Here is a 57,671-nt window from a genome sequence, read left to right on the forward strand (position 1 = left end):
GGCTATCTCGCCGATGTCCTCACCAGGATCGTCAACGGCCACCCCAACAGCCAGATCGACGATCTCCTGCCTTGGGTCTACATCAACAAGCTCGAGCTCAAGGCCGTGGCCTGAGAACACCGCTTACTCCGCATGTGTCTTAGTGTTCGTTCCAAGCTGGCAGTCGACCCGCGAAGGCCTAGCAAAGCCCTGCATATTCGAGTCTCGCTGACGGTTCACTGACGCAGATCATAGACAAGGTCGATATCGGATTCCGGCTGCCGCTCCGTTCGCGCCCATGTCTCGGCAGTCGGGGCAATGGACGCGAGGGCATGCGCTCGGCCGCTCGCGAGGCGGTCTTGCGAGTGGCCTCGTTTAACGACGTCTCCTGGCCCGATGCTGTCAATGGAGCTTACTTTACTGGCTGCGCATGCGCCGCGCAAACCGTGGTGTCCTCGTCGTCAGGGCAGTGGGGACGACTGCACGGCAACGCAAGCGGTGCCGTCTGGGAAAATATATTCATTAGTATATTGGCGACATAACCAATCTTACTTGCGTTCTTCTATGATTAGGTTCATCGTCCGATCGAAACCGGGGGCATGACAAGGTGACTACATCTCTAGGGAACGCCGACGTGGCGTTTGGTAAATAGCTCATCTCAGCAAGTTGGCCACGAGCTTGCCGATGCCACCCGTACTAGCGGTTCGTCTCGCGGCTAGCGCATGCGACGGGCTTTACTTCTCTGGTACGGCAACAGAGGGCGCGACTGCTTGGGGTCAAGCTGGTCAGGAACTTGTCCTGTCGCGCATTGGCTCCGGCTGTTTAAAAAAGCCGCTGCAACAGTGAGGAAACCACAATGTTTCACCCGCTTCCAGAAGAGCTGCGCGATATCGCGGGTCAACCCTTTCCACTTTATCCCTGCTCGAATGAATCTTGGTCAATCAAGCCGACGGCCGGCCGCTCAAGCTCGCGGGTTATGATATGTTCCATTCCGAAGGCGGGCACCCACCTATATGCCCGTCTGCTTGGACTGCTCGGGCTTGTACAGTCCGATGTGTTCTTTAATAAAGACTATCTTGGAGACTTCCGCTTTGTGGATGTCGAGCGAGCTCGCTTCACTCATTCCGAAAATATTCTATGGATACCGATCGAGATATCCTCGCGCTTTATTCAGCCCGGTCAGTTTGGCTATGGGCATCTACCGTGCGACATCGGCACTCGCCATTGTTTAGCGGATTTCAAGATCGTCTTTCTTTCGCGCGAAATGCGTGCGGCAATTGTGTCGCAGATGCGATATGTAGGTGACAGCGATTGGTGCCCGCCTGAGAGGGCTGAGATTACGTGGCGCAATGAGCCGGACGGACCTGACAAAATGCTGAAGTACTTCGATGAGATCGCGCCTTTCATTTTCAATGATCGCTGCCATCCAGTGGCACCGTGGGCGGATCAGGAGAATGTTCTTGGATTGAGCTATGAGCAGATCATAGGCGACCAAGGACGCGAAGTTCAGTTCGAGACCATTCGCAGAATTGTAGAGTTTTGCGAGATCGAGCGGCCGCCGCAGCCTGAGCTGATCTTAAACCAGCTAATCGGACAGCAGACCTTCACCCTGTCCAGCGGGCGAACTTCGTGGGAGGCTTGCTGGAATGCCGAGATCGAGGCGCGGTTTACCGCGCTGGGAGGGACGAGACTCAACGAGCGATTCGGATTTGGTTCGAGATAGATTTCAGGCTGTCGCAGAGCCCGGCGATGGCAGGTACGCTCGGAGCCGCTCGCCGGACGTTTATGCGAGCGATATTCTGGAAAGGCGCGCTGACCACTGCCCACCTGCCGCCCGCGCAATCACTTCCTGAAGTGCCGACATCGCGATTGGCGCGGGGCTTGCAAGGACCCTTGGTGCAACGTTCGACCGGAGCGCAGCGACGGGAGATGCCCGGGAGGGAGGAACCTGCCTCGATCCGGTTAGGAGACAAGAATTGTTGAATATAATCCCGCACACCGCAGCGCGAGTCCCGCGCGCCCTAAGCCCTCTTATCCCAGCTTTACGTGCAGGTGTTTGCTGCAGTCACGCTCAGCCATCGCACTCGGCCGCCTGAAGTCGCTCGGCGAACAGCGACCGCGGGGGCAGTTCGCACGCACACAGCGCCGCTCACGGATGGGTCGGCTGTTGGGCCCAGCCATCCCACCGCATCTCTTCGAATAGCACGAGCCCCTTGACCTCCCGTCATCCGCGAACAGCGGGTGAGGCATTAAAGCGGTGCCCCCTTTGACGTCAAAAGGCCAGCCGTTGCCGCCCTGCCGTTCACTGTTAATTGGAGCCTAACCATGCCTTACGCCAAAAGCCGGCCTTATCGCTCTTTCACCCCTAGCCCTGCTTTTTTTCGGGCTGGCGACGCAATATGGTCCAGTTGCCAAAGACTACGTGCGCCAGCATGAAAACCATAGCCGGCTCGTCGCGTTTTGGCGGAAGCTCATTCCAGAGCGGCGCGACGCACTCTTAAACGACGCCGCTGCGCCAACTGCTGGCAACCCGAATGGCGACGTCCCTCTCGTCTTATTTTTGGACTACAACTGCCCGCGGTGCCGGGCGGAAGACCGTACAATCCAGCAAGCCCTCAAGCATGATCCCATGCTGAAGGTTGTCTACAAACATTGTCCGGGCAAGAGACCGGGTTCCAAATTTGCCGCACTGGCGGCGCTCGCCTCCAGCAAACAGGGAAAATATGAGGCGTTCCATCACGCCCTTATGGCTGCTCGCGGCCAGCTCAGCCAATTCGACATCTTGACTATCGCACGACACGTTGGCCTCGAGGTTGAGCAGCTCAAGCGGGACATGGAAGACCGCGCCATCGAAAACGTCCTCGCGCGCAATTGCGCGCTCGCCAAGGAGCTGTACATCAACGTCACGCCGGCGTTGGTTCTCGGCGACGAAGTGATTTCAGGTGTGCTCAAGATTCACACGCTGGAACGCTTCATCGCCAAAGAGCGGGAAGAAGCTAAGCGTCGTGCCGGATCACAACTTCGGCATTTTGACAGCGTGGCGGCCGGTGCGATCCCGTTCTTTGGCCACGAGTGCCGCTTCTCGCGCCGGGCCAAATCTCTTATATGGCCCGGCAACGCGGTGCTAGCGTGCAAAGTCCTGCATTCAGCTCGCTTTCCTCAACTTGGCCGAACGCGATCGCACAGCTCGGGATCTATTCAGCCGGTCCTGGTGTTTCCGTTCCGCCATCGGCGTCTTTCACCGAAGCCTCGCCAGAAGATAGGCGGGAGGCGCGCCGACGCCTGCTTCAGATCGCGGCCGGCGCGACGATGATCGTCATGGGGCTCTCGCCCCCCTGGGGTGATCGTACAAGTCCCGATTGTCAGAAGAATCTGTTGACGTGGACGCCTCGGCGCCAAGCTCGCGCCACCTGTCGACAGCGCGGCCCTTGGCGTGTTGGATAAAGCCGCAAAGCGGTTGCAAGAAATCCCGTTCGGATTGACGAAAATGACGGTGGCCGCACCCATGCACCTCGATCATGCCATTCAAGGCCGAGGCTCTGGTCGAGGTCACCTCATTGAGGATGACGGCGGCCGGAATTGCCTGGATCAAGCAGCCAATCGTGGTGCGCGACACCTCATTTATTGAATTGAGGGTGGCGCCGGTGTTCCGGCATTGAAGTCCTGATATCAATTGTGCGACAGGCTGCCTCATCGAACCGCTGGCGGAGGCAAGCGTGGGCTGCAGCACCAGATCACAGGCATGCCGCCAGCGAGGCCATCCCATGTGCTTAATGGCCATGCCGCCAAGATCGAATTCGCTACCCGCATGAAACCTCGGTGTGGTGGAGGTGTTGAGAGGCACCTGCGCCAGGCTGGCGAACGGTTAGAAGCGGGCAAAACCCGTAGCTCAGCTCATAGCCCGCCTAAACAAAGGCGGGCATGTTAGAAGGCCGCAGTCCTTCGGACTTAGGTCCAAAAGAGCGGCCCAGGTGATTTCGCAAGCCGGGCGGGGGTTTGCGCCGTTCGCATCAAGAGCTGTCCGCCCGGCCAATTCTGTCCCTTACATAAACCTGACAATCAGCCGCAAACGGTATACCAGCTGTCGAATCGGCCATTGTTTGGAACCGCACACAGAGCGCCGTAACAAACCTTCTCACCCTTGAAGTAGGCCAGGAACTGCAGTAAATGCGATATTTCGCCCTGTTCATCTTCGTCCCGGATAAGCTCCGGACCGCCCTGCGACTTCAGTGCCAGCTCGATCAACTCGATCGCCCGATCTTTGTTGCCGCTCTCGTGATAGTACAGGGCTGCCAAACGATAAGGCAGGAGCTTACGTTTGTCGCTTTCCGGGGGATTCAGTGCCAGGATGTGTTCGGACAGCTGTTTTCCCATCGCCAAGCGCTCAGCAGACGGAAAGTGCGAATGGTCAAGGTTCGGAAAGAAGAGCTCGTCTAACGCCGCAACCATCCAATTCTCGGAGTTTCTGTTGATCGCGTCGCGAACGAATTGGCGCATGACGGGCAAGCCGACCTGCATGTCCTTCATTTTGTGAAGCAACAGATTCACATGAGAACGGCGGAAACCGAGGTTGTCCGGCATCAAGGCGATGCCTTCTTCGATCGCCGAGAGCGCCGTCTTCCAATCCTTTTTCTCCACCGCGGCCCGATATCTGTCCTTGATCGGCTTCTTCAGCGCTTGTTCGCGCGCTATGGGTTCGCCTTCCGCGATCCGCTCCGCATCGGCGGATTTTGCCTGATCGCTGGTGCGCCAGCTGCCGTTAAGCACCTTCGGCAAGACCTCATCGAGTTCCGTCGGTTCACCAATAAAGGCGATGCAGCCGTCTCGGTCGACCACGAAACTGGTGGGAATCCAGAAAGAAAAGCTGGGCTCCATCCAAAGCTTGTCCATTTCGCCTGTGGAGTCGAATGCGATCCGATAGTTCAGATTCGGGAACTTTTCCGTCAACCAAGCGTCCAACGTGCTTCGGGCCTCATCGGCCGTTGGAGCGCGTTCACTAGCCGCGACTCCTACGATCTCAACGCCGCTTTCCCTGTATTTCTCCTGCAGCTGCATCAGATGGGGCATCCCGTCCACACACGAACCGCACCAAGTTGCCCAAAATTCGACGATGTACACTTTGCCGGGCTCGAAGCTGGTGAGGGGCTCGCCACGCAGCCAGGTTTCCGCTTGAATCGAAGGAGCCGGGGACTCGATCTGCAACACCACGTTGTTCTCCAAAGCCGTTGTCAAAGGTTGTGAGATTTTCTGCACGAGCTTATTTCCCTCTCAGAGACGGCACACGGTTCAGGGGAGAGAACATCCTCGTCTGCTCCATTGCATACCGTCCTGCTGCAAGCGTTGCAAGGTCCATGCCAGCGGGCTCAGCGCGCAAGTGCATGAATATGCTTTGAAAACCCTCCGCAGTGCCCGGATGGCGGTTGGATTGAACCTGACAAGTTTCTGCCTTTGTCAGGTTTTGAACGCGCATTGCCCGTGTTTCGCGCCGCCAGAAAAGCGTGGCCCATCCGCACGATCCTGAAGCCCAAACCGTCGAACACGTGCGACACCGCCGCAATATGTCGTGCCATGCATCGATGCCAAGCGCCTCGGCGTTGAGCTCGCAGCACGCCAGAACATCATCGACGAGACGTTCAAGCTCGACCCGGGAACGGGAAAACGGCCCGAGGTTTGGCCTTGGTCGGGACGGCCGAACGGCAATATCGCCGAGAGGGAAAGACGCAGAAGAAGATCATCACACCCGGCGAGCCGAAAGTGTCGGCAAGCCATCGCAGAAGGCAGCAAACATGCAGGCCCAGACGTATCGCTGGGCGATCTGAGGGAGTGGCATACGTTGCGCGCCTGGTGCAGAAATTGCTCGCATCATGCCGAAGTAAGGTCGGCCGCGCTAATCCGCCGGTATGGCAAAGGCGCACTATTCAGCACGGTCGAGGGCACTTGGTTGCCCGGGAATTGAACCGGCTCATCACTGGTCAGTGATAATGCCAGCCAGTTCATCTCGAACGCCATCCTCTCCTGCGCGGATCAGAACCGGTCGAATGGCATTCCATGCGCATGGCAAGCATCGCTATCGCCTGTGGCCCGCCGACTGCAACACCGCGCGGCCGCACTCCCAAATCGCCTGGCAGACACCGGCCAAGTTCGCCACCACCTTCAATCCGCGACGGTCGCTCGCGCTGCGCTATGCGAAAGGCTCCGCGCCAGCCCCCGTCGCTTCACCCGCCCAGCAGCGCACAACCCACGCCGGAAACGAACCCAAAACTGGAGAAACTCGGGGCGACGTCATTTAGATTCCACCCATGCAGAGGTACTTCATTTCGAGGTAGTCTTCGAGCCCGTGGCGGGAACCCTCCCGCCCGATGCCGGACTGCTTCATGCCGCCAAAGGGCGCCGCTTCCGAAGACATACGCCCCGTATTGATGCCAATCATGCCATATTCCAATGCCTCGGCCACGCGCCAGACACGCCTCAGGTTCGAGGCATGGAAATAGGCGGCGAGCCCGTAAATCGTGTCGTTTGCCTCACAGACAACCTGATCCGCATCGTGGAAGCGGATGATCGGCGCCAACGGCCCGAAAGTCTCCTCTTGCGCAACCGCCATGATGCTGGAGATCTCGGTGAAGGCTGTGGGTTGAAAACGTTCGGCCCCGCATCGAATTATCCCACCCTTAGCAACGGCATCTGCGATGTGGGACTCGATCTTGGCCAAAGCATGCATGTCGATGAGTGGTCAGACGTCCACTCCCGGAGCGAAGCCGTCGCCAACCGATAAGTGCCGGACTTTCTCCACGAACTTCTCGACGAACTCATCGTGAACGCTCGATTGGACGTAAAGCCGGTTCGATGAAACGCAAGTCTGGCCGGCATTGCGGAACTTCGCCTGGATCGCCCCGTCAACGGCAGCGTCAATATCCGCGTCGTCGAAGACGATGAAGGGCGCATTGCCGCCGAGCTCGAGGCTGACCTTCTTGATCTAGTCCGAGCACTGGCGCATGAGCAGTCGGCCAACCTCGGTGGAGCCTGTAAAGCTGATGTTTCGGACCTTGGCATTGGAGCAGAGTTCGCGGCCCCACGCGATCACCTTCGGACGCATAGACCAGGTTGACAACGCCGTCAGGAAAGCCGGCTTGCTGCGCGAGGGCAAACATTGCACCTGCCACGAGCGGCGTCTGTTCAGCAGGTTTGAGCACGATCGCGCAGCCCGCCGCCAGGGCCGGCGAGATCTTGCGCGCCACCATCGACGCTGGGAAATTCCATGGCGTAATCGTGCCGACGACACCGATCTGCTGATTGATCACCATCATCCGACGGTCTGTAGACGGTGCGGAGATCGTCTCGCCATAGATGCGATTGGCTTCTTCGGCGTACCATTGCAGATACGCGGCCGCATGCGAAACCTCCGACTTGGCTTCGGCAAACGGCTTGCCCATTTCCGCAGTCAGAATCGCGGCGAGATCGCCTGCATGGCGATGATCAGCTGATGCCATCGCCAAAGAAGGTCGCTGCGCTCTCGGGCGGTCAGCGCCGCCCATCCAGGCTGCGCGACATAGGCCTCGTCTACCGCAGCCCGTGTCTCCTCCACGCCCATGTCGGACGTCCTGCCAGCACTTCGCCGCTCGACGGGTTGAGGACCACAAATGACCGCTCGCGAACTGACGTGCCAAGTGCCGGCAGGCGATGGACGGCGCCAAACAGGTCCGGGGATTTCAGTGGCGGATCATCGGCAGGCACAGGGGCAAACCGGGTTCCTCTCAAAGGCAGCTGATATGTATAATCGGCAGAGCCTCGGCGTGTACTCCGCACCTGCGGGTCCTTATAGGGCCTCGGCCATACGGCTGGTAGACCATCCACTCAACTTGAAAGGGAGAATTCTTGAACGCTTCTGGTCGATGGCTTGCGGTTCTCATCAGGTGCAAACTGAACAATGGACATCGGCTTCCCGACCGCGCGTACCGGCCATCGGTCCGAATAGCAGCAGTGCAGCCAAATGCCTTTTTTGAGCATCATCGGATTGAAATTGCTTTCAAAAGTCCTCGATCTTGCCGCCCCCCATCGCGAGCGCCACAAACGGGCGTGGAAAATCAAAAGGGACCACAATCGAGAATCAGCACGGTGATGCCTTCTTTGCGACCGTAGGCACGCAGATCATCTGCCAGCTGGGCTCGGGACCGTGCAGGTCGCGCCCCAAAAAACGAGAAGGGGGGTCGTTGTGGTGGAAGAGGTCGGGGATTTTCGAAAGAGCGTCGTTTACGGCGGGTCGTCCCTGTAGAGCATTCCCCTCGAATGCGACCGCCTTCAAAGGAGGACTTGCCATCGACGCCACGCTGATAACCGCTGCTGGCAAGCTGGAACTCAATACCGGTTAATTGCACTGAGGGCGGCGGCAACCACCCCTCGAAAACTTTTTGCCCGGGGGCTTAAGCTCGGAAAGAGTGTTCCTTATCATATTGTGTTCAAAGTAAATGGACGTGGTGCGTTTCGTGGGTTGAATCACATAAAGTAGTCTGTGTTAACGTCTGCCAAACCACGTTCCCTTGCCGGTTCCATGTTGGGGCTAGATGGTTTATTTCGACCAGGGTTGCCACATGTTTTTTGACGGTGTTCCGGTTTGCACCGGTCAGGTTGACGATCTCGCCAATGGTCATTCGCCCGCGCTCCTTGAGGGCTTCAACTATTTGAAGGGAGAGTTCCGGAAGCGTACCGAGCACGAGACGCTCGCGCTCGATTTTCTTCTCAAGCCGCTGCTTTTGCTGCTGAAGAGCGCGCAGGAAATAAACAGCCCAGCGCTGCCAATTAGGCCTCGGACTGCGGATCGTTTTTTGAGTTTGCCGAAGCGCCAGATAGTAGCCCTCCTTGCTGTTCTCGATCACGCTTTCGAGCGAAGAGTAAGGCACATAAGCATAGCCACTGCGCATCAGCAGAAGCGTCGTCAGAACGCGATAGCCTTCCATTGCCGTCCTGGAATGGATGGATCTCCAAAAAGACCACCGTGAACATTGCCACGACGAGCAGAGATCTCGACCGCATCGACTGCGCCAGCCGACGCCCGAAGGGATTGTGCAGACGATCGAGCGGTTACGTCGCCGGCGCTAGAAAATAGGCCCTCCACTGAGCATCTATCATTAGCCTGAACTTTCGAGCCCTTGCCAAGCTTTGTCGGGGCGGTCTCGCCCATCACGGCTGGGAAGTGCGGTCCATGGAAACCGGCGTATCAGTTAGATCGATCATCTATGCAAACCCTTCGATGCGTTCGTGGACAATCGCGCGCATTTGCTCCGCCATCTTCGCGCCTTGAGAGCCGTCTGATAGAGGCGGCGGCAATTCGAGGTGGTTGAGCGCGCGTGAGAGGGCTGCAACAAGATCGTCGATGCTGGTATCCGCATCGGCTGCCTTGAGGCCAGCCGTGCTCGCGAAAGCCTTGAAGTCGGCGCGCCGCAGACGATCGTCCTTGCCGTTCAGCTTGAGGGCCATCCGGTCTTTTTCGAGGCGTGGAAACACGCGAGTCGTGACCGCGTCGTAGAGCGGAGCCATGCGAACTGAGCTGAATTGCGTGCTGCCGGGCTCTGCGATTTCCAGCAGTGCCATGTTCTTCAGGTGCATGTCGCCATCGGCGATCAGCCAGGCGAATAAGGATCGCTTCAGGACAAGCAGGACGTCTTCTTCGGGAGAGGTCGATAGCGGCCTTAGTGCCCGCGCGATGCGCTCCATCGTGCCGTCGTATTTTGCTTCGGTGGGCACGCCAAGTACCGAGCAGAAGTCCTCAAGCGCGAGCAGGTGTTTGTCCTCGAGGCTCGTTCTGATATCGAACCGCTCCACGAGTAGCGCCGGAGGCATCCCGTCAGGCATCGGGACGAGCGCTGTCGCGGGCGTCTTGAAACCGGCCGCGCTGCCCAAAGCGAGCGACTGCCATTCGATAACTGGCAGGGCCTCAAATCCGCCCGTACCCGCAGGTTTGAGAATGTGGGTAAAAGGCCGGCCGATACTGGGAGAGAGGGTGCCATCCGCACTGAGGAACATAGGCGCTTTGATCTGAACACCCGAAAGGCGAGGCGTATCAGTACGCTCGAATATCTGTGCGAGATTGCGTTCGAAACTCTGCTCCAGGTCGCCGCGACCCGGCCCTGCATACTGGCCAGTGAAGACAGTGTTTCTAGTGAAGCCATTGAGCCGGGTTAACAGGATGTCGGGCGGCAGGGCGGAGAGATCGCTCGCACGCTCGACGATGGTGATGTTGGACATGTAGCGTTTGCCCGAGCGTAGCGTCGCGCGCTCGTCGCGGTCGTTCAACACTGACTCAAGCCAGCCTTCAGGCAGCAGCGACAGAATGAAAGGAGGGAGCTTGCCCGGCGTGGTCTGGCGAACAAGTGGCGGGCCCTGATCGTCTGCATTCCAGCGCCACTCAAAACCATCATGTGTGAGATTTCCGAGCGGAGCGCCGTGCCACGCCACGATCAGATCGAGCGCGGCTCCGTTGCGTGCCGGTTCTGTGGTCAGTGGAGGGCGGAGGAAAAAGCGCTCGGCGTGCTCGCCCTCGCGATACCACTGGTTCGCGCGGGCAAGCGCCCATGTCGCGTCGGCAGCGCCCTGGGCGCTGCCGTATTGTTCTATGAGGCGGTTCGCGATTGCCTCGCGCATCGTCTCGTCGATGGATGCCGCGTGTTCGCTGCGCAGGCGGAAAGCTTCGAGGAAGCGCTGGCGCATCGAGGAGACGTCGATCCGGATTTCTCCCATTCCATCATCGACAATCGCTTGAGCGACTGATGGGTGGTCGGGAGCTGCGTTCTGAATGATTTCCAGCAAGCGCAAGCGCCTGCGCTGTATTCGTCGCCCGCTCAGGAACAGGCGGCCATCCCGGGTCGGGCCGAGAAGCACAGCGCTCGCCGCCGAGAGGTAAGCGTTGGGATACAGGTATTTGGCGATGCGGACGGCGTGCTTGAGTATCGTGGCCTCGATATCCTCCCCGGCATCGACATAGATGCCGCGCATTAGCTGGACGAGCTTGCCCGTTTCAGCCTGATAGTGGCTGCGGGTTTTATCGATGTTTTCCCCAACGAGGTGAAGGGCCATTTTCGAACTTTCCCGTATCTGATATACGGGAAAGCTAGCATAATCGGCTTCATATTCAAGAGTTCTAACTTTCCCGTATTTGGTATACGCAAAAGTTAGAATACTTTCTCGGAACGACGGCGTTCTTCGGGTCGGGAATCGAACCACGGGAGAGAACCTGGTCTGCGAAGGCGAGCAGGCAGAACTCAAGGCGTTCATTCTGCCACACCATAGTCGGATCAGCCACACGTAGGTCGGCGAGTCCTTCAGCTATTGTAGAGCGTGGGATTATTCGCTGTCACGGGCCAACGCCCATAATCGCGGGCTCGGCCGAAAGCAGCTTCTTCGCCGCCGCCCTGCCTGCTCGAGGATCACCTGCTCGATGAGGGCCGGGCGGCGCTGGATGTAGTCTATGCCGAGTTTGTCGAGCTGCAACCCGACAAGCGTGGCGGAAATCGGCCTGGAGGAACCCAGATTGTCGATAGCATAGGCGCCGATCAGATACTTCTTGCTCGCTTCGAGTTCGGCCGCTGTTGGGCCTGTGTCCACCAGCTCCTTGATTAGTTGTCTTATCAGGTCGAGCGTCTCGGCCGCCCTGTCGGCGCGCGTCGACGTCGTCACGACAAGCATGTTGGGCTGGTAGTCTTCCAAGCTGGACGAGACACCGTAGGCAAGGCCGCGCTTTTCGCGCACTTCCTGGAACAGACGTGAGGTAAATCGTGAGCCTCCGACTATATCGTTCATCAGCTGTCCCGCGTAGAATTCCGGGTCGTTGCGTCCCATGGCGGGAAAAGCCAGCTGGAGCGAAGTCTGGGGGAGGGCGTTGCGACCTGCGTCCGCTCGCCGCTTCGGGGTGACATCAGGTACGGGGGCGAGCGCCTGTTTCTGAGGCAAATCGCCGAACAGCTGGTCGAGCCTTGCTCTCAGGGCTTTGGCATCTATGTCGCCTACGACCGCCACATGCAGCCCGTCGCGGGCGAAAGCGGCTTTGTGGAAGGCGCTTAGATCGGCGGGCGTTACGCTGGTCAGGCTCCCTTGGGCGGTCTCGAATACGGATGCGTGCCGTAGAGTCCGCGCCGCCAGGCCAGCTCGGGGATCGCGTGAGGTTCGCGCTCATCGGCAATGATTTCGGAGAGAAGCTGGGCGCGTATGCGGTCGAAAACTGCTGGTATAGCCGGCTGCGGGTCCCGCCGCCGAGGATGTCGGCCAGCAGTCGAGCGCCTCGGCCTCGCCGGGTGCGGCCGTATGATAGGACGGCACCATCCATTGCGTGGAAAAGCGCGGCACCGAATTGCGCACGCCGGTCAGCGTCACCGTGCGCTTGGCGTTTTGCTCCGGCTCGACTGGGCGGATGCGGGTTAGACCAGGAGCCGTCGGCACGGTTCCCTACGTCTTATCGGCCAGCGCCTTGACCGTTTCCGGCTCGACATCGCCGGCCACCACCAGGACGGCGTTGCTGGGCGTGTAATATTTGTCATAGAAGGCTCTGGAGTCGGTGCCGTAGCGGATCGTGTTGGAATTTGGCGGAGCAGCCTCCGGCAAATTGAGGTTATCGGTTCATGCGGCGAGGTCAATCTGCTGATCGAGTGGCTTGGCGGGGAGCGTGTGCCATCCGTCGATTTTTCGCATCGAGATTTCGCCGGACGCAATCAACGCCCAGAACAACATTGCCGCGGTTTCGGCCGAAGGCAGCACGGTCTGGGTCTTGATGCGCCGCTTGAACTCTTCATGCAGACGCTCAATCGCGTTTGTAGTTCTGGTGCGCTTTTCCACTGGCTCGGCGGCAGGCGCGTGAAGGCGAAGAGGCGCTCACCGGCCTCCTCCAGGCTGTCGGCCACCGCCCGGCACTTGAGCCGCCATTTGCGCAGGAACGCCTTGCGGCGGCTCTCGATCTCCTCCGGCGTGGCCGCGTAGATCATGTCGGTGTAATCGGCGCTGATCTCCTTGTGCAGGCGCTCGGGAGCGTGGGCGAGCAGGTTGCGGTGCTTGTGAACCGTGCATCTTTGAACCGGCACCCCGTCCCACAGCCCAGCGATCGCCCCGTCCAAGCCGGGTGCGCCGTCGACGATGAGGAACTCAGGGCGGCGGAGGCCGCGTGCGACGAGATCGTCGAGGATCGCCCGCCAGGCCTCGGTCGTCTCGCCGCCCATGTTCTTGACCGCGAGCAGGATCTTGTGGCCGTCCGCGCGCACGCCGATGACAACGAGCAGCGGGATCGAGGTCGCCTTGCGGTCGAGCCTGACACGAACCACCGTCCCGTCGAGGATCAGGCGCACGATCGGGCTCGTCGGCCAGCGAGCGACCCTTCCAGGCGTCCCAGTCCGTCTTCACCTTGCGCCAGGTGCGGCTGACGACGTCCTTGCCGATCGCGCCGCCGAACAAGGCGGCAAGCGCACGACGGACGCGTCGCGTGTTCGTGCCCGCCAGGTAGCTCGACGCGATCAGTGCGTCGGCGGCCTTCGTGCGCCGCTGATAGGCGCGCAGAGCCTTGCTCCTCCATTCCACCGTCTTGTCCTCCTCGACATCGAGGCGCGCCCGCGTAACCGTGATCTCAGTGGTGCCGAAGGTCCCCGTCAGCGTGCGCGTCCGGCTGCCGTGGCGGTGGCCGGCGACACCGGTGGTCTCATCACTGGCGCGCCGCCGGCTGCCGGCCATAACGGGGACGGGCAAGCACCGCTTCCAACTCGGTCTCGAGCATCGTCTCGATGAAGCCGCGCACCCGCTCGCGCAGGCCAGCTTCGATCGGATCAAACCAGTTGTCGAAAAGATAGCTCGTCGCCTCATCCCCCGGATGAACGGCTTCGGCTTTCATGGTAGTCCTTGTCATGGCGTAGTCTCCTGTCCGGCACCGCAAGGCCGGATGATTCGAGGTTGACACCCCGGAGACTACGCCAACTCACAATTCCAACCACTCCCGCGACGGCACCTTGGCAGTCATCTGCTCGGCAACCAAATCGAGCGGGAATTCGCTCTTGCGGGACTTCTCGAAGAGGAGGCGGGTTCCGCGAACCCAAGTCATCACGACCACACGCCGGCGACAAGGATTGAGACCCAGCCGCCGTCGAGCACTTTCATGATGTTCGCCGAGAAGAAGCCGACATCGACCACCCCGAAGACGAGCGCAAGGCGAGCGCCGGGAGGAGCGTCCACCTCCAGATACGCCTCATCACGACGTGGAGCAGGATTGTCGTCACAACCATTTCGCCCGTGACCGATATGCCATAGGCTGACGGGAGGGCGCTGGACTCACCAAAGCCGATGACCGCAACATGACCGACCATGCGAGCAGCAGGTTGACGCGCGGCAGGTATATCTGCCCGAATTGCATTTCGGATGTATGCCGGATTTCGAAGCGCGGAAGCATGTTGAGCTGGACGGCCTGTCGCACAAGTGAATAAGCGCCGGAATCAAGACCTGGCTGGCGATCACAGTTGCCGCCGTAGCCATCACCACCATCGGCACCAACGTCCAGCCGTGGTCATCTCGAAGAATGGATGTCAGATCGTCCCGCCTCGGGAAAGAACGAACGCGCCCTGCCCGAAATTGTTAAGCAGCAGGCACGGAAATGCGATCGCCAGCCAAGCCAGCACAATCGGCCGGCGGCCAAAATGACCGAGATCAGTGTAGAGCGCTTCAGCCCCGGTTACGGAAAGGCTCCGCGGGCGGCATACTGCCTTGCCGAAGGGGCCATAAATGCTGCGCATCTACACGGGCCAGAACGGCCATCTGACAGCAATTGACGGCTTGCCGGAGGCCGAAGCTCTCGGTGCTCTCTGGCTCGACCTCCTCAACCCGACTGTTGAGGAAGTGAAGCTTGTTAAGGCGCATCTGGCCATTGATATCCCGACGCGCGACGAGATGGCGGAAATCGAGTTGTCGGACCGTCTTTATCATGAAGACGGCGCCGAGTTCATGACGATCACCGCGGTCGCGAATATCGAGGGCGAGGACCCTGTCAAAGCGCCGGTTACCTTCGTTATCAAGGGCCAGACGCTCGTCACTGTCCGCCACGCCGAACCGAAGCCGTTCTTGATCTATGCGGCGAAAGCACAGCGTACTAGCGGCCCTCCCTGCACGTCCGGCGAATTGGTGATGCTGGGTCTGATCGAAGCGATCATCGACCGCGCGGCCGACACGCTTGAGCGCATCGGCGACGAGATTGATGCACTCTCACGCGAAATTTTTCGCAACACGTCTCCGAGCGCCTCGAAGAAAACACGCAACCTTCAATCCCTTGTCGAGCGAATCGGCCGGAAGGGTGAGCTGCTGACGAAAATTCAGGAGAGTCTCGTGAGCATCGCGCGGCTCGTCGCCTACCATAGCGCGAGTGACTCGACCAGCTGGGCAGTCGCGTCGTCCGGTCGCAAGTTGCAGAAGGAAATCCGGCAACGTATCAAGCTCGTCCAGCGCGATGCCACGTTCCTCAGCGACCATGCGACCTTCCTGTCCAACAAGATCAACTTCCTGCTGGACGCGACGCTGGGTCTCATCAATCTGGAGCAGAACCAGATCATCAAGATTTTCTCGGTCGCTGCCGTCGTGTTTTTGCCGCCGACGCTGGTTGCCTCGATCTACGGCATGAACTTCGATGCCATGCCCGAGCTAAAATGGCTTCTGGGCTATCCTTTTGCGCTGGGTCTGATGGTGCTCTCCGCCGTGGTTCCGTATCTCTTTTTCAAGCGGCGCGGTTGGCTGTGAAAGGAAATAGGCTGGTTCGGGGCGCTTACTGAAAGTCCCACTTCCCGGAGCGGTCGCGCAGCTCAGCGAATTCGACATCTTGACTATCGCACGACACGTTGGCCTCGAGGTTGAGCAGCTCAAGCGGGACATGGAAGACCGCGCCATCGAAAACGTCCTCGAGCGCAATTGCGCGCTCGCCAAGGAGCTGTACATCAACGTCACGCCGGCGTTGGTTCTCGGCGACGAAGTGATTTCAGGTGTGCTCAAGATTCACACGCTGGAACGCTTCGTCGCCAAAGAGCGAGAAGAAGCTAAGCGTCGTGCCGGATCACCAACTTCGGCATTTTGACAGCGTGGCGGCCGGTGCGATCCCGTTCTCTGGCCACGAGTGCCGCCTCTCGCGTCGGGCCAAATCTCTTATATGGCCCGGCAACGCGGTAGTGGGCGGACCAAGCCGTTCTATGCAGCGCACCAGACAAAGGGCAATGACCAAAGCCGTCCCGGACATCGCATCGGAGTTCAACGTCTTTGCACCAATGCCCAGCAATGGTCGCCGCGACAAACAACGCCTGCAAACGGGCGCTGTGAGCCGCCGTCGTTCAACGAAAGATCACCAACGGAGGTCCCGAGGAGGCCCCATGAATCGCTGCACATCAGCATTTGCAATTCTTGCTTTCGGCACGTTCTGCACATCGTCGACCATCGCCATGGCGGCGCATTCGACCACCTATTCAGCGCCCGACAAGAGCGTCGTGTTTCTTGGTGGCGTTGGCTACACCTGGCTAAAGGGCAACGAGCTTTTCTACGACGAAGTGGGCAATCGTATCAGCAAATTGATCTGGGAAACCGGCGCGCCGGTTCTGACCACCGGGCTAAAGGCCGAGGTCTGGAAGAACTGGACCATCTCAGCCAACGGCGTATTGCCGGACAGGATTGGTCGGATCAGTCAATCCACCCCGACACCCGCCTTGACCGCTACATCAACCTTGACATGGCAGCAGGCCCAGACTTCGTGATCAACGATGCCACGGTTATCAACCTTCATGGTGGCTTCAAATACACCAACATGAAGTGGAAGGCCTATGGCGGTTCGTACATATAGAGTGGGGACCGCTTCGGCTTTCGCGAGGATCGCGGCAAGTTCCCGGACGGCGAACCGGTCATCGATTACGAACAGCGCTATTTCGGCCTGTTCCTTGGCGCGAAAGCGACCACGACGCTCGGGAACTTGACGCTCTCGGGTCTGCTCCGCAGCGGCTTCACCGTTGATGCAAGCGCTGTTGACCATCACTGGCTGCGCGAGGAGGGGCGCGGCCTGCGATTTGAGGACGACTTCTTCACGGTGCCGTTCATCTCGGCCGGCGCCAAGATCGATTATCAGATGACCGACCGCGCCAGCGTCTTCCTGGCCGGCAATGTCGACAAATATTTTCGCAACAAAGGCTAGAAAACGGCCTACAGCATCGCGACCGGCGAACAAGGAACCCACAAGGATAGCGCTGGCATGGACTTCTATGCCTTGACCCTGTCGGCCGGCTTCAAGCTGACGTTTTAAGCGCAGTCATTTCTGACGCTGAGCACGTAAGACCATGCGTGCATTAAGGACGCACAATGCCTCTGCGCGCAATCCATTCAATCGCGGATATCCAAGCGGCGCCGACGTCGGCCAGAATCTCAGGATTGTCCGGGCGGTCCGCCAGGCCTGGTATGGCCGGCGTGGAGGTGTTGTCCGCCGGTCATCCCGTCGATTTTAAGGTCCCGACGGCCGTCTGGCACCGGTGCGCGAGCCGCCAGAAAAGCGTGGCCTTCCGCGCGATCCCGAAGCCACAAACCGTGAGAACCCGTGCGACACCGCCGCATCACGTCGTGTCGTGCATCGATGCCAAGCGGCTCGGCGTTGAGCTCGCCGCACGCCAGAATAAACTTGGCGCTCCTCAAGATTGCAGAGTCAGGCTAGTGGGTTGCGTCCCGCGGCGTCGTCTCCCAGCGTCAACCGGATCGTCTCGGCAATCTCCTCATCGGGCGCGCCGGGACGCGGTTCATCGTAAAGGCTATCGAGCCGCTGTTCGGCAAAGCGCCGACGCAATGTGCCCACTGTGTTGGGCGTTGCACCAAGGCGTAAGGCAATTTCCTTGTTCTACATCCTCTCGCTGGCCAGCAGCACTATCCGCGCCCGTCGCGGCAGGCCTTGCGCCGTGCCTCGACGCCGGACCAGACCCTCCAGTTCACTCGGCTCTGCTGCGGAGCCAGCGCCTTGAGCAGCGGCCAACCTGGACTCGTCCCGTCCTCGAAAAGCAAATTGTTACGCAGATGCTTGTCCACCCTGACCCGAGCCATCCTCCTGCACGCTTTCGCCGTTGCGCGCGACGAAGACCGCAACGCTTCATCGCGCTTGGCGTAGCGGCACCAGGGACCGCCCATCGAATGACTCATGCGAGGCATCTCAAGGCTGTCCGCGGTCCAGCGCCAGATCTCCGCCTCGCCCGAGGCGCGCAGAGCTGGCCGGTTGTGCAGGAGCCGTAGGCAATATTCGCCGTCCTTGTTCGGATGGGTAACGCTTGCGTCTCCCGTCGCATTCTACCTCGCTTTCCGAACGTAGCCGTGATGCGAACTCTTGCTGCATATAAAGTCGAATCAGGGGGATTTGGATCATACGATACGGAGGCTTGACTTTGGCAGTCGCTCTGCGACGTTACCTATATAAAGGTCGAAATGAGGTGATATGGCTCATGGATAGGCCACGGAGACCCGGATGACGGCAACGCATAAACGCACCTATTCGCGCTACGCGATGGAAGCGCTTGGCCTTTTCGGTAAGACCATCCGGCTGGGCCGGATGCAGCACCGGTTAACCGCACAGGAGTTAGCCGAGAGAATCGGTGTTTCACGCAGCACCCTGCAGCGCATCGAGAAGGGCGATCCCAAAGTCGAAATCGGACTGATGTTCGAAGCTGCTGCCATTGTCGGTGTGAAGCTGTTCGATGCGGACGGCAAGGGCATCACAGCCCTCACAGGCCGCATGGACGATCGCATCGCGCTGCTGCCGAAGCACGTCTACAAGGCCGGCAAGCAGATCGTCGATGAGTTCTAAGGTCCCCAAGTACGACGAAGCCTATGTCTGGGTCTGGCTGCCGGGCGAGACCGCGCCGGTTGTCGCCGGGCGGCTATATGCCCATGACGGACTCGTCAGCTTCAACTATGGCAGGAGCTTTCGTGAACTGGGCAGCGCGATCCCGCTTTATCTCCCGGAACTGCCCCTGAAGGCAGGCGAATTGCCTTTGCTTCCTGGCCTAACCATGCCGGGATGCATCCGCGATGCTGCCCCCGATGCCTGGGGACGACGGGTTATCCTAAACCGCAAATTCGGTGTGAAGGGCGATGAAATCGCGCGGCTCGATATTTCAGAACTGACGTTCCTGCTGGAATCAGGCTCGGACCGCATCGGCGCGCTCGATTTTCAGTTTTCGCCCACGAATTACGAGCCGCGCGCACTGGCCAATGCCACTCTCGAAGAGCTTGTCCAATCGGCGGAGCGGGTAGAAAAAGGTATTCCGCTCACCCCCGAATTAGATCAGGCGCTGCATCACGGCAGCTCGATCGGCGGCGCAAGGCCAAAGGCGCTGATCGAGGACGACGCCATCAAGCATGTCGCGAAATTTTCCTCGTCTGCCGACCTTTACAGCGTCGTCAAAGGAGAATTCATAGCCATGCGGCTTGCCGCCTTGTGCGGCATCAGAGCGGCATCCGTCTCGCTTGTTCGCGCCGCAGGCAAGGACGTGTTGCTCGTCGAGCGATTCGACCGGATCAAGGTCACGGGCGGCTGGCAACGCAAATCCATGGTCTCAGCGCTGACGATGCTCGCGCTCGATGAGATGATGGCGCGTTACGCCAGCTACCAGGATTTGGCGGAGATCATTCGCCACCGATTCACCGCGCCGTCGGAAACTCTGCGCGAGTTGTTCAGCCGCATTGTCTTCAACATACTTTGCGGCAACACCGACGATCATGCCCGCAACCATGCGGCATTCTGGGACGGGGCTAAGCTCACCCTCACGCCTGCTTACGATATTTGTCCGCAGGCCCGCAGTGGCCAGGAGGCCAGCCAGGCCATGCTCATCAGCGGCAATAACCGCATGAGCCGGATCGCGTCCTGCCTTGAAGCCGCGCATCACTTCCTGCTCAGCGCGCCGGAAGCTCTTGCGATTGTTGAAGGCCAGCTCCGATGCATTGCGAAGAATTGGCCGCGTGTCAGCGAGGAAGCTACGCTATCCGGCACAGATCGCAATCTGTTCTGGGGCCGACAGTTCCTCAATCCCTACGCTTTTACGGCGCTGGAAGGGAGCGCCGACGTTCTCCGCGCTCTGGCTGACGAACTACGCAACAGTGTTCACGCCTGATCCGGCGCTGGATTTCGGACAAGCTCGGCAAGCGCAAGACGCCCACAATATGGACAATCCTTGCCGTGCCAGCACGAAGTCATGAACACACGGCTCTTCGACAGCGACAACGTGCACTGCGGAGAGATGTGGAGCTGACACCGCAAGAGCCCACAGACGGTATCCCCGCGGTCACGGCCGTCTTGCTGAGGTAGGCTGAAGGCTGCAAGTCCTAGTGCAAGCACTAGGAGTAGCCCTGTGACGAAGCATCAGATTGAAGTGATCACGTCGGTCGAGCGGCGCCGGCGCTGGTCTCGGGAGGATAAGGAGCGGCTGGTCGCGGCGACGTTTGAGCCTGGGGCTAGTGTTTCCGAGACCGCGCGATCGGCTGGCATTCATGTGAGCCAGCTTTTCCGGTGGCGCAAGGAACTCTGCCAGATCTCCGCGCCGTCCGTGCCGCAACTCGTTGCCGTGGAAGTCGTCGAGGCGCTGCCAGCGCCGCAATCGCCAGCGCAGCCACCGCCGATCTCCAGACCGCGCAAGAAGAGCAGCATGGTGTCGATCGAGCTTGGCGGCGCCCGCCGCCTGCGGGTCGAGAGTGATATCGATAGCGAGGCGCTCGGCCGGATCCTGGATGTGCTGGAGCGGCGATGATCTCGATCCCGAGCGGCGTTAAGGTGTGGCTCGCCACTGGCTATACCGATATGCGCAAGGGCTTCCCGGGCCTGTCGCTGATGGTGCAGGAGACATTGAAGCGCGATCCGCACACCGGTTACCTGTTCTGTTTCCGCGGGCGGCAGGGTGACTTGATCAAGGTGATCTGGCATGACGGCCAGGGTGCCTGCCTGTTCACGAAGAAGCTCGAGCGTGGCCGGTTCATCTGGCCATCGGCCGATGGCACGGTGGTGATCACGCCCGCGCAGCTCGGCTATTTGCTAGAAGGCATCGACTGGCGGATGCCGCAAAAAACCTGGCGTCCGAGCTCGGCGGGATGAGCAAAACCGCTGGCTTGGCGGGAGCGAATATGATTCCATCGCGCCATGACCGATGTGGCCGATCAGCTTCCCGGTGACCTTGCCAGTGCGCACGCGATGATCCTCGCCGAGCGTGCGGCCCGCCGTGAGGCGCAAGCGCTCGCCGCTCGCGCGCAAGCCTTGAACTCGCACTCCGATGTGCTGATCGCGCGGCTCAGGCTGGAGATAGAGAAGCTGAAGCGCGAGATCCATGGCAGCCGCTCCGAACGCAAGGCCAGGCTTCTCCAACAGATGGAATTGCAACTTGAGGAGTTGGAAGCCGACGCCAGCCAGGACGAATTGGCGGCGGAACTGACAGCGCGGTCATCGACAGTCCGAGCTTTCGAGCGCAAGCGCCCGTCGCGCAAGCCCTTTCCCGACCATCTGCCACGTGAGCGCGTGGTCATCGCCGCACCCCGGAACTGCCCGTGCTGCGGCTCGGGCAGGCTGGCCAAGCTTGGCGAGGACATTACCGAGACGCTGGAGGTGATCCCGCGCCAGTGGAAGGTGATCCAGACCGTGCGCGAGAAGTTCACCTGCCGTGAATGCGAGAAGATCTCGCAGCCGCCGGCGTCCTTCCATGTGACGCCGCGCGGCTTTGCCGGACCGAACCTTTTGGCGATGGTCCTGTTCGAGAAGTTCGCCCAGCATCAACCGCTGAACCGGCAGAGCGAGCGCTATGCCCGCGAGGGCGTCGACCTCAGCCTGTCGACGCTTGCGGACCAGGTCGGCGCTTGTGCCGTGGCGCTGAAGCCGGTGCACGCGCTAATCGAGGCGCATGTGCTTGCCGCTGATCGTCTCCATGCCGACGACACGACCGTGCCGATCCTGGCGAAGGGCAAGACCGATACAGGCCGCATCTGGACCTATGTCAGGGATGACCGGCCGTTCGGCGGGCAATCGCCACCGGCGGCGCTCTACTATGCTTCGCGCGATCGGCGGCAGGAGCATCCGAGCGTCATTTGAGGAACTTCACCGGCATTCTGCAGGCCGATGCCTATGGCAGTTACAATCCGCTGTTCAAGGTGGACCGCGATCCCAGTCCGCTGACCCAGGCGCTGTGCTGGGCGCATGCGCGCCGCAAGTTCTTCGTACTTGCCGACATCGCCGCCAATGCCAAGCGTGGCAAGAACGCCGCGCCGATCTCACCGATCGCGCTCGAGGCGGTCAAACGCATCGACGCCCTGTTTGGTATCGAGCGCGACATCAACGGACTCGTCTCCGACGAACGTCTGCAACGACGGCAGGAAAGCCGTCTTATCGCCACCGAACTTGAGGCCTGGATGCGGGCAGAGCGGGCAAGACTGTCGCGCAGCTCTCCGGTCGCCGAGCCAATCGACTATATGCTGAAGCGCTGGGAAGGATTCACGACCTTCCTCGGCGATGGCCGGATTTGCCTCACCAACAACGCGGCCGAACGCGCGCTGCGTGGTTTTGCTCTGGGCAGGAAAGCTTGGCTATTTGCAGGCTCCGATCGAGGTGCCGATCGGGCCGCCTTCATGGCGACGCTGATCAACACCGCCAAGCTCAACGGCATCGATCCGCAGGCATGGCTTGCCGACGTCCTCGCCTGCATCGCCGACACGCCGATCACGCAGATCGAGGACTTGCTCCCGTGGAATTGGAGCCTTCTGACGGCCGCAGCGGATAAGGCTGCCTGATCTGGGCCTACAAATAAACGAGGCCGTCAGATGAGATATCGCAACTCCGCTCTTTACACCCTCAAATATGTGGCCGAGATGCTCGAAGAAGACGAAGACTTTTTGCGCGATTGCTCGATCGAGATGTTCTCGGAAGACGGTTGCCTGAGCGCCTACGACGGCTATCCCGCATCCGAATTAAGCGAACCTATCGTTGTCTTCACCGAAGACGGCATCGACAACCTTCGGCATATCGTCGACGAGCGCAGGGCTGCGGGTCACGCACCGCCGAAACCTAGCGCAGAAAACCGTCGCCCGAAATCATAGTCACCGCGGCCCTGGCCGAATGGTTACCACAGACGCGCGACTTCCCACGATACAACTCCACATAACTGAGCGTCTACAAGCGCTGCAGGCAGCGTAACATCCCGCCATCATAGCGATGATTGTCTGATCTTTTGCCGATGACATCACGTCGGGGAAAGACTTGTTCGAGCGCTTGCCGCTTCATATCGATACCGGCCCGGGCGTAGCGCACGTTACGTTCAGCCCCGAGTGGCTAGCCATTGACTGATGGTGGCTATGTCAACACCCGCCTTGACAAGGTGGATGGCCGTCGTGTGCCGCAAAGAGCGGTGATGGATGCTTTTTTCCGCCAGGGTGGTTCCTTCCCCCGCAGCCATATCAACATGTTTGCGCAGCAAGTATCGAACACCGAACCGGGTCAGCGGTGTGCCGCGGTCGTTGAGAAAGCCCCTTTGCTCGGCGGGACAGGGCGATACCAGACGAAGGTCACAAATTCGAAGATTCAGGATTTCCTGAACTCGTGCATCCGTATTGAACATCAGCGAGAACAGTGCGTAATCCCGCTCCAGAAGGCGTGCGGCGGTCGATACGCGCCAGGACGCTCTTGATTTCGGGCTCTTCGAGATATTCGACAGGTGCCACCCGCGCGCCCTCTTGAAGGGAAGTGTCACCACCAGTTGCAGCGTATCCATATATTCGGGGTGCTCCGAGATCAGGAACCGCGCAAGGTATGCATCGCCGCCAGCCTTGCATTGCGGGTCGCAACTGCCACGCTCGACCTCAAGTGACGTGAGAAAGCTGCCGATCCTGTCGGTATTGATGTCGGAGACCGCTTCTTTCAAGAATATCTTCCCGCTCTCCGCGGCATGAGCCCGTGGCATGCTTCGGCCCAATGCTGTGGATTGACGTCAGGTAGTGCATTGATTTTTCGTGGAATGAGGACCCTGTTTAAGGGGTGCTTTTCGTCCAAACGGGACCCCTTAACGATGGGGTCATCAAGATGCCTCCGGCTTGATCAGAGGCATTTGTGTTTTGGATGTTGGTTTTGGAGACGATTGCAAAGATACGTCGGCTGTCGCTGGTCCAGGGGAAGTCGAGCAAGGCGAGCTGAAGATCTCGCGCAAGGTGGTGCGCAAGGTCTTGCGTTCTGAGGAGACGGAGTTCCGCTACGAGCGCAAGCACCAGCCCTATCCCCGCATGGGAGCCTGGCGTGAGACGCTGGACCGGCTGCTGTCGGCGAATGCGGCCAAGCCGCAGCGGGAGCGGCTGACGCTGATCCGTATTTTCGAGGAGCTTCGCGGCCTCGGCTATGACGGCAGCTACAGTTCGGGGTGGCGGCATGCTCAGAGCTGGGCGGCGGATCGCGGCAGCGCCGTGGCCGAGGGCTACATTCCGCTGAGTTTTGCACCTGGCGAGGCCTACCAGTTCGACTGGAGTCACCGAGATCGTCCTGCTCGACGGCGTGACGGTGACAGTGAAGGTCGCGCACATGCGGCTCTGCCACAGCCGCATGTTCTTCGTGAGGGCCTATCCGCGCGAGACGCAGGAGATGGTGTTCGACGCGCATGACCGGGCGTTCGCCTTCTTCCGTGGCGCCTGCACGCGCGGCATCTACGACAACATGAAGACGGCGGTGGACGCGATCTTCATCGGCAGGGATCGCCGCTACAACCGCCGCTTTGCGCAGATGTGCGGGCATTACCTTGTCGAGCCGGAGGCCTGCACACCGGCGGCCGGCTGGGAGAAGGGGCAAGTCGAGAACCAGGTCGGGCTGGTGCGCGAGCGCTTCTTCACACCGAGGCTGCGCTTCAAGACGTTGGAGGATCTCAACGGCTGGCTGGCCGACAAATGCGTTGCCTAATGCCAAGGCGCGTCGGCATCCCGAACAGGGTGAGCGCACGATCTGGGACGTACTCGAAGAAGAACGCGCCAGCTTCATTCCCTATGCCGGTCGCTTCGACGGCTACCATTGCATTCCCGCGTCGGTGTCGAAAACCTGCACGGTGCGCTTCGACAACAACAAATACTCGGTGCTGTCGAGTGCCGTCGGTCGGCCGGTCGAGATCCATGCTTATGCCGACCGCATCGTCATCCGCCAGGATGGCGCGGTCGTCGGCGAGCACGCACGCTCTTTCGGCCGCAACGAGGTCGTCTACGATCCCTGGCACTACGTGCCGGTGATGGCCCGCAAACCGAACGGCCTGCGCAACGGCGCGCCTTTCCGGGAATGGGTTCTGCCATCAGCCATGGAGAAGGTGCGCCGCAAGCTAGGGGCGGCCGATGACGGCGACCGGCAGATGGTGTCGATCCTCACCTGCGTTCTGACCGACGGATTGAGCGCGGTCGAGAGCGCCTGCCAGGAAGCGCTCGAGCATGGCGTCTGTTCGGCGGCGGTGATCCTCAACATCCTGGCCCGCAGCCGCGATCCGGCGCCGGGCACGATCCTTTCCATTCCCCAGGCGCTGACCCTAGCTCACGAGCCGGTCGCCGACTGCGCCAGCTATGACAGTCTCAGGAGGACAAACGGAAACGCACCGAGGTTCTGGAACTGATGGGGGCGCTGAAGCTCTACGGAATGCGCAGCGCCTATGACGAGATCATGGGCGTCGCCATCAAGCGACGGCACGAGCCGCCCAGGATTGTCGGTGATCTCTTGCAAGCCGAGATATCGGAGAAGCAGGCCCGCTCCATCAAATACCAGTTCGCCGTCGCCAAGTTGCCGCTGGCCAAGGACATCGACGACTTCGACTTCGCCGACACGCCGGTCACCGAACCCCTGATGCGCGATCTCGCCCGGCGGCGCCTTCGTCGCCGATCAGCGCAACATCGTCCTGGTCGGCCGCCTTCACGGGTCACCCAACTCGCGCGGAAGGTCGACCGCATTGCGACGGGCGCGTGTCGACTTCCCAACAATGTCAGACAGGAGACACAACGCTATCGGAGCGATCGCATTGTCCGAAACGATTTTCCCAGTTGGCACGACGATTGCGGTCCTATGCGCAAAAGCAAACTAGACCTGAGAGCCGCACCGCATGAATGTAGCCTCCCAATATCTCCCGTTTGTGGCGCACCACGAAGCCGGGCACGCGGTGGCCGCCATCGTTTTGAACCGTCAGATGTTCGACGACGACCGTAAACTCCCTGCTTTCTCAAGTGTTAGTATTTACCCCGACCCCGGTGACGGAGATTACCGTGGTGTTGTCGAAGGCGCGGGTTTTTATTCAGCGCAAGGATTCACCTCGAAGCGAAAGCCGATTTTCGAGGACGATATGGATCGATATTTGGAACGCGATTGTGCGATCCGGGAGATAGTTACGTGTCTGGCAGGTCCTTTTGCAGAATCCGCATTCGAAGGCTATCTGGACCCGTTCGATATGGCGATGAATGCGTCCGACGAGAATGAGGGGAGCAGCGACTACGCGGATGCCAAGCGAATCTATGGTGAGTTGCGGTTCCTGATGCCGCGCCGCCCCGATTGGGGGCGGATCGAAGATCGCACGGCCCGGCTAGTACTCGATCACAGGTCGGCCATCGAAGCATTGGCCGCGCATTTGCTGGTCAAGCATGATCTCCAATTCGATGAGGCTCTGATGATTGTTGCGCCGCATCTTCCGCCCATGCCAGCAGCTACGCCGCCAGAGCGTCCATTTCCGAAGCCTGCTTGATCAGCCATTCGATGTGATTTGACCACATCTGCAACACCTCGCGCTTCTCCTTGACGTAGGTATAGAGATTGTAGATTTCGCCTATGTCTGTCAGGGACGCTGCCTTGTGATTCAGTATGTGCTCGATGACGTGTGGCAATACCTGCCGCCTGCCGAGATTTGTCGCGAGCGTCCTGCGCAGATCGTGAAGGGTCCAGTTCTCCAAAGCCGTTGCCCCTCGCAGGGAAAACAAATGTGTCATTGGTCTTCGGTACCGACTGGGGGACCGACACCGCCAGTGTGGACAGCGGAATAAGCGTAGGCTCTTCGTTCTTCGTGCGGTCCGCCGATAGGTCCCATGTTCCGGCTTCAAGGTTGAGTTCAGACCAACGCATCGCGGCAACTTCCGTACGCCTCTGTCCGGTCAGCATGAGCAGCTTGACGATGGAGCCGAACGAATAGCCGATATCGCCCGGTTCGGGCTCACAGCCCGTCCATATAGCCGCCAGTTCGGCATCGTTCACCACTCGCTTGCGCTTGACGATCAGGGCCGGATTTTCCAATCCCTCGCGGGGAAACCGCGACGAGCCGTTGCGGCGGTTTGCGACACCGGATAGCCGCCAGTTCGGCATCGTTCACCACTCGCTTGCGCTTGACGATCGGGGCCGGATTTTCCAATTCCTCGCGGGGAAACCGCGATGAGCCGTTGCGGCGGTTTGCGACACCAGTTGAAAATGCCCGCATATACCAGAAGGCCGTGTTAGCCGCTTGCGGGTGACCCCCGGCGACGATCTTATTGGTGATGTTAGCAATGTCGGTGTCGGTCACATGGTGGATAGAGCGACTCCCGAGGGCAGGCACAAGATACCGGTTCAGGCTGGCCTCGACCAGTTCCCCAGGAATCCCATTCTGCCTTGCCGGTCTTTGCAAAGCCCGCTCCCTTGCATTCGCGCCGATCGGCCGACCCCGTTCGAGAAAGGGCGTGATATGGTCGGCGGCATGCAGAATCCGGGTGGCGCGGCTGGTCCGGTTGGACGCGGTCTGATCGAGGAAGCCAGCCGGAATGCCGGCGGCTCGTGCGGGAAGGGCGTTCATGAGACGGTCCTGTCGGGCGAGCGGTTTGGGGGCACGATCACCATAGTTGATCAGCTTCCCGAGTGGGGCATTCTCGTAAATGTCGCTTGCGGACATATGTTTGCTCTTTGTCCAGAAACAGAAAGGCCCGATGGGACGGCCGGCCCAGGGCGGTGTTTTGAGGGTCGTTACTTGGCGGCCTGGAGGTGATCGCCGTCGCCGTCCTCGGTATCGTCAGCGCTGATCTGCGCCTGATCGGCAAGGAAGGCTGGCAGTTCCGATGGAGCTATGCTGGAATTTGGGTGACGAGGCTGATCAAGCGGCGCTCTGCGGCTTCGTTTCGATGACCTCGATTCCGTCCAGGAACCTGGCACCTGCGATGAGTTTCGGCAACTGATTTTGTCCTTTCAATCGTCGCCACGTCCTGGCCGCGGCCATGACCAGCTTGAAGACCATCAGCTGGGCGGTTGTCGAGGATAGCGAGCCCTTGGTACGCACCGTGCGGTGGCGAACGGTCGCAAAGACGCTTTCGATGGGATTGGACCTTCGCAGATGATCCCAGTGTTCGGCGGGGAAATCGTAGAACGCCAGCGACGCATTCTGATCCTTCGTCAGGCAGTCGACCGCCTTAGCATACGCCTCGGCTTCCATCTCGATCGCCTGCGCAAGCAATTTGCGCGCGCCGCTGCGAAGTACATCCGTCAGGGTATCACCGATTTCGTCGGGCTGACGAAGGCGAACAATGTTGACAGTCTCGTTCATGGCGTATCGCTCTCCTTGAGAGGTTCTGGCAGGCTTCATCACCCGCCTCGATACGCCGCTCTCCTCAAACCGTCATCACCCAGTTTCCGCCATAGCTCCCCCCTGATTGGTCCGCTTCACCTGTGCAACTGCACAGGCTGCCATAGCGGGCAGATTGGCCTCCAATGGCGAAAACTTGCCGCAGGAGACCCTCCGATGACCGTGCCTATGGCGCCGCCGCTACGACAACTTGCCGACAAGCAGCGTGCGATCCACTGCCGCGCTACTGCGCCTTCAAGGGACGTCTGGATCGCGACGCAGGAGCCGATGACCGTTAAGGAATCAATTCCCTTGGCGTGCTCAGGTCGCGCTGGCCGTCGCTGTGCCCGTTCGACGGTCTGGTGGCAATTTGGGCACATCTTGTGTCGTCGCCAGTGCCAATGCCGCACGCTTCAACAAAAAGGTGCCTTCGACGTCTGCTGCCTTCGCCGGTGCTTTGCGAAGTGGCATAATGTTTCGACGCACGCAGGCGCGGGCAGGGGGTGTCAGTCATGAATCTCCTGACTGGCGCGGATCAGGCCGATTGGCGGGATGAAAGATCATACGACTACACCGCTGGCCTGACGCTGCGGGAGTGGGCTTGGGAGTTCTTACGCCGCAACCCGGCGTTCCAGCGCGATCTGACCGCTGCGCGCCAGCATTGCAAGACTTGGTCTCTCCGACCCTTTCTCGATATGGTCGCGTCGGCCGGCGACCTGTCACGCTGGGGTGTTCTGTTTCGCGGAGTCTTGTGGCCGCGCTTCGGTCGTATTCTGGTGTCCGCTCTGGTGCGTCCATGTGCTGCCGCTCATTGCGGAACGGTTGCCTGCCTCGTCGCCGACACCGCCGTTCGAACTCTCGGCATTGCCCTGTCGTGCAACCGTCCTGCAGGCGCCCGACAAGAGCCAGCATGTTCTTCTTCGCAATGCGGACCACGCGCTGCAGCTCGCCGTCTCGGGCGCGAATATCCTCCACCCTGTTTGCCTGCATACGCAAGCCATCTGGCCCGCGGTGCTTTTAAAGCATCGACTGAGGGGACTGGAGTGCCTCAATGCTCTCAGTCTAGGGCAACATTTGCCCCCCCGCTTGTTTGCGCCGGAAAAGCGCGGCGTCCGTTTGTCCTTCGTTCTTCGTGCGCTCGACGGTTCGCTCGCCGGAGCACCACATCGCGAGCTCGCCGAAGTTCTCATCGGTCAACGGCGCGTCCATGCCGACTGGGCGGATCCTCGCGATCATCTGCGCGACCGCATCCGTCGGGCCGTCTCGCGTGGCCGCGCGCTCATGAATGGTGGCTACAGAGATTTCCTAATTTGAAATGCGACAGTCCGCGCTGTGCGTCAGTGGATGAACGTTCGCTCGCAGCTGACCCGTCACCAACAGTTCGCCCGCCGACAGATCTGCATGGCGCCTTGCGGGTACGCTCTGGTCAGGCGTCGGCCGACGCCACAATGACATCGGTGAAGTTGCCAAGGCGGTGGTTCATTAGGGCCGGCCTCGACCTGAACCCACATCAGTGGTCGGAAAGCGGCGTGCACCGCAATGTCGCCATAGCAGCCAAGATCCTTTGAGTCCGGACCTGCAGTCCTGTTGGACCGGCGGGTGCAACAATATGGAGGGATTTGAGACCTCACACTGTCCCCTGGACCGACAGCTCGGTCAGACATCGCACTCACCGCTTGATTATGGAAATGGTGTGCCTGTAGTACAGCGGGTAGCGCTTGCTGCGCACTGTCCTAAGAATAGCAATCATGACCCGTCTGGGGATCTGCAACACGACGATCCAACCGCTTGGGCATTGTCGCATATCCCACAATGTAGAGTGCGCAACAGGGCAAAAGCTGATCCATCGGCGGTTTATCAATGCTTTTTGGCTTGGCACGGCACATGCAACGCAATCGGCAAAAGGCGCACGAACTGAGTGGCCCCATCGGCCCTAGGAGCGCTGACTTATGCCCTCCCAAGGCATGTCCGGCCCGGCAGCGAGCTCAGTCTCCTGCCGGGCATCCGTGTTTCAGGTCAACGGCGTTTGGAACTTCAAATTAGGTGGCGGCATTGACCGCAGGCCGCCCCCGGTGGGCGGCCGGTGGGCGGAGAGACAGTGCAGCAGGTTTCAAATCCCGCCCATGCAGAGATATTTCATTTCCAGATAGTCCTCGAGGCCATGGCGGGAACCCTCCCGCCCGATGCCGGATTGCTTCATGCCGCCAAACGGTGCCGCCTCCGAGGACATGCGTCCCGTGTTTATGCCAACCATGCCATATTCCAGAGCCTCTGCCACACGCCAGACCCGCTTCATGTTGGAGGCATAGAAGTATGCGGCGAGGCCGTAAATCGTGTCATTGGCCTCGCGCACGACCTGATCCGCATCGTTGAAGCGAATGATCGGCGCCAGCGGCCCGAATGTCTCCTCTTGCGCGACTGCCATGACGCTGGAAATCTCGGTGAGGACCGTGGGTTTGAAAAACGTGCCATTCTTGCCGATACGTTGGCCCCCGCATCGTATTGTGCCGCCTTTCGCAATGGCATCTGCGATGTGAGACTCTATCTTGGCCAGAGCATGCCTGTCGATGAGCGGTCCGATGTCCACTCCGGCATCGAATCCGTCGCCAACCGACAAGTGCCGGACTTTCTCCACGAATTTCTTGACGAACTCATCGTGAACGCTCGATTGGACGTAAATACGGTTCGCCGAAACGCAGGTCTGGCCGGCATTGCGAAACTTCGCCTGGATCGCACCGTCAACAGCAGCGTCGATGTCGGCATCATCGAAGATGATGAAAGGTGCGTTGCCGCCGAGCTCAAGGCTAACCTTCTTGATCTGGTCAGAGCACTGACGCATCAGCAGCCGCCCGACCTCGGTCGAACCGGTGAAGCTGATCTTGCGGATCTTGGAATTGGTGCAGAGTTCACGGCCGACGCGATCACCTTCGGACGCATAGATCAGGTTGACCACGCCATCGGGAAAGCCGGCCTGATGGGCAAGGGCGAACATTGCGCCAGCCACGAGCGGCGTCTGTTCAGCGGGCTTGAGCACGATCGTGCAGCCCGCAGCCAAGGCCGGCGAGATTTTGCGCGCCACCATGGAGGCCGGGAAATTCCATGGCGTGATCGTGCCAACAACGCCGATGGGCTGCTTGATCACTAGCATTCGGCGGTCTGTCGAGGGTGCCGAGATCGTCTCGCCATAGACGCGATTGGCCTCCTCGGCATACCATTGCAGATACGCCGCCGCATGCGATACCTCTGACATGGCTTCGGCAAGCGGCTTGCCCATTTCCGCAGTCAGAATCGCGGCGAGATCGCCTGCATGGTCGATGATCAGCTGATGCCATCGCCAAAGAACGTCGCTACGCTCTCGGGCAGTCAACGCGGCCCATCCCGACTGCGCAACATAGGCCTTGTCTACCGCAGCACGTGTCTCCTCCACGCCCATATCGGGAAGCTCTGCCAAAACTTCGCCGGTCGACGGATTGACGACCTCGAACGTCTTATTGCCAACCGGTCTGCCGAGTGCCGGCAGGCGGTCCATGGCTCCAAACAGGTGCGGGGATTTCAGACGGCGGATCATCGGCAGGCACAGGGGCAATACCGGATTCCTCCTCAACGCAGCGAACATCCAGGTCGACAGGCCGTCGGTGTGTATTCTGCACCAGCGGGTTCGTCCTAGGGCCTCGGCAAAGCAGCTGGTAGACCAAACATACGACAACAGTTCCGTTAGTTTGAGTGCCCGCGGTTCATCAGTTGATGGATTGAGCAGCCGGATGTTTGCTTCATCCACCCGCTGCCTGCTGGTGGCGTGCGAGTGTATTCTGCAAAAGGCGGCATACATGCTGAGGAGCGCCGTTTCGGCGAGAGGCCCGCCTGGACCGCCAATGCCGCGCAAGGCCCGCGAAACGACTCCGCGGGTCTGCATGATCTGCTTGGCCCACCGGCCTCCATATTCGCTCTTCCCACGAGAAGCCCCAAGGAAGAAGGAAGGCGAGATGAGTTTCTTTACTCATCCTTGCCGCCCAGCGGCGGGCCGACCACCAAAATGGCGGGCTCGGCCGAAAGCAGCTTCTTGGCCGCCGCCTTGACCTGTTTGAGCGTCACCCGACCGATGCTGCGGGCGCGACGCTGGTTGTAGTCGACGTCGGCCTTGTGAATCTGCAAATCCAGGAGCCGGTCTGCAATCGAGCTGGTCGAGCCCAGACGGTCAATGGCATAGGTGCCGATCAGGTGCTTCTTCGCCGCCTTGAGCTCGGCCCCGGTCGGTCCTTGCTGCGCCATCTGCTTTACCACATCTCGCACGATGCTCAGCGTTTGGGCGGCGCAGTCCGAGCGTGTCTCTGTCGTAACCAGAAGCTTGTCAAGGGTCAGTTCAGAGCTGACGTGATAGGCAAGGCCGCGTTTTTCGCGCACCTCCTCGAAAAGGCGGGAAGTCATGCCCGAGCCGCCGAGGATGTCATTCATCAGCACGGTGGCGAAGTGATCCGGCGCGCTACGCTTCACGCCAGGCCAGGCCAATCGCAGCGAAGTCTGCGGCAGGTCGCAGTTCTCCTCCACCAGTTGGCCGAGCTTCGGTACGACATCGGCGACGGGGGCGAGGGTTTGTTGCTCAGGCAAGTCACCAAACAGCTGGTCGAGCCTTTCCCTCAGCGTGTTTGCATCAATGTCACCGACCACGGCAATATGGAGCCCGTCGGGAGCGAAAATCGCCTTGTGGAAGGCGAGGAGGTCGGACGGCGTGATGCCGGCCAGGCTCTCTTTTGTGCCTTCTCCCGGCCTCGAAAAAGGATGCGTGCCATAGATCGCGCGCAGCCATTTGCGCTGAGCGATTGCGTCAGGGTCGCGCTCGCTGCCGACGATGTCGGAGACAATCTCGGCGCGGACGCGATCGATCGGCCCCTGGTCGAAGCGCGGCGCGTTGAGTGCGAGCCGAAGCAGGCCGAACGCGGCGTCCTGCTGTTTGGGAAGCATGCACACCGATCCGCAGATGTAGTGTCTTTGCGCCTCCAAACCCATCTCGGCGCCGGCATCGTCGAGCTTCATCTGGAAGGCATCGCTGTCGTAATTACCGGCGCCTTCGATGAACAGGCCGGCCATCAGATTGGCCATCCCCTCCTTCCCGACCGGGTCCTGCCTGATGCCGCCGTTGAAGGCAAAGCCGATGTTGACGATTTCCACTGTGTGGTCCTCCACCAGCCAGGCGATCATGCCCTTTTCGGACTTCACCTCCTGGATGTTCATCGCAGCATGGGGCTGAGCGCCGAGCGTCATCTCTTCATTCTCCGTCTTGGGCAAGAGATAGCCCGTGGTCGAACGGTCGAACGCGAGATAGCGGGCGGCAACTGCTTTGATTTGCGCGGCGGTAACCCTGCGGATGCGAGACGGCCGTTCCTCGACATCTTTCACGGTGCCGCCGGTGGCCAGCGTCGAGCCGTATATGCAGGCGAGGTCGTCCTGGTCGTCTTCGGCAAAGATCATATCGCGCACAAAGCGCTCCTTGGCCTTGCCCAGTTCCTCGCTGCTGACACCATCCTTGGCAATGCGAGCGACTTCGGCAGCGGCCGCCGCTTCGAGATCGGCCAGCTTGGCATCGCCGCGCGGCGCGCCATAGATGGCGAACCTGGTGTCGTCGAGCATGGTGCCCTGGAAATAGGCGCAGGCGCTGGAAGCGATACCTTGCTGGACAGCGAGCGCCTGGTAGAGCCGGCTGCGGTTACCGCCGCCGAGGATTTCGGACAGCAGGTCGAGCGCTTCGGCCTCGCCCGGCTTGGCGGTATGGTAAGACGGCACCACCCACTGCGTCGAAAAACTGGGCACGCTGACGCGGGCGTCGGAGAGCGTGACGGTGCGCCTGGTGTTCTGCTCGGGCTCAACCGGCCGGATGCGCGGCGGCAGGTCGGGCCCGCGCGCCACCTTGCCATAGGTCTTCTCGGCCAGCACCTTCACCGTCTCCGGCTCGACATCGCCGGCCACGATCAGCACGGAGTTGTTGGGCCAGTAGTATTTTTCATAGAAGGCGGTGGCGTCGACGCGGTTCAGCTGCTCGATCTCCTGCATCCAGCCGATGATCGGGATGCGATAGGGCTGGTTCTGCCACAGCGTCGCGTCGATCTCCTCATGGAGCACGTCCTGCGGGTTGGTGTCGGTGCTTGAGCGGCGCTCCTCGATGACCACGTCGCGCTCGGTCTTGACGACATCGTCGGTGAGGATGAGGTTTCGCATTCGGTCGGCCTCGAAGCTCATCATCAGCTCGAGCGCCGACGGCGCCACTGTCTGATAGAAGGCGGTGTAGTCGGAGGAGGTGAAGGCATTTTGCGAGCCGCCGATCTCGAACACTGCGCCGTCGAATTCGCCGGCCGCATGGTTGGTCGTCGCCTTGAACATCAGATGCTCGAAAAAATGGGCAATGCCGGATTTGCCCGGCGGCTCGTCGGCGCTGCCGATCTTGTACCACACCATGTGGCTGACGATCGGCGCCCGGTGGTTGGGAATGACGACCACCTCCATGCCGTTGTCGAGCACGAAATCCGTCGCCTTGCCGTCCTCCCATGCGACGGGGACCGGAGCCGTCCTCGCGCCGCCCAACTCGGTCGCAACGGACGTCCTGCGAAGCCCGTGAGTGCGGGGCTTGCTTGGTAGTTCTGATAGGGAGAGTGGGATTATGGGCTGGGTTCCTGGCAAAGTGATTTGTTCCTCATTTTGAAGGCTCTATGTCTCCCGACGCCTATTGGGAGAAAGTGGATCGGCACGCGACGCCGAGCCAGATGAGCCGTCAGCGTGTTGCCGGGCCTGACGCGGGCCTCATCTTTGGATGCGTCCGGGGAACGTTCGGGAGTATTTTGGTGGGGCCATGGGAAGTCTGCTCGTTATCCATTGGGTGTTTGCGGATACCTGAGCATGCGCCGTGCCAAGTAAGAAAGCCCCGATTTGCAAGGTTTGATCCAACCTTGATACTTGCGATATCCGACATTGTCGGGCATCCGACAGAAAGCGCCTTTCGCCGGCGCGCCGGCTACGGCGCTCGCCTCCTCCGGCGTGACGACGATCCTTTGGCGGGCGCCGCGCACACCGATCTGCCCGCCTATCAGCACCGCGACATCGAAGGACAACGCGATCGTGAATGATGGGTCTTACGCAAACATGCAGCAGTGCCACCGCCATCAGGACTTCATCCGCCCCTCAAAGCCCCGAGCGCGAGGGGACGACGTGTAAGGCAACATGTCATCCTCGACAATGATGCCGCGCATAAAGAGGTAAGGTCCCTCGTCGTACCGGCGAGCCCCTTCGCTGGGTTCGCCGAGGGTCTGGTTTGCGAACGTCGACCGACAGCATCACGCATGGGCGGCCGGATCGATAGACAAGCATTGACCGTGCCACCAGCGCATTGAGGGCAGCGCAGAGTCCAATTGGCCTGTGCCAGCCGGTATGTTGGAGCTTCAAGTGTGGCCAGCCAAGCGGGCTGAGGCCATGGAACTCCTGATATCCTGGACAGTCCAGATTGCAACGCACGACGCCTTTGGTCATCGCCCGAACGTTCATTGACGCTCAGCGAAGCTTGCGTCATCCGGACGATCTGGGAAAAGCTTGGCCGGGCCGGCGCCTTCCCAGGCGCACGGGACGCGCGACGACCCATGTGGACCTTGGATTTCACTCCGCACCTACGCTGCTTTGGCCTTGTCAGCAGCCTGGGCGGCATAGCTGAGTCCCGCCCTTGCTCAATCTGCCAAACCATCTCGCTCACAAGCGATCGGGTGGTTTGTGCCGTCTGAACGCGCATTGTCAACTTGCCGACAGTCTGGGGTTCCGAACCCGACAGTTGATTCAAACCGACAATGGCCCGCCTCAGAAGCAGGCAACCGCGCTTCGTAGCAGGCCGAAGCTAATCGAGGTTCGCGGGTCTCGGTTTGAGTGTGCAGTGTCGCTGCGCGCCTGATCTTTCGGTCTGATGACAAAAACATCGTCATTTTGGCCGACGATATCGGTCAGGAGCGGGTATTGCGGTCGAGCAGCGACCCAAGCACGTCCACAAGATGTGCCGAGTTTGCAGGGTTGGGTCATTGTTTCTGTCGACGTTTGAGCGACAGCGCACGACGAAACGTCTGGCATACGCCTCGTCTGGCACGCGCCTCGCATGTGTGGCAGGTGCTGCTGGAGATCAGGCGGTCGAGTGGGCCTTGCAATTTTCCGATTTTGCTGCGCCTAAAGTCTCGTGTACAAATCAGGCTGGCGTGAATGGCCTGCCTAAGTTGCGACTTGTTACAAAGGAATGGATATATGGCGACTGGAACGGTGAAGTGGTTCAACAGCACCAAGGGTTTTGGTTTTATTCAGCCCGACAACGGCGGTCAGGATGTCTTTGTCCACATTTCCGCTGTTGAACGAGCGGGCCTGTCGACCCTTAATGAGGGCCAGAAGATAAACTACGAGGTCGAACAGGATCCCCGCACCGGCAAGTCCTCTGCAGGCAGCCTCAGCAAGGCTGGCTAACGCGTGCGGCAAGGATGCGGCATACTCCGAACGCATTGACCGGCTCGAAACCCGGCCGGAGCATGCAACCAGGTAATGCCGCGGCAGCGATTGCTGGAGCCGTCGCGAATTCCTCTGGAATGAGGCTCTTGGACGGGAAAGGCGGGGCTCGTCCCCGCCTTTTGATTCCGCGCAGATTGGGCCTACGGCTGCCGCGCGTCCCGAACGACTGTTGATACGGATTTAGGCTGCGACCTTTTTGCGGGTCCGTTTCGCCGGCGCCGGCACCGGGGCTTCCGGCTCTTTCGGTTTGCGGCCGAGTCCGATGGTCTTGGCCAAGGCGGAGCGCGTAGCGGCGTAATTCGGCGCCACCATCGGATAATCCGACGGCAGACCCCATTTGGCGCGATATTCGTCCGGGGTCAGACCATAGTGCGTCGACAGATGGCGCTTTAGCGATTTGAATTTCTTGCCGTCTTCAAGGCTAATGATGTAGTCCGGTTCGATCGACTTTTTGATCGGGACAGCAGGTTTTTTCACAGGCACAGGCTCTTCTGCCGGTATTAGTCCGGCCGTGCCTTTTAGAGCCCCGTGCACTTGGGCGATCAGGGCAGGAAGCTCCCCCGCCGGGACGGGGTTGTTGGAGACGTAGGCTGATACAACATCGGCAGTGAGCTCGATGAGGATGTCGGTGTTGTGGGCTTCTTCTGTCATAAACTTCTCCGGGCAGCTTGAAACACAGTCGGGCGAAGTGTCGCTACATAGTGGCGGTTGACGCTGAAAGCAAATGGATCGACGGGTGCGCTGCTCCCCACCATTGAAGTCTCGGGGAAGTATCCCGTCATCGTCCATCGGCCTAGAGGCAGCGTATTGCATTATGGGAGCGGTCGCGCCTGCCCCAAGTTAGAGGCAGGCATTCGCGCGTGAATTAATCAAATCCATCCTGAGCGTATCTCGCGTGGCAACCACGAAGGCGCTCTGGCAACGAAGCGAGGCGGATGGCCTTGCGGGTGGCCGAGAGATGTCATCCGGCTCTCCTGCCGACCTCTGCCGGCCAGATCTGGAGCAACAGCTTTGCGCAGATATGGCTCTCTTCAGAGGCCATCTATGATGGGAGCCGAGCGCGTCTCGAGCCGGGGAATAGGCTGCACATGCGCTGTGCCCACCTATTGCGATCGTGCTAACCTTGGCTGTTCGGACTTGCCGTTAAGGCAAGCGACAGATTGAAGTTATGCTGCACCATCTGATTCCCTGGCTCGGTTTCGAGAGCTCGCCGATACAGGGCCTGTGCCGCGTCATGCCGCCCCTCAATGTCCAAGATCACGCCCTTCGCATTCAATGCACGTACGTTTGCTGGGGCTGCAACCAAGACGCTGTCGAGCACCTCAACCGCTTCGTGCGGGCGCTTCTGGGCCACCAAGGCTTTTGTAAGCCGTATCGCCGCATCAACATTGTCCGGGTGCTGCTTCACCTCATCCCGCAAAGCCCGCTCTTGAACATCCTGACCAACTTCGCGCAAAATGCGTTCGCGCATAGCCGGATCGATTTGATCGGCGCTGAGCAACTCTGGGGAAGATGTCTCCTGCACGGAAAGAGCGGGCTTTTGCCAGCTGGCGCAACCGCCCAAAGGCAGAATGGCGAGTACGGCAAAAAGAAGTGAGCTCCGGCGCAGAAACATAGGCGATGGAGAAACTGTATTTCTAACAAATTTCATATTATCTCTCGGTTATCAGGGAGGCGGGTCGCGTTCAGTTAGGAAAGGTGGAACTACTCTAACAATCCGCTGTTCGATCCGTGCGGGAGTTTGACGGATCCTGCCGGGCGAATTGTAAAGTCGGAGGCGAGGTCTTGATAAGACAGCACGGCGAGATCGATCCCGTTTCGCGTCAGAAAGCCGCGGACGAAACGTCGGACATCCATTGACGTCAACAGAATAGGGCGGGTTTGACCCGGTTCTGTGTTCGAAAGGACCTGACGTATCTGTGATAGCATCGCTTCGCTTTGCCGATCCTCCAGTGCGAGATAGGGGCCTGCATCCGAATCTCGAACCGCGCCACGCATCACATCCTCGCTCTCGCGTTCGACGACCAGGGCGGACACGATGCCCTCGGTGTTGGCATAGCGGTGGCAGATCTGTCGCTTCAAACCAGAACGGACATATTCCGTCAGCAGGGCAACGTTTTGCTCACGCTCGCTCCATTCGGCCAATGCCTCCAACACGAGACGGGTGTGGCGGATTGGGATACCTTCCTCCAGGAGGCGGCGCAGAACATCGGCAATCCGAGGAATCGGCGTCGTGCGCAGCACCTCTTTCACAAGATCAGAATATTCCTGCTCCATTCGGCCCAGGAAATGTCGGGTCTCTTGGATGCCCACCAATCGCGGTGCGTAGCGGGTCAACGTTGCATGGACGCGCAAGGCGAGGAGTTCGCCGGGAGCCCAATGCTCCGTGCCGGCGCCCGTAAGGGCCTGTGCAGGGGTATGTTCGACCGGGAGTCTGTCCGTTTTCGGCTCACGCCTAAGGGGGATACCGCTCGAGTCGACGTGCGCTACATCGGCTCGGAGCGTCATCTGGCTTGGATCTATCGCGTCCTGTTCGACTGGCACGCCCTCGACATCTATCCGGAATTGCGATGTAGGCAGCTGCTCGTCAACCAAGACAGGGATGCGGGGAACGATAATGCCCAGATCGGCTGTGACCAGGAGCGAAACGCGCCCAATATGTTTTTGCAATTCGGCTTGATCGATCGCCTGCATAAGATTTGGCGCTAAAAAAAATGCGATCGGGAATTCCTTCGCAGGCGCGGCTTGCTTAGGCTCCGCTGCAGTTCCATCTTTCGCATCGGCAGTGCCGGCGCCCAGCACATCAGCCTTGACAATGCTTACCGCAGCGAACACTGCGGCCAGCATCAGAAAGACGGGGAGGGGAAACCCAGGAACGAACCCCATCACGACCAGGACGCCGGCCGCCAGCCGCAAGGCTCGAGTACTGGCCGTGAGCTGACTGACCATTTCGGTACCGAGGTTGATCCTCGCCGTCCCAGTCACACGGGTGACGATGGTCGCCGCAGTAATGGAGAGCAGAAGGGCCGGAATCTGCGATATCAATGCATCGCCTATCGTCAGCAGAGTATAGTGATGCAGCACCTCGCCGAAGGACATGCCCTTGGAGAGCAGACCGATCGAAATTCCACCCAGCATGTTGATGCAGATAACCACCAGCCCGGCGATGGAATCGCCCTTCACAAATTTCATCGCGCCGTCCATCGCGCCATATAGTTGGCTTTCCTTCTCCAATTCGGCGCGCCGCCGGCGGGATTCGTTGGCATCGATGTGGCCGTTGCGTAGCTCTGCGTCGACCGCCATTTGCTTGCCCGGCAGAGCATCCAGCGTGAAACGCGCCGCCACTTCTGCCACCCGTTCGGCACCCTTCGCGAGGACCATGAATTGCACCATGGTGACGACCAGAAATATGACGAAACCCACCACGATATTGCCTGAGATGACGAAATCGCCAAAGGTATGAATAATGCTGCCGGCCTCCCCCTCGGCCAGGATCAGTCGCGTCGTTGCGACCGTCAGCGCGAGACGGAATACAGTGGAAATCAAAATAACGCCGGGCAAAGAGGAAAAATCAAGTGGAGTACTGACATACAGGGCAACCATCATCAGCAGTATGGCCAACCCCATATTGAATCCTATCAGTGCGTCGACCACCACGACCGGGATAGGCATGACCATCATCGCGACAGCCAGAAGCAGCATCAACGCAACCATTAAATCCGGGCTGGCCGGCGCACGCTTGATGAAGTCACGCAGGACGTTGGCCATCGAGACACCTTTGCAATCGGTTGAGACTTACTCTGCTGTTACGCCCTGAAACGTAGCTTTCGAACTCCGAAGGCGCCTCGGCCTTGGCCAGCGCGTGACCCTGCATGAGAGCCACAAACAGGCGCGAAATGGCTGGGCAGCAAATGTTTCCAACGCAGCCAGCTTGTCAGCACCGAGCGCGACAGGATGTTTGGCTGGCCATAGAGTGCTGCTTGATGGGGCCTGCGAGCTTTCAATATGGGAGAGCAGCAATGCGGCCATTCCTGCTCAGCAGCACACGGCTGTCCTCAATACGATCGACTACCCATCCATCAGCCAAAATGGCCCCGACAAAATACTTCTCGCTGTCGATGACAAGATACGGTTGGGCCCCATGCCACACAGCTTCGACCGCGATTGCGGATGGCGCCTTCTCCTCTTTGATGAGCACTCCGTTCACCAGTGTTAGAGTACCCTTGGTGCGACGATCGAACGATTGCTGAAGCTTCTGCCAGCTGATGACCGATTCAGACGTGACGGTGCCCTCGGCGGTCACAACACCCTTTGCGGAGCCAATCTTGACGTCGAGAAGACCCGCTCGATCGACCTCCTCCTGCAGCTCTTTGGCCGCTGCCCCCGTAAGTTCATTGTCAGCGCGGTGACTGATCGTTCTGGACGCGACTTCAGCCCGAAGTGAATTGGGGCTCGATCCACTTGCATTGCCAAGATAGGAGAACATGCCCGAAAGCGCGCCGATCCCGAGTGAGCTGATTATGACCATGGCGAGCACACCGATCGGTAGGCGCGGTATGCCGGTCGAACCAGGCGGCTCTGCATCCTGCACGGACCAAGCAATGGACATCTCGCCTACGAGCAGGACGGCAGGAAGGGGCACAACAACGGACTGGCCTGCGGCGATATTCCGGTTGCCCTCGATACTGAGTCCGGGTGCAAGCGCCTCGAGTTCGATCGACTTGCCAAGAAGAGTTACACGAAGATGATGCGGTGCCAGTCCTTGCTCGACAAAGACCAAATCGGCATCGAAGCCGCTGCCGATTAAACACGTTTGAAGATCCGTCTTGCCGGTCAGTCCGCAATAGAGCCCCGAAAGCACTTCGAAACGGAGGGAAACGGCGTCATCCACAGAGCATCTCTCAAACAGGATAGAAGCCGCACGGCAATTGCCATGCGGCTCATTTCGGGACTACGTCGCGTCAATAAGGAGACGCGCTAGGGGCAGTCTAAAAGCCGCTTCCGACATTACGAAACGCGTTCGTCGGCGGCCTTCTTGATGGTCTGGAGATTGGTCGTTAGAGTGCGCAACTGGACACTCCTTTTCGTCGCCTCCAAGCTAACATTGGTTAGTTCTTGCACTTGCGCCTGAAAAGCAGTAGCATCAGCTCCGCTTGTATTGCCGGGAGTGCTACCGGTAGTTTTATCGGTGTTGCCAGTGCTATTGGTGTTGGTATTGCCTGATTTTTTATTATTATCAACTGCAGCCATGATCATTCCTTTTTCTGTTGGAGTTGTGCCGTCAATAACGGCCTGTATGACCTCACGCCGGATTTTCCCGCGTCAGGCATCTTCTGTGTCATCCAAAGCTTCATCGGCCTCAGCCATCGCATCGTTCGCGAATTGGAACGCGAACGATCGCAGGATACTTTGGAAGGCTTCACTTTGTGCTGCAGACTGTGAGTTGTCTTGAAGTTGATCATTTGAAACGGTCCGGTTATCCGCCCGATCGTTCCCGCCAGCTGGCTTGCCATCATTCCCACCAGCTGGCTTGCCATCATTGCCACCAGCCGGCTTGCCATCACCAGAATGCTCGGATTTCGAATCCCCATGGCCCTTTCGGATCAAGGAAGTCCCGAGGTTGCCAACTCCACTCCCAATTGCTGCTATCATCAGGTACTCCGGCATTTGCCATTGGCGGCGACGTGTTAAAGGTTAACCTCGATCAAGCTAAGGGCGGGAGCTTTCGAGAACCTGACGGCTTTTGACAAAAACCGGCCAGCGCAAAAACGTATGCTCTGCAGGATGTTGCTCTCGCATCGAACAGTCGACCACGATCTCGGCTGTTCGGCCAATCCCGCCGTCCACGCATGCCGCGACCGAATGGCAGCCGCAGCAGCTCGTTTGCATCCTCGATGCTGTGGTGTCGAACAGGAGACACGGTCCACGTGCTGCATGACCGCAATGACCGTATTCTTGCTGGCTCCACGGGCGCACGCAACGAGCAGGAACTCGGTCTTTGCATCACCATTCTCTCGCCTGCACATCACGGCCCGGCGCGGTGAGCTCATTGGCTTCGAGAAGGTCGGCGACCGTACGAACATGGGATGGTCTGCCGGCTTTGGGAGGCCGGTGCGGATCCTCTTCTCACCATATCGAAAGCTTGAAGCGGTCGGATTTTCTTGCCCTGTTCGTGAGAACTCCCATCGTCAGCTAATCGTCAGCCAAGCGGTCTATCTAGGCCGGCCGTGCCTGACCTTCGGATCCAAAGGTCCCGTCTCGACACTTTTTGTAACTATAGATCGAAATGGTTTCCCGCGCGATACGCAACGCACACGCTTCTCTGAAGCAAATGTGTGACTTTGTCGGTGGCGAACGAGAGGAGTGACGCCTCAATAAAATCGTCAGGCACGTGTCTAGGAAGGGGAGCTAGCCGAGTTGGTCTGATTTCATTCGCTGTTCCTGGAAATCGGCGGACTGAAGCGCTGATAATCTCAGGACATCGATGGCAACGTTGCGAAAGTCCTGTGAGCTCGGGCCAATCTTGGCCTGCTACTGAGAAGCACTTTGGCGGGAACATTACGCCGTCGCGGGTCTGGCTGACCGTGACGTTAACCGAAAGATGCCGCTGGTCTCGTCAGCCGCCAGCACAATAGCAGCACATTCTCGCCTACTACGGAGACGCAATATGAAGGGCATTGGCCGACCACGGAAATCGCAGGCTGAAACTGGAGCCAGCCGCGCGGGGCGGGCGAGCAGTTCCCTTTCGCAATCAAGTCTTGCTGCGGGAGAAGGTGGACAGTCATTCGATTCCGTTGTGGAGCAGATGCGCTCTGGGGACGCCGATAGGAGGCCCTCCTCCCTTCCAGTTGCGCGCGGTCCAGGCGATGCCCGCGAAAGTCTGCCAGGCGCCTCGATTGGCGAAGATCAAATCCTGAACGCACCGCCACGTGGAGCCGCTGCGCCACCACGCGGAACCGTAGCGCCACGTGGCGCAGCCGCAAGGCGGCGCGGTTCTCCCTCCATGTCTGAGGGCGAAGCCATGGCGCCGGTCGGTAGCCAACTATCAACCGCGCAGGTGGAAGGCACCAGCTCATCGTCAAATGAAGATATCAGTCCGACACAGCTCAGAATGAACAGTCTTGTTCAACAACTGACTGATTGCGAGGCTGCGGCCAGGAAAACCGACGTCCCCGAGGAGGCGGTGGAGCTGATCAGTCGGGTCGTCGATGCAGCCTCAGCAATTCTGGAGTACCGCGCTAGCCTGCCTGCGGCTGAGGCGCAGACAATTATGCCAGACGACAAGGTGCGTAGATGTTGCCAGATCGTGTGCGACGCCGCGAATGAAGTAGACAAACTTGGCCTGTCGACGATCACGAAATTGGACAAAAAGACCAAGAAAGCGGCAGGTATGGTCGATAAACTCTACTCCTACTCCCAGGCGGACCGGCAGGAGCTGTTGATTTTAAATGTGGAGAACCACCATACGGCGGCAATTAAGTGGTGGGAAAAAAAGGCATGGCGCTCCGAACGGCAGCGATCCGCCTGCGCTGCCACCGCTAGCCTATCCAGTGGAACGCCCGTGATGCGGGAAGCCGAGCGGTGCGCACTGCGGCTGCGTGCCGGCTCGGTACTGAGTGTCAGGATCTGGCTGGTCCGTGAGCGGATCGGTCTTGCGCGGGCCAAGATTGAACTGCGGGCGAGCAGGTTCGAGCCAGATTTGAAGGAACTCCTCGTCGGTCGAAATGGAGTGGTGCAGCTGATGGCAAGCGCCGTTCAAGAAGCTCTTCGCGCCCTCTCTTTGGCGAAGGGCATAATGGATGATGGCAAAGCACTCAACGCTCATGATTGCGCGGTTGTAGAAAAAATCATGGAGCGGCTTTCGGATTTTGGATTGGCGTTGCACGAGGTGCATACCAAGCTAAGCCATACCTACCCAGATGCCGGCCTCCCATTGAAACTGTTCGAACGGATCGTGGACGATGCATGGATCACTGCGCACGATGCCATGCACTTGTTGAACCTGCAGTCTCCGCCGTCAGCCATCATGGCGCCACAGGCCCAGGCGGGCGCTGCGATGCCGGCCAGGGCAGGCGCTGCGATACCGGCTGACACTGCTGGTACGGCTGCAGTGTCAGAAGGCACTACAGCGCGAAGGAAAGGGAAGTCAAAGCATAAGTCGGCAGCTCGCGCCGGGACTTCTGCCGCCGGGCAGCCATCAACACCAGTCGCTGCGAACGCCGGCACAGTGCCAGCAGCCAAGGTTCTCGCGCGCTCGGATCAAGTTGCGAGTACACAGGTGAGAGCGCAAGAGGTGGCTGCGAGTTCGTCGGGGGCAGGCTCGACAATCGGGGGCGCCGCGTTGTCAATGGAGGTATTGACGGAGCGGCTCAAACGATTGGACGAACTTTTGCAGTTCGATCTGGCCGGTCAGCAAAGCGTCGTCTCCCAAGTGCGCCAGATGAAGCCTGAGGAGGCCGGTAAGGTCGTGGACGATGTGGCCCAGTACCTGCGAGCCCAGGCCATTGAGATGCAAACCTGTCTCGCCGGGTTGCAGGGGCGTAATGTACGCCTGCTACTCACCTCCACCCAGCTACCCAAAGTGCACGAACGCACAGACCAGCTCAAAGGGTTGCTGAACATGGTGCTGGGACAGGCCAACGCACTGAATGAAGGAAAAGCCGGCATTACGACTGATTGCATGAAGGCCTACGCATTTCCGGCGCAAAAATACCTGGAACATTTGTGCAATGCCGACGAATTGATGCCGCCGGAGGCACCGGTCGCGCTGCGTGGCGAGCCAGGAAAGCTGTTTGAGATGAAGCTGCAGCCCAAGATGCTGGTCAATGGTGCGATGCCGAGCCCGATGTGGGTGCACATCCACACGAGTCGCCCCGTCATGGCCAGAAACTTGGAAGGGCTGGCTGATTCCGAATTCACCGCTTGCCACGTTAAATCCAACGAACAGCGCGGCTACAATCGAGAGCGAGAGGAAGCCGATGCTAGGTCCGGTCGCGAGAAGGTCATAATTCATCGCGGCAAACTCACCCCCGCTTTCTGTAAGTCCTTGTTGACCTCGGGGCTTGGCCGCCAACCACGCCATTCGCGTGCCGAGCTCCCGTCGGCGCAGGCTGCATGACAGGGCACGTACTTTGGGGTCTAGGGCAGAATGCGGCCGGCCACGCTGTGAGTCAGCGAGCATTTCTCCTGGCCAAACCGCGAATGCCGCTGCGCGAGTTGCGGTCCGGCGATTGGAGTCGATCGGCTACCGTCAGGGCCGATTTGCGATGTCGCGTTACCTGCTGTTGACGTGGCGGCGTATCTTGCCTCCCATCCAACTTATCGCCGAGATCGCGCCGCCAAGATCGAGGCGGAAGGTCTTCCTGCGAGCGCGGAGCAGGCATAGCCGATCCGATCGGGATCGGCGCATCGCAACGACCCAACGGTGTGGTGGAGAAAATTGGATTCGGGAGAGCTCGTATCCAAGAGGCGGAGTTCCGGCCCGAATACAATCCGCTCGCAAGCACCCACGATGCGCATCCGCAGTTTATTGTCTGGGAGATGGGCTGGATTGCTCGGCGGCGCTGGCGCTAAGGCGGGGCTGTCGCCGGACAATTAGCATTCACTGCCAACAGCCTTGCAACCGTCACCAGTTGCAAGGCTCGGCGGCGGGTCGACAAATCACATGAAATCGTCGTCGGACCCGCTATCGCTGCTGTCGCTGTCCTCGGTTTTGTGGAGATAGAGTGGAGGTTTGCCTGCACGCTGCCACTCACCGGCACTGTTCTTCGTCCATTTGTCGGGATGCTGCGTAGGGTCAAGCACCAGGTCGCCATGATCCACTTCAACAAACCCCATCGTCTGCGCGCGCGCTTGTGCTTCCGGATTAGCCGCACGCCAATTCAGCAACGGTCGGTCGCCGTCTATCCGAAGTTGATGCTCCAGCAGAATATCGCCCGCATTTTCGACGAGCGGATGGGCGACTTGAAGATCCACTATGGAAGTGACCTCAGTTCGACCAGGAAATTGTTCCCGCCAACTTTCCGATTCGAACTCGTTCATGCTGAATCCGCCTTCCATTCTCAGCAGTCCGGCACTCCGGTCTCCCAATTGGTAACTGAAATATCGCGCGTGCTCCGTATCTCGACGGATGCCATATTGCTGAGCAACGTCCGCGGTGCGCCTGGCTCGTGACGATACGAACTCCGAATACTCTTGAGGATTGTCGGCGATGTGCGTGATTTCATCACCATGAAATTGCCTCACCTGTCTCCTGAAGGAAGTCCTGTTGATCTCCACCACAGGAGGTCGGGAATTGAGGGAGTATGCTTGGGGAGCCGCCGATGATGAGGCGCCGCTACCTTCCGATCCGGATAAGTGCATTCGGGCAAATGTGTCCGCGAACCCTTCGCTTCCTGCATCCGATTGCTCGCCGGCATTATGCGCGCGGTAACTATCGGATGAGCCACCAATTCGACCATACATGACGATTCGTACTCCTATGTTTCGCAACCGAGCTCAAGTTAGCACGGCTGTTCAACATAGGGCGCTTAGTTGACGACTAGCTGACGAGGGCATTCCAACGGCTGCACCAATCAAATCCGCACTGCCGGCCTCAAAACCTCGGACTGCGCCACGCACCGGCCAGCAGAGGCTGAAAGGTCATGCCCGGAGGACTTGCCGTAGTTGCTGGGTGGCAGATCCGAGGGGAGTGATTGCCCCAGGCCCGCGGTTGCGCGGTTGGCCTGACAGAGACACTGGGGCACGGATGGCCAGCCGACATTTGCCACTAGCATGGAACCAGGTCAGTTTTGAACAGGGCAGTCGTGGACTTCCAATGACTAGGCCAAGCCTGCGGCAAAGAATGCTTTCGCGACAGGCTGGAAATATTGCATAGGAACCGCGTGGCCGAGTTTTGTAGTGCTTATCAGCTGACGCGCTAAGACATGGTCATGGACGATCGTCAGGCGTAGTGCCCGCGCCTCACTCAACACATGTGAAACGCGCTCACCTTCGGCACGGCAAACTAAGAACGGCACCCCGGTTTCACCGCGAACGTAACGCAGACCGATCAGGACCGCCCTTCCTGTTAAGACCAGCGTGGCGCGATGCACGCCAAGCGCAGGCTCGTCGGCCGCCTCCTCGCGGATGCGACGCTGTTCACCTTTCAACTCTGGCGCTCCTTGCTGATCCTTCGACTCGCGCGTCACTTCGGTATTGGTCATGCGCATTTCGCGCAGATACAACGCGCGCTGGAGCAGGAGATCGATCAGTCCGCCGACCAGCAGTGCGCCGGCGCCAATTCCCATCAGCAATTTTGTCTCCATAAAGATGAGGCCAACACAGCCCATGCCGCAGATCGGCAGAGGGACCATTGTCTTCCACATCCCGAGAAGGACAATGGAAAAGGTTGCGCTGAGAACCAATACCTTGAACATGGTCTTGCAGACTTCGACCATGGAACGAGCAGACCCCAAGCGCTTCAGCCCTTCAAAGGGGTCAATTTTCTTAAAGCTGAGCTTCATCGGCTCCAGAGAGAAGACAAATCCACCATTGGCTAGCAGGCTGGCCAAAATCACCGCGGCGACGAGGGTTCCAAGCAGCGGGCCAACAGCCTCGACGGTGAGTTGGACGAGCACAACCAATGCCTGCGGCACCGCGGTATCGAAAGGTAGGCTCTGCAACTTGGTGGCTAATAGGAGCGCTTCCCGGCATTTGTCCTCGATCACGCTGCCTCTTAGCCAAAGGTAGCCGAGCCCAGCGCAAGTCCCGACCGCGCGGACGAAATCGGAGCTACGTGGCAGCTGTCCTTTTTTGCGCGCTTCACTTAACTTCTTCGGGCTGGCGGCGTGTGTCTTCTCTTCACTTGTGTCGCTCATGGCAGCAATTTGTCGAACCACTCCAGCGCGCCGTTGGCTTGTGTGACCTCCAGTTTCATGCTCTCCACCAGATAGGCAGCGTAGGTGACCATGAGAACTGGAAAGACAATGTTCTTGATTGCCGGAGACAGTTGGCTCGCCTTAAATTGCGGGGCAAAGCGACGCAGCAGCATCATCGATATATCAATCAGTATCAGGAAGAACACGACAGGCCCCGATACCAATAATGCCGTGCGCATTATGCGGTCGAGAAGCCCCAACAACTCCATTGCTCCTGGCCCGCTCAGTGTCGGGTGAAACTGATACACCGGCCAGATCAAGTAGCTGCGGTACAGGACACTGATCAAAGTTTCCAGGCCTCCTGATCCGACGAATATGGCAATCGCAGTGATCCCCAGAAAAACGCCCATCGCGGAAGCCTGACTGTTCGTCGCGGGATCGGCCGAAGCGGTCGGGCTGCTGATGCCGCGTTGGTTGTCGATAAGCTCCCCGGCAGCCTGAAGGCCCCAAAGCGGAATGCCAAGAAAAGTGCCAAGGAGTACACCGACAAAAACTTCCTTGAATCCGAGCAGGGTTAGCTGGATCAGGCGTGTATCAGAATCCAGCGCCGGCAATCCGCCGCTGACGTGTGCCAGGCATGGTAGTGCGAAGCCAACAGCCAAACAGCCCCGGATCAGCCCACTGATCTGCGAGCGTGTGAATACGGGAAAGATCAGCATGATGCCCATCGCGCGGGCTGCCCCAAGACCTGCCGCAACGACGAGTTCGAGAGCCGTCTGGATCAGAATTTGAATATCGGCCGATGGCGCGTCCATGGGGCGGACTAGTAGCTAAGTGTCATTGCGGGAAACTCGGTGAAGATCTGATCGGCTAGCTCTATGAGCGGGGCGCTTAGCACAGGAGCAAACAGCCCAATCACCGCGACAACGACCAGAAGCTTCACGGTGAGCGGCAAGCTTTCATCCTGGATCTGCGTCGCCGCCTGGAGGATGCCGATGACGAGGCCGACAACCACTGATGCAATGAGCGGCGGTAGAATCCAGATCATGAAAACCACCAGTGATTGGCTCATAAGAGTAATGATGCTGGATTCAGTGATGATCAGCCTCCCGGTAACGTATAACTCAGCACAAGCCCATGCATCAATTTTGACCAACCATCAATGGCAACAAACAAAAAGATCTTGAACGGGACAGATATAACAGTTGGTGAGACCATCGACATACCCATTGCCATCAAGATAGTTGTCACTATCAGATCTATAACAATAAAAGGCAGATAAAGTAGAAATCCTATCTCAAATCCGCGCTTCAATTCTGATAGCAAGAAAGATGGTACAAGTATTGCAAAGTCATCAGGCGTGGCTGCAGCGTGCATTTCCTCTGGCCAGACCTTTTCTGTCGAAGATAGGAAAAATCGCCGCTGCTCTTCATTTGTGAATTTCTTGAGATGCTCGCGCAAGGGCTCACTTCCGGCTTTAGCGGCGCTTACCCAGTCGTCGAATGTCTGATAGTGGAGCTTGGGATCCGACATGCGGTCATAGGTCTGCTCAGCAACGGGCGCACTAACGAACATAGTGAGGATCATCGCCGCGGCGTACAGCACCACATTGGGTGGTATGGTCTGGGTCCCGAGCGCATTGCGGACGAGGAAAAGAACAATTGATACCTTTACAAAGGCCGTTGTCGTGGCAACTGCTAAAACCAGCAGACCGAGTCCGGCGGTAACCGCAAGAAGCGCCAGGATTGTCGGCTGAGCTTCACTCATTGCATGCAAACCCGCCACGGAGCCTGATGCCCAGCTCTTCTCCGATGCGGACAATGTCGCCACGCCCGATACGCTGACCATTGGCCACTATGTCGACCGGGCCGTCGATCGGCCATCCAAGTTCAAAAATATGCCCTTCGCCGGCACTTCTTAATTCCCCAAGAGAAATAGGCCAGCGGCCGCATTCAAAGACAAGCACGATCTCGACATCGTCGAGATCCTTAGTAAGCTCCAGTTGCGATCCGGGTTGTGTCATATGCGCATTCTCCAAAGGACACGGTCGCGGGCGGAAAGGCCCCCGCAAGATTAATTCATCGCCGTCAAGATCCGCCCCGGCGCACAACTGGCCGACAGCTAGGGTGATCTGGCCGCGGCCGAACGGCGCAATATCGGGCAACAATGCATCACCGACACATGCGCTTCGAAGAAGCGCCGCAGGAAGGCGAAGCGTGCCGACCTCTCCTGCAACAATGAGCGGGAGCTCTGGAGGCAGCCCGCCCAGCTGCCGCGGCAACTGGGCAAGCAGTTCGCCTAGCGCGCGAAACGCAGGCGGTACTAAGCCGTCAAGAGGCGTGAACAGGAATAGACGGCCCTTGCCCTTGACCGCGCCGAAAATGATGTCGAGTTCAAGATGAGGAGCCAGCATCGTGGCTTCGCATACGCGCACGAGTTGCACGTTCAGACGCGTCGTCTCCTCCAGTCGAGTGACAAGCGGCTCAAGAGCGAGTTCGAGAATAAGCGAAGCAGTTGGCTCGGAAGGGAAGGCCAAGCCGTTCTGCACTGTCGTGATGAACTCCTCTACGAGCGGGCGCGACAGCGACAAGATGACCGTCTCGGCTCCCACTCTCCAGACGCAGTCAAGCATCGGAATGGCAGCAGGTTCCTGCTGCCAGACAAGCCCTGCCGTTCGCACCGATAGCGGCACCTCGTTGATCCGGCTTTGAAACGGCGTGCGGGGCGCTGCTGTATCATTGAGCCACGAGACAACCGTGCGGGACAGTTTCAGAACTGGTTCGAACATGGCGGGTGTGACCGCAGCGGCTATCAAAGACTGCACGGTCGTGTCATTCGGACGACCTCTTGCGACTGTCGGATCCGGTTGCGCGGCATTTAGGCAAGCGACCCCCTCGCATATTTCAGCAGTATCTCGTCGTCGGCCTCGATCTCGGCTGCGGCCTCCGAATGAGTCTCGACGGCGCGCCGCACGTCGTCCTCGATTTGTTGCCATTTGTCCCTTGCCGCCGAACATATGACCCATAGCTCCCTCGTCCTGGACGCCGCCATCTCAGCCTCCTCTTGAGCGATTTGGGCATCATCAAGCATCTGCCGTCTGGAAGTGATCTCAGCGGCAAGCTGTTCAGTGTGAAGGCGGTGACGGTCGAGCGCTGCGCTAGACAAGTTGTCGAGTGACATCAGATGCTGATAGAGCGCTGCTTCTGTTCTTGAACAATGTTGCTGTATCATTGCAAGCTCCCTAGCGGCATTTTGTACGGCTGAGGCGGCCACATCGCGCTGGGCTTCCTTCTTGGACAGCTCGCCAAGGGCACGACGCTCTTGCATTTCCTTCAGAAGCCGTAACCTCGAAGACTGAACCCAGTTCACGCGGTCAGACGCGACATCCATGCGACCGTCTCCTCGAAATCTGACGCGTCATCTTCGCTCTGGCGCAGAAACTCCCTCAGTTCGTCGATTGACGCGACGGCCCGGTCAGTCAGGGGATCTCCACCTGGCTTGTATTCGCCAACATTGATCAAGAACTCGGTCTCGGCATAGCGCGATAGGAGCTCGCGGAAAATGGATGCTGCCTTGCGATGTGTCCCCGAAACGACTGCATCCATGACGCGGCTGCGACTCTGCAGCACATCAATAGCGGGGAAATGCGATCGCGCCGCAATAGCGCGTGAGAGGATGACATGGCCATCGAGAATACCACGCGATTCCTCGGCGATTGGATCACCCGTGCCATCACCCTCTACAAGCACCGTATAGAAGGCCGTGATTGAGCCCCGCTCACCCATGCCGGCGCGCTCGAGCAGGCCTGGCAGCATGCCAAAAACGGAAGGAGGAAAGCCCCGTCGCGTCGGCGGCTCACCCGCAGCAAGGCCTATTTCGCGCATAGCGCGGCAGAAGCGCGTCAGCGAATCCAGCATGAGAGCAACGCGTAGGCCCTGATCGCGAAAATATTCCGCGAGCGCAGTCGCCATTGGAGCGCATTGCGCACGCTCCACCGCCGAGCGGTCGGAGGTTTCAACCACGACGACCGTACGGAGAAGGCCCTCTTCACCAAGATTCCTTTCGATGAATTCACGAACTTCCCGTCCACGTTCGCCTATGAGCGCCACTATGACGACGTCAGCGGCGGCACCCTTTACGATCTGTGACAACAGCGTCGACTTGCCACCACCTGGCTCGCCATAAATCCCGATCCGCTGGCCCTCGCCGCACGTCAGCAGACCATCGAGGACACGGACCCCAAGCGGGAATGGCCGCTCAATCATGCGCCTCGTCATCGGATTGGGGGCTCTGCCATGCAGGGGCCGAGTTTCGACGGTCTTGATTTCGCCTTTGCCGTCCAATGGGCGGCAACGACTGTCGATCACGCGACCGAGCAAATCGCCGCCGACGGGCACCTCACGCATTCGGCCAGTGGCCACGACCTCTGCGCGGCTGGATAGGCCCACCAAGTCCCCGATCGGTGTCAGCAATACACCATCACCCGACAGGCCGATCACCTCGGCCTCGAGCGACAGCCCGGTTCGCGGGTCCTCTAGGAGGCAAAGTTCCCCAATACGAGTATCTGGCAAGACGGCATGAACCAGTGTGCCGATAGCCCGCGTGATCCGACCGCGCACCGCACGCGTGTCAATTCGCTTGGCCGCAGCCCTCAAAGACGAGATTGCTGGAACGAGAGCTCGAGTGTCGGCGTCAGCGTTATGTTCTGGGACGGGCTTTCTCATAGCTCGCCTTTTTCACATAGCGTCCCGAAACCAAGGCGCAGCGCGCGCATCTGGGCGTCAAGTCCCAGGTCGACATTGCCGTACTCGCTCCACAGCACGCACCGTTGCGGCGACAACGTCGGGTCGGGCTCGATCCGCACCCTTGGTCGACCATCCTGGCCGTCGCATCGAGCAAACTCTCGTGCAAGCATGTCGACTTGCATGGGAGAAACATGAAGGCAAACTTCGGCGCCGCTGTATTGACACTCTATGGCGTGACGAACAGCCCTCACCAGTAGCTCGCCCGGATCGAAAGCGCCGATAAGATCGCTCAATATTTCCATCACGAGCTGCGGCAATTCCTGCTCCAGAGCCGCCTTTCGTCGCGCGATTTCGGAGATTGTCTCCGCAATCAGCCCTGCCATCTCCTCGGTGCCTGCATTCGAGCCCTCCATGTGGCCGCGCACCCACGCCCGCTGGTAAACGGCGCGTGCCCAGTTTCGAACGCGCTGCCGATGCCGTTCTGCCGCGGCAAGCGCTTGCGCGGCGCTGTGCCAGGTTTCGAGCTCGCTCGCGGGTATCAGTGGTCCGATTGGACGCATCTGCGGCGCTATTGGCCCCTCGGAAAGTTCGGCTGTCATTTCACCGGGGTCTCTGTCTCAAAATGAGCTAGTACAAGTGAAAGCAATTGGCCGGCGGCGGTCCAATGCTCAGGTGCTGGAGTCTCCTCGGCAGTCCCCTCGGGCAACCGAAGAAGCACGCGGTTACGCTCGGTCGCTGAACTGTCCTGGAGCCAAGCCCCAAGACATGCATGTCCATCGTATTCGATTTGCTGAGCGAGTTTTTCTGGGTCCGCGATCAGTCTGTTCTCAACGGCATGCAGCAGGTGTCGGATTCCGAATGCGTGTGCATCCACGCCGATGCGTTTAACAAGGATGGCAAGCTCAGGCTGAGAGACAAACGCGACCAGCGAACGGGCATGCCAGATACTACCAGCAAGAAGGGCAGCTCGATATGGATCGTGCCCGCGTAGAAGGTCCGGCCTGCAGCCGATGTGGTTCAGATCCACGTCATAGTTGCCCAGCAATTCTGCCAGCCTTGGATGCAGTCTGGAACACTTCTGCAACTTCACTAACGTTTCTGCCGATAACGCTGGATCAAGACGCGCCGCTAGACGGGTCGGATGGGCCGAAGCCGCAAGCTCGCTCGCGCCCGGAAAACGCAATTGGTGCGGACCATCAGGTCGGGCGGTCTGTATAGGCATTGGCAATGAGATGTCACCCACGTCCAATTGCAGGCATTCTTTTGCGAATGGCCTCGACAGCAGAAGCATCCCGGCGCCCCTCGACCTTGGAAACGCCGGTTGATTGCTTGCGCCGACGCGTAGCAACGCTGACCAAGAGATAACAGGCCACTGCGAATACGGCTGCGGCAAAACCTGTCACGGTCGCCAGAATTGGCGCAGGAAGAGGTGTTGATGCTTGTGGCAAAACAGCAGTCGGATCGGGCCGTTGCTCGTGTGCGGACCGTTCTACCGGCACCAAAACCACTTCCACCTTATCGTAGGACAAGCCTTCGATGCTGTCGGCTACCAGCATCTTTATCTTTGGCAGCAGAGCCGCGACATTTGTTTTGGCGTCGTGCCTGATAAACACCGCGGCCGAGGATGGCGTGGCGCCGGCTCGCACAAGGTCGTTATGCGGCAGCACGACGTGAACACGTACAGAAAAAACGCCATCGATATCGCTGATCGTCCGCGACAACTCTTCGCTCAGGGCATACACGTAACGGGCACGCTCCTCGGTCGGCGAGGCAATCAGGCCTGATCCTTGGAATATCTCACCGAGGTTCTTGAAGGATTGGCGCGGCAACCCCTTGGCGTTCAGAAGGTTGATTGAGAAGGCGAGCAGCTTTTCGTCAACCTGGATCGTGCTGGTCCCATCCTTGGCGACCACCCGGATCGCGGCGACCCCGTTGTCTTCAAGAAGTGCGAGCATTTCATTTGCCTCACGCTCTTGCAATTGCGTGTAGAGGTCGGTTTTGCAAGCACTGAGGGCGACGAGAACTGGCAGCATGACAAGTCTAACCGACCGCCACCCTGACAGGCCACGCATGATTTCGCCCTCGGCCAAGCCAATCATGCGCGCGGTTCAGCCTTCCTTCAAAAGTTTATTCACGGATGATGTGACGCCGCTGACGCCTTTGGAGATAAGCGCCACCTGGGTGACGCCGTTGTAAACATCCCGAAGACCAGCCATCATCGTTTCGAAGTCTTGCCCTTGTTGAGGAATGCCCGAGATTCCGGTTCCCGCCTCACCTGCGACGGGAAGCTTCTGCGCCGGTCCCGGTAGAGCGCCCTTCGAAAGGGCTATGTCATGGTCGAGCGCGGGGAAGGAAACAGTGTTGTGTGGATATAGGGAGGAAATCGTCTGCAACACGCGATCGCCCATGCCGCTCGTCGGCGCAGCCGCGCGCTGAACATCCATCGCCGCAGCAACTGGCGCCGCACTCGCTGGCTCCGCGGCGGCATTGTTTTTCAGCGAGTCGGCTGCATGCCCTAAGGCGCGCTCAAACTGGGCCTGCTCGACAATCGACGGTGATCCGACCCTGGGGAGGCCAGCCGTTAGAGTGGCAGAGATCGACGTGACAGGCATCATCATGTAAGGACTCGGTTGCTCTCTCTGACCGGGCGGGCCCCGCCCATTCATCACCCGGTGTCGGCGCAACACTCCTAGGGGGGCAAGCTGACAACAAGCTGACTAACGGCGGCGTCATTTCGACATCTAAAATCTCTTCGGCAATTTAGTCACTTGTGATGATTTCAGCGTTTGGTTTATCAGTGCGACATGCCGAGAACGCTTATCCAACCCGTCACCCTGCATGTTTTGAGACTTCTCTGTGCCGGGTTTTTTCTGTCCACCGGGATTCACCCGGCGCACGCAGTCCCGCTGTCCCTTCCGGCGACACCCTATAGATACACGGTTCTGGATCAGGAACTCGCTGCAGCGTTGCAGGAATTCGGCAACAACCTGAATATCAGGGTCAACATCAGTCCTGCGGTGAAGGGGCGAATTCGCGGACGTATGCCTGATTTGCCACCGCGCGCGTTCCTCGACCGCTTGACGAACCTTTACGGTCTCCAATGGTACTATGACGGCCTTGTGCTCTATGTGTCTGCTGCACAAGAATCGCAAACTCGAATGCTTTTGATGACGTCGATTCGCTTCGATGCGTTCAAGGGGGCTCTCGACAAGCTTGATATCTCCGACGAGCGCTATGTGGTCAAACCCGTGCCAGGCAATGGCCTCGTCTTCGTTTCCGGTCCACCGCGCTTCGTCGCACTCGTGGAGCAGACCTTTAACGGCTTGGTGGCGGAGGCGCAGGCGCAGACTCACATAGCGGCCACGCCAAAGGAATCAGTGCTGATCTTGTTTCGCGGCTCCTCCACTACGGTCGTTCGCGACGGACGACCGGATGCTTCTTATTCTTCTGACATCCCACAACAGGATAGCGTTGGCGGGAAGCCTGAGCTGGGCAAGAAATGAACATTGAGGATTTGCCGCAGCTCTGAAGAACATGACTGCGGCTACCCCTTTGTGAACTCTTCGCAAACTCGTCAGTTTCTCGAAAGCTAATCCGCTCATGATGAGTCCCGGCAGCTCTCGCGGTGACTCCGGCCATTGTGTTGGACCGAACCTTGGAGCCGGCCCGGAACACAGCAATTGAAGGCAGGGCAGGCGCATTCGTGACCTGCCGACGCTTGGAATTGTCGAATTTTGTGAAACGCAAGGGATCTTCTGTCGGGGTCTCTTGTGGGGATTTCAACGTCACGTCTGAGGATGCACAATGTCGGCCAGCAATCTTTCAACTTTCTACCGCTCAAATTCGCTACAGTCCGCAAGGGGTTGGCCGGGCCTGAAAGTTTCCCATTTTGCGACCCAGCATCAGCAAAGTGCATCGTGCTTCGAAGCGATGCTGTCCACTTGTGTGCTGGCAAACAAGCCCGGCTCTTTCGCGCAAGGGGATCTGCCAACGTCGAATCTTGATTCGACAAT

46 protein-coding genes and 13 pseudogenes (1 of these 59 running past the window's edge) are annotated in these 57,671 nt (G+C 59.2%); 24 read left to right on the top strand and 35 right to left on the bottom strand.

The window, feature by feature from the left end; translation table 11 throughout:
* The 4 genes from NMG46_RS24900 to NMG46_RS24915 all read left to right on the top strand — a co-directional run.
* A partial coding sequence (locus NMG46_RS24900) for a transposase domain-containing protein (protein WP_164747675.1) occupies positions 1–114 on the top strand: 114 nt, incomplete at its 5' end.
* A 721-nt stretch (positions 115–835) separates the two neighbouring features.
* Positions 836–1,702, top strand: a complete 867-nt coding sequence (locus NMG46_RS24905) for a sulfotransferase domain-containing protein (RefSeq protein ID WP_126038507.1) — start codon at positions 836–838, stop codon at positions 1,700–1,702.
* 699 nt (positions 1,703–2,401) lie between these two features.
* Positions 2,402–3,292, top strand: a complete 891-nt coding sequence (locus tag NMG46_RS24910) for a DsbA family protein (protein ID WP_254820116.1) — start codon at positions 2,402–2,404, stop codon at positions 3,290–3,292.
* Positions 3,293–3,497: 205 nt separating this feature from the next.
* Positions 3,498–3,638: a hypothetical protein gene (locus tag NMG46_RS24915; RefSeq protein WP_254820117.1), complete on the top strand. Its 141-nt coding sequence runs from the start codon at positions 3,498–3,500 to the stop codon at positions 3,636–3,638.
* A gap of 400 nt (positions 3,639–4,038) precedes the next feature.
* On the opposite strand, the gene NMG46_RS24920 is transcribed toward NMG46_RS24915, so the two are convergent.
* The gene (locus NMG46_RS24920) at positions 4,039–5,232 is read right to left on the bottom strand and encodes a TlpA disulfide reductase family protein (RefSeq protein WP_236370655.1); all 1,194 of its coding nucleotides are present in this window, start codon (positions 5,230–5,232) and stop codon (positions 4,039–4,041) included.
* Between the two features lie 715 nt (positions 5,233–5,947).
* On the opposite strand from NMG46_RS24920, the pseudogene NMG46_RS24925 reads away from it, so the two are divergent.
* Positions 5,948–6,269 (top strand): annotated as a pseudogene (locus NMG46_RS24925) (hypothetical protein); the annotation flags it as partial.
* On the opposite strand, the pseudogene NMG46_RS24930 reads toward NMG46_RS24925, so the two are convergent.
* The 8 genes and pseudogenes from NMG46_RS24930 to NMG46_RS24960 form a co-directional block, all read right to left on the bottom strand.
* A pseudogene (locus tag NMG46_RS24930) lies at positions 6,266–7,718 on the bottom strand (NAD-dependent succinate-semialdehyde dehydrogenase). The pseudogenes NMG46_RS24925 and NMG46_RS24930 sit on opposite strands and share 4 nt — an antisense overlap.
* Before the next feature lie 714 nt (positions 7,719–8,432).
* Entirely contained in the window at positions 8,433–8,930 is a 498-nt protein-coding gene (locus NMG46_RS24935; RefSeq protein WP_245455149.1) for a Fic family protein, read from the bottom strand.
* Positions 8,931–8,949: 19 nt separating this feature from the next.
* Positions 8,950–9,006 (bottom strand): annotated as a pseudogene (locus NMG46_RS30030) (hypothetical protein); the annotation flags it as partial.
* Between the two features lie 201 nt (positions 9,007–9,207).
* Positions 9,208–11,046, bottom strand: coding sequence for a type II toxin-antitoxin system HipA family toxin (locus NMG46_RS24940; protein WP_127241052.1), 1,839 nt, complete (start codon positions 11,044–11,046; stop codon positions 9,208–9,210).
* A gap of 267 nt (positions 11,047–11,313) precedes the next feature.
* Positions 11,314–12,108 (bottom strand): pitrilysin family protein, encoded by a 795-nt coding sequence (locus tag NMG46_RS24945; RefSeq protein ID WP_329608241.1) that lies wholly within the window; start codon positions 12,106–12,108, stop codon positions 11,314–11,316.
* A gap of 82 nt (positions 12,109–12,190) precedes the next feature.
* Positions 12,191–12,522: pseudogene (locus NMG46_RS24950) on the bottom strand (M16 family metallopeptidase); the annotation flags it as partial.
* A 60-nt stretch (positions 12,523–12,582) separates the two neighbouring features.
* Positions 12,583–13,837, bottom strand: a pseudogene (locus NMG46_RS24955) (IS256 family transposase).
* 132 nt (positions 13,838–13,969) lie between these two features.
* A pseudogene (locus tag NMG46_RS24960) lies at positions 13,970–14,678 on the bottom strand (KUP/HAK/KT family potassium transporter); the annotation flags it as partial.
* A 40-nt stretch (positions 14,679–14,718) separates the two neighbouring features.
* On the opposite strand from NMG46_RS24960, the gene NMG46_RS24965 reads away from it, so the two are divergent.
* From NMG46_RS24965 to NMG46_RS25010, 10 genes and pseudogenes are all read left to right on the top strand, one after another.
* Complete coding sequence (locus NMG46_RS24965) at positions 14,719–15,723, top strand: magnesium transporter CorA family protein (RefSeq protein ID WP_029354811.1); 1,005 nt, start codon at positions 14,719–14,721, stop codon at positions 15,721–15,723.
* Between the two features lie 79 nt (positions 15,724–15,802).
* Positions 15,803–16,054 carry a DsbA family protein gene (locus NMG46_RS24970; RefSeq protein ID WP_245492543.1) on the top strand — a complete coding sequence of 84 codons (252 nt, stop codon included), beginning with the start codon at positions 15,803–15,805 and terminating at the stop codon, positions 16,052–16,054.
* A gap of 136 nt (positions 16,055–16,190) precedes the next feature.
* Positions 16,191–16,721, top strand: a complete 531-nt coding sequence (locus NMG46_RS24975; protein ID WP_236370649.1) for a hypothetical protein — start codon at positions 16,191–16,193, stop codon at positions 16,719–16,721.
* Positions 16,685–17,152 (top strand): annotated as a pseudogene (locus NMG46_RS30035) (omptin family outer membrane protease). Before NMG46_RS24975 ends, NMG46_RS30035 begins: the two are co-directional and overlap by 37 nt.
* 1,305 nt (positions 17,153–18,457) lie before the next feature.
* Positions 18,458–18,796, top strand: a complete 339-nt coding sequence (locus NMG46_RS24985) for a helix-turn-helix transcriptional regulator (protein WP_029354813.1) — start codon at positions 18,458–18,460, stop codon at positions 18,794–18,796.
* Positions 18,786–20,102 carry a type II toxin-antitoxin system HipA family toxin gene (locus NMG46_RS24990; protein ID WP_095521246.1) on the top strand — a complete coding sequence of 439 codons (1,317 nt, stop codon included), beginning with the start codon at positions 18,786–18,788 and terminating at the stop codon, positions 20,100–20,102. The genes NMG46_RS24985 and NMG46_RS24990 overlap by 11 nt, the downstream gene beginning before the upstream one ends.
* A gap of 237 nt (positions 20,103–20,339) precedes the next feature.
* The gene (locus tag NMG46_RS24995; RefSeq protein WP_164891872.1) at positions 20,340–20,735 is read left to right on the top strand and encodes a transposase; all 396 of its coding nucleotides are present in this window, start codon (positions 20,340–20,342) and stop codon (positions 20,733–20,735) included.
* A complete protein-coding gene (tnpB, locus tag NMG46_RS25000) occupies positions 20,732–21,076 on the top strand; it encodes an IS66 family insertion sequence element accessory protein TnpB (RefSeq protein WP_127284559.1) in 345 nt (114 codons plus the stop codon). The genes NMG46_RS24995 and tnpB overlap by 4 nt, the downstream gene beginning before the upstream one ends.
* A 96-nt stretch (positions 21,077–21,172) precedes the next feature.
* Positions 21,173–22,755, top strand: a protein-coding gene (locus tag NMG46_RS25005) for an IS66 family transposase (RefSeq protein WP_245492544.1) whose coding sequence is annotated in 2 segments (ribosomal slippage) — positions 21,173–22,049 and positions 22,049–22,755 — 1,584 coding nt in all. Because the reading frame shifts where the segments join, the coding sequence is not laid out codon by codon here.
* Positions 22,756–22,785: 30 nt separating this feature from the next.
* Complete coding sequence (locus NMG46_RS25010) at positions 22,786–23,061, top strand: hypothetical protein (RefSeq protein ID WP_095521249.1); 276 nt, start codon at positions 22,786–22,788, stop codon at positions 23,059–23,061.
* A 218-nt stretch (positions 23,062–23,279) separates the two neighbouring features.
* Here the strand turns inward: NMG46_RS25010 and NMG46_RS25015 are convergent, their stop codons facing one another.
* Positions 23,280–23,882, bottom strand: a complete 603-nt coding sequence (locus NMG46_RS25015) for a hypothetical protein (RefSeq protein ID WP_164892053.1) — start codon at positions 23,880–23,882, stop codon at positions 23,280–23,282.
* 194 nt (positions 23,883–24,076) lie between these two features.
* Here NMG46_RS25015 and istA point away from each other — a divergent pair.
* The 3 genes and pseudogenes from istA to NMG46_RS25030 all read left to right on the top strand — a co-directional run bounded on the left by istA (position 24,077) and on the right by NMG46_RS25030 (position 26,705).
* Positions 24,077–25,632: pseudogene (istA, locus tag NMG46_RS25020) on the top strand (IS21 family transposase).
* A pseudogene (locus tag NMG46_RS25025) lies at positions 25,592–25,880 on the top strand (ATP-binding protein); the annotation flags it as partial. The pseudogenes istA and NMG46_RS25025, both read left to right, overlap by 41 nt.
* Positions 25,881–26,072: 192 nt before the next feature.
* Positions 26,073–26,705 carry a hypothetical protein gene (locus NMG46_RS25030; protein ID WP_127220041.1) on the top strand — a complete coding sequence of 211 codons (633 nt, stop codon included), beginning with the start codon at positions 26,073–26,075 and terminating at the stop codon, positions 26,703–26,705.
* Here the strand turns inward: NMG46_RS25030 and NMG46_RS25035 are convergent.
* From NMG46_RS25035 to NMG46_RS29785, 4 genes and pseudogenes are all read right to left on the bottom strand, one after another.
* Positions 26,668–26,946 (bottom strand): tyrosine-type recombinase/integrase, encoded by a 279-nt coding sequence (locus NMG46_RS25035; RefSeq protein WP_084831487.1) that lies wholly within the window; start codon positions 26,944–26,946, stop codon positions 26,668–26,670. The two genes, NMG46_RS25030 and NMG46_RS25035, sit on opposite strands and share 38 nt — an antisense overlap.
* A pseudogene (locus NMG46_RS30040) lies at positions 26,882–27,115 on the bottom strand (site-specific integrase); the annotation flags it as partial. The pseudogene NMG46_RS30040 and the gene NMG46_RS25035, both read right to left, overlap by 65 nt.
* A 52-nt stretch (positions 27,116–27,167) precedes the next feature.
* A complete protein-coding gene (locus NMG46_RS25040) occupies positions 27,168–27,779 on the bottom strand; it encodes a hypothetical protein (protein ID WP_254820118.1) in 612 nt (203 codons plus the stop codon).
* A gap of 294 nt (positions 27,780–28,073) precedes the next feature.
* Positions 28,074–28,661, bottom strand: a pseudogene (locus NMG46_RS29785) (transposase); the annotation flags it as partial.
* 389 nt (positions 28,662–29,050) lie between these two features.
* Between NMG46_RS29785 and NMG46_RS30045 the strand changes: the two are divergent.
* Both NMG46_RS30045 and NMG46_RS25050 read left to right on the top strand, forming a co-directional pair.
* A pseudogene (locus NMG46_RS30045) lies at positions 29,051–29,221 on the top strand (DUF6499 domain-containing protein); the annotation flags it as partial.
* Between the two features lie 115 nt (positions 29,222–29,336).
* The gene (locus NMG46_RS25050) at positions 29,337–29,852 is read left to right on the top strand and encodes a DUF2285 domain-containing protein (protein WP_236370644.1); all 516 of its coding nucleotides are present in this window, start codon (positions 29,337–29,339) and stop codon (positions 29,850–29,852) included.
* Between the two features lie 796 nt (positions 29,853–30,648).
* Here NMG46_RS25050 and NMG46_RS25055 read toward each other — a convergent pair.
* The 3 genes and pseudogenes from NMG46_RS25055 to NMG46_RS25065 all read right to left on the bottom strand — a co-directional run.
* Positions 30,649–32,067 carry an NAD-dependent succinate-semialdehyde dehydrogenase gene (locus NMG46_RS25055; RefSeq protein ID WP_236370750.1) on the bottom strand — a complete coding sequence of 473 codons (1,419 nt, stop codon included), beginning with the start codon at positions 32,065–32,067 and terminating at the stop codon, positions 30,649–30,651.
* 464 nt (positions 32,068–32,531) lie between these two features.
* Positions 32,532–33,797 (bottom strand): M16 family metallopeptidase, encoded by a 1,266-nt coding sequence (locus tag NMG46_RS25060; protein ID WP_368389321.1) that lies wholly within the window; start codon positions 33,795–33,797, stop codon positions 32,532–32,534.
* Positions 33,798–33,806: 9 nt separating this feature from the next.
* Positions 33,807–35,111: pseudogene (locus NMG46_RS25065) on the bottom strand (M16 family metallopeptidase); the annotation flags it as partial.
* A gap of 1,689 nt (positions 35,112–36,800) precedes the next feature.
* Here NMG46_RS25065 and NMG46_RS25070 point away from each other — a divergent pair.
* Positions 36,801–37,013 (top strand): cold-shock protein, encoded by a 213-nt coding sequence (locus NMG46_RS25070; RefSeq protein WP_254820119.1) that lies wholly within the window; start codon positions 36,801–36,803, stop codon positions 37,011–37,013.
* Between the two features lie 222 nt (positions 37,014–37,235).
* Here NMG46_RS25070 and NMG46_RS25075 read toward each other — a convergent pair whose 3' ends face one another.
* The 6 genes from NMG46_RS25075 to NMG46_RS25100 form a co-directional block, all read right to left on the bottom strand.
* Positions 37,236–37,706 (bottom strand): MucR family transcriptional regulator, encoded by a 471-nt coding sequence (locus tag NMG46_RS25075; protein WP_029354830.1) that lies wholly within the window; start codon positions 37,704–37,706, stop codon positions 37,236–37,238.
* A 466-nt stretch (positions 37,707–38,172) separates the two neighbouring features.
* A complete protein-coding gene (locus NMG46_RS25080) occupies positions 38,173–38,706 on the bottom strand; it encodes a tetratricopeptide repeat protein (RefSeq protein WP_101918715.1) in 534 nt (177 codons plus the stop codon).
* A 53-nt stretch (positions 38,707–38,759) separates the two neighbouring features.
* Positions 38,760–40,823, bottom strand: coding sequence for a type III secretion system export apparatus subunit SctV (gene sctV / locus NMG46_RS25085; RefSeq protein WP_029354834.1), 2,064 nt, complete (start codon positions 40,821–40,823; stop codon positions 38,760–38,762).
* Positions 40,824–41,055: 232 nt separating this feature from the next.
* Complete coding sequence (locus NMG46_RS25090) at positions 41,056–41,946, bottom strand: EscD/YscD/HrpQ family type III secretion system periplasmic domain-containing protein (protein ID WP_029354836.1); 891 nt, start codon at positions 41,944–41,946, stop codon at positions 41,056–41,058.
* A gap of 116 nt (positions 41,947–42,062) precedes the next feature.
* On the bottom strand, positions 42,063–42,305 hold the full coding sequence (locus NMG46_RS25095) for a nodulation protein NopA (RefSeq protein WP_236370642.1): 243 nt from the start codon (positions 42,303–42,305) through the stop codon (positions 42,063–42,065).
* Between the two features lie 72 nt (positions 42,306–42,377).
* Positions 42,378–42,707 carry a hypothetical protein gene (locus NMG46_RS25100; protein ID WP_091595908.1) on the bottom strand — a complete coding sequence of 110 codons (330 nt, stop codon included), beginning with the start codon at positions 42,705–42,707 and terminating at the stop codon, positions 42,378–42,380.
* A gap of 1,351 nt (positions 42,708–44,058) precedes the next feature.
* On the opposite strand from NMG46_RS25100, the gene NMG46_RS25105 reads away from it, so the two are divergent.
* Positions 44,059–46,173: a hypothetical protein gene (locus tag NMG46_RS25105; protein WP_254820120.1), complete on the top strand. Its 2,115-nt coding sequence runs from the start codon at positions 44,059–44,061 to the stop codon at positions 46,171–46,173.
* Between the two features lie 542 nt (positions 46,174–46,715).
* On the opposite strand, the gene NMG46_RS25110 is transcribed toward NMG46_RS25105, so the two are convergent.
* From NMG46_RS25110 to NMG46_RS25165, 12 genes are all read right to left on the bottom strand, one after another.
* A complete protein-coding gene (locus NMG46_RS25110; protein ID WP_024505378.1) occupies positions 46,716–47,519 on the bottom strand; it encodes a hypothetical protein in 804 nt (267 codons plus the stop codon).
* A gap of 356 nt (positions 47,520–47,875) precedes the next feature.
* On the bottom strand, positions 47,876–48,913 hold the full coding sequence (locus NMG46_RS25115) for an EscU/YscU/HrcU family type III secretion system export apparatus switch protein (protein WP_254820121.1): 1,038 nt from the start codon (positions 48,911–48,913) through the stop codon (positions 47,876–47,878).
* Positions 48,910–49,728 (bottom strand): type III secretion system export apparatus subunit SctT, encoded by an 819-nt coding sequence (sctT, locus tag NMG46_RS25120; protein ID WP_091595845.1) that lies wholly within the window; start codon positions 49,726–49,728, stop codon positions 48,910–48,912. The genes NMG46_RS25115 and sctT overlap by 4 nt, the downstream gene beginning before the upstream one ends.
* An 8-nt stretch (positions 49,729–49,736) precedes the next feature.
* Complete coding sequence (locus tag NMG46_RS25125; RefSeq protein WP_024505375.1) at positions 49,737–50,012, bottom strand: EscS/YscS/HrcS family type III secretion system export apparatus protein; 276 nt, start codon at positions 50,010–50,012, stop codon at positions 49,737–49,739.
* Between the two features lie 2 nt (positions 50,013–50,014).
* Entirely contained in the window at positions 50,015–50,680 is a 666-nt protein-coding gene (gene sctR / locus NMG46_RS25130) for a type III secretion system export apparatus subunit SctR (RefSeq protein WP_029354851.1), read from the bottom strand.
* Complete coding sequence (gene sctQ / locus NMG46_RS25135; RefSeq protein ID WP_187331393.1) at positions 50,673–51,701, bottom strand: type III secretion system cytoplasmic ring protein SctQ; 1,029 nt, start codon at positions 51,699–51,701, stop codon at positions 50,673–50,675. The genes sctR and sctQ overlap by 8 nt, the downstream gene beginning before the upstream one ends.
* An 89-nt stretch (positions 51,702–51,790) precedes the next feature.
* A complete protein-coding gene (locus NMG46_RS25140) occupies positions 51,791–52,303 on the bottom strand; it encodes a hypothetical protein (protein ID WP_091595843.1) in 513 nt (170 codons plus the stop codon).
* Complete coding sequence (sctN, locus tag NMG46_RS25145) at positions 52,279–53,637, bottom strand: type III secretion system ATPase SctN (RefSeq protein ID WP_024505372.1); 1,359 nt, start codon at positions 53,635–53,637, stop codon at positions 52,279–52,281. The genes NMG46_RS25140 and sctN overlap by 25 nt, the downstream gene beginning before the upstream one ends.
* Positions 53,634–54,257, bottom strand: coding sequence for a type III secretion system stator protein SctL (gene sctL, locus NMG46_RS25150; RefSeq protein WP_091595841.1), 624 nt, complete (start codon positions 54,255–54,257; stop codon positions 53,634–53,636). Before sctL ends, sctN begins: the two co-directional genes overlap by 4 nt.
* Entirely contained in the window at positions 54,254–54,901 is a 648-nt protein-coding gene (locus tag NMG46_RS25155) for a nodulation protein NolU (protein WP_353842901.1), read from the bottom strand. The genes sctL and NMG46_RS25155 overlap by 4 nt, the downstream gene beginning before the upstream one ends.
* Complete coding sequence (sctJ, locus tag NMG46_RS25160; RefSeq protein ID WP_029354862.1) at positions 54,894–55,757, bottom strand: type III secretion system inner membrane ring lipoprotein SctJ; 864 nt, start codon at positions 55,755–55,757, stop codon at positions 54,894–54,896. Before sctJ ends, NMG46_RS25155 begins: the two co-directional genes overlap by 8 nt.
* A gap of 9 nt (positions 55,758–55,766) precedes the next feature.
* Positions 55,767–56,276 carry a nodulation protein NolB gene (locus tag NMG46_RS25165; RefSeq protein WP_029354864.1) on the bottom strand — a complete coding sequence of 170 codons (510 nt, stop codon included), beginning with the start codon at positions 56,274–56,276 and terminating at the stop codon, positions 55,767–55,769.
* Between the two features lie 186 nt (positions 56,277–56,462).
* Between NMG46_RS25165 and NMG46_RS25170 the strand changes: the two genes are divergently transcribed.
* Positions 56,463–57,161 carry a secretin N-terminal domain-containing protein gene (locus NMG46_RS25170; protein ID WP_091595837.1) on the top strand — a complete coding sequence of 233 codons (699 nt, stop codon included), beginning with the start codon at positions 56,463–56,465 and terminating at the stop codon, positions 57,159–57,161.
* 427 nt (positions 57,162–57,588) lie between these two features.
* On the top strand, positions 57,589–57,671 hold the beginning of the coding sequence (locus NMG46_RS25175; protein WP_254820125.1) for an HrpF/NolX family T3SS translocon protein. The gene runs 1,729 nt beyond the window's last position; the window shows 83 of its 1,812 coding nt (coding positions 1–83); its start codon is at positions 57,589–57,591; the stop codon falls past the right edge of the window.

This window comes from Mesorhizobium sp. LMG 17147 (assembly GCF_024297145.1).
Classification (GTDB): domain Bacteria; phylum Pseudomonadota; class Alphaproteobacteria; order Rhizobiales; family Rhizobiaceae; genus Mesorhizobium.

What these genes read in the sequence shown, in the direction of transcription:
- NMG46_RS24905 (WP_126038507.1), top strand. Translation starts at nt 836, where the DNA reads ATGTTTCACCCGCTTCCAGAAGAGCTGCGCGATATCGCGGGTCAACCC.
- NMG46_RS24915 (WP_254820117.1), top strand. Translation starts at nt 3,498, where the DNA reads ATGCCATTCAAGGCCGAGGCTCTGGTCGAGGTCACCTCATTGAGGATG.
- NMG46_RS24935 (WP_245455149.1), bottom strand. Translation starts at nt 8,930, where the DNA reads ATGGAAGGCTATCGCGTTCTGACGACGCTTCTGCTGATGCGCAGTGGC.
- NMG46_RS24940 (WP_127241052.1), bottom strand. Translation starts at nt 11,046, where the DNA reads ATGGCCCTTCACCTCGTTGGGGAAAACATCGATAAAACCCGCAGCCAC.
- NMG46_RS24965 (WP_029354811.1), top strand. Translation starts at nt 14,719, where the DNA reads ATGCTGCGCATCTACACGGGCCAGAACGGCCATCTGACAGCAATTGAC.
- NMG46_RS24975 (WP_236370649.1), top strand. Translation starts at nt 16,191, where the DNA reads ATGACCAAAGCCGTCCCGGACATCGCATCGGAGTTCAACGTCTTTGCA.
- NMG46_RS24985 (WP_029354813.1), top strand. Translation starts at nt 18,458, where the DNA reads ATGACGGCAACGCATAAACGCACCTATTCGCGCTACGCGATGGAAGCG.
- NMG46_RS24990 (WP_095521246.1), top strand. Translation starts at nt 18,786, where the DNA reads ATGAGTTCTAAGGTCCCCAAGTACGACGAAGCCTATGTCTGGGTCTGG.
- tnpB (WP_127284559.1), top strand. Translation starts at nt 20,732, where the DNA reads ATGATCTCGATCCCGAGCGGCGTTAAGGTGTGGCTCGCCACTGGCTAT.
- NMG46_RS25010 (WP_095521249.1), top strand. Translation starts at nt 22,786, where the DNA reads ATGAGATATCGCAACTCCGCTCTTTACACCCTCAAATATGTGGCCGAG.
- NMG46_RS25030 (WP_127220041.1), top strand. Translation starts at nt 26,073, where the DNA reads ATGAATGTAGCCTCCCAATATCTCCCGTTTGTGGCGCACCACGAAGCC.
- NMG46_RS25035 (WP_084831487.1), bottom strand. Translation starts at nt 26,946, where the DNA reads ATGACACATTTGTTTTCCCTGCGAGGGGCAACGGCTTTGGAGAACTGG.
- NMG46_RS25040 (WP_254820118.1), bottom strand. Translation starts at nt 27,779, where the DNA reads ATGAACGCCCTTCCCGCACGAGCCGCCGGCATTCCGGCTGGCTTCCTC.
- NMG46_RS25055 (WP_236370750.1), bottom strand. Translation starts at nt 32,067, where the DNA reads ATGGACCGCCTGCCGGCACTCGGCAGACCGGTTGGCAATAAGACGTTC.
- NMG46_RS25060 (WP_368389321.1), bottom strand. Translation starts at nt 33,797, where the DNA reads ATGACGCTCGGCGCTCAGCCCCATGCTGCGATGAACATCCAGGAGGTG.
- NMG46_RS25070 (WP_254820119.1), top strand. Translation starts at nt 36,801, where the DNA reads ATGGCGACTGGAACGGTGAAGTGGTTCAACAGCACCAAGGGTTTTGGT.
- NMG46_RS25075 (WP_029354830.1), bottom strand. Translation starts at nt 37,706, where the DNA reads ATGACAGAAGAAGCCCACAACACCGACATCCTCATCGAGCTCACTGCC.
- NMG46_RS25080 (WP_101918715.1), bottom strand. Translation starts at nt 38,706, where the DNA reads ATGAAATTTGTTAGAAATACAGTTTCTCCATCGCCTATGTTTCTGCGC.
- sctV (WP_029354834.1), bottom strand. Translation starts at nt 40,823, where the DNA reads ATGGCCAACGTCCTGCGTGACTTCATCAAGCGTGCGCCGGCCAGCCCG.
- NMG46_RS25095 (WP_236370642.1), bottom strand. Translation starts at nt 42,305, where the DNA reads ATGGCTGCAGTTGATAATAATAAAAAATCAGGCAATACCAACACCAAT.
- NMG46_RS25100 (WP_091595908.1), bottom strand. Translation starts at nt 42,707, where the DNA reads ATGATAGCAGCAATTGGGAGTGGAGTTGGCAACCTCGGGACTTCCTTG.
- NMG46_RS25105 (WP_254820120.1), top strand. Translation starts at nt 44,059, where the DNA reads ATGTCTGAGGGCGAAGCCATGGCGCCGGTCGGTAGCCAACTATCAACC.
- NMG46_RS25110 (WP_024505378.1), bottom strand. Translation starts at nt 47,519, where the DNA reads ATGTATGGTCGAATTGGTGGCTCATCCGATAGTTACCGCGCGCATAAT.
- NMG46_RS25115 (WP_254820121.1), bottom strand. Translation starts at nt 48,913, where the DNA reads ATGAGCGACACAAGTGAAGAGAAGACACACGCCGCCAGCCCGAAGAAG.
- sctT (WP_091595845.1), bottom strand. Translation starts at nt 49,728, where the DNA reads ATGGACGCGCCATCGGCCGATATTCAAATTCTGATCCAGACGGCTCTC.
- sctR (WP_029354851.1), bottom strand. Translation starts at nt 50,680, where the DNA reads ATGAGTGAAGCTCAGCCGACAATCCTGGCGCTTCTTGCGGTTACCGCC.
- sctQ (WP_187331393.1), bottom strand. Translation starts at nt 51,701, where the DNA reads ATGTTCGAACCAGTTCTGAAACTGTCCCGCACGGTTGTCTCGTGGCTC.
- NMG46_RS25140 (WP_091595843.1), bottom strand. Translation starts at nt 52,303, where the DNA reads ATGGATGTCGCGTCTGACCGCGTGAACTGGGTTCAGTCTTCGAGGTTA.
- sctN (WP_024505372.1), bottom strand. Translation starts at nt 53,637, where the DNA reads ATGAGAAAGCCCGTCCCAGAACATAACGCTGACGCCGACACTCGAGCT.
- sctL (WP_091595841.1), bottom strand. Translation starts at nt 54,257, where the DNA reads ATGACAGCCGAACTTTCCGAGGGGCCAATAGCGCCGCAGATGCGTCCA.
- sctJ (WP_029354862.1), bottom strand. Translation starts at nt 55,757, where the DNA reads ATGATTGGCTTGGCCGAGGGCGAAATCATGCGTGGCCTGTCAGGGTGG.
- NMG46_RS25165 (WP_029354864.1), bottom strand. Translation starts at nt 56,276, where the DNA reads ATGATGATGCCTGTCACGTCGATCTCTGCCACTCTAACGGCTGGCCTC.
- NMG46_RS25170 (WP_091595837.1), top strand. Translation starts at nt 56,463, where the DNA reads ATGCCGAGAACGCTTATCCAACCCGTCACCCTGCATGTTTTGAGACTT.